This window comes from Flexibacter flexilis DSM 6793 (assembly GCF_900112255.1).
GTDB lineage: Bacteria > Bacteroidota > Bacteroidia > Cytophagales > Flexibacteraceae > Flexibacter > Flexibacter flexilis.
The window spans coordinates 114001-171671 of the sequence record NZ_FOLE01000010.1; the positions used below are offsets into that span (position 1 = coordinate 114001).

A 57671-nucleotide genomic window follows, 5' to 3' on the forward strand; every position below is an offset into this window, starting at 1 on the left:
GATTTCGGCATACCAAGCGGGCAGATTCTGGATTGTTTGTTCAAAAAGGCGAATGACGGATGTTGTATTCATAAAAAAAAATATCGGCTCAAAACTATGAAAAAATCTAATCAAATTGCACTTATATTTGCGCTTGATGTGCCGTTTAACCGCTTTTTGTTATATCTTCGTTGCGGATATTACGAGCATTCAACCTAATATATATTATGATACAAAATAATATTTCGATTCGACTCACTCCTGAAGAGTTTGATGCCGTTCAGAAGGCATTGGAGGTGATAAACAATACGTTATCTCCTTATTTAATACAACTTACGCCCGAACAACGCAGACAATTGCCCAAAATGAGCGATAAAACGACTCCATTTGTAGAAAAATCTTTAGAATTGGCAAAGCAATATCCGCAGTTTGTGCCAGAAATTATGGACGTAAATGAGTTGAAAGTTGATTTTGATTCGGTGCAAACCTTACGTTCATTGCACAAGCCTTTAGAAAAACTTTACGACCAATTATCAGATACAATTTTGTTGGCTGGTAGCGAGGCTTATACGGCTTCTTTGGCGTATTTTAATAACGTCAAATCGGCGGTAGCGATCGCAGAGCAAACCACAGCTGAGGCACAACAGGTATTTGATGAGTTAAACAAACGATTTTAGTGTTAAATTTTTTATTGAAATATTTATAAATTTTTATTAACTAAATAATATGCGCCAAAAAATTGTAGCGGGCAACTGGAAAATGAACAAAGACCTTGAAAGAGGCCTTGAATTAGTTTCGGAAGTAGTGAATATGGTAAAAGATGAGGTAACTTCTTCGGTTACTGTGGTACTTTGCCCGCCATTCGTACACCTGACAAGCGTAAACAAATTGATTGCTGGCCAATCGAACATCAAATTAGGTGCGCAAAATTGCCACCAAAAAGCCTCTGGTGCTTATACTGGCGAAGTTTCGGCTGAAATGTTGAAATCCGTAGGTACTGAATATGTGATTTTGGGACACAGCGAACGCCGTGAATATTTCCAAGAAAGCAACGAACAATTGGCCGAAAAAGTAAATATTTCGTTGGCAAATGGCTTGTTACCGATTTTCTGCTGTGGCGAATCTTTGGATTTGCGTCAGAATGGTGATTTCGTAGGTTTTGTTACGAATCAATTGACAGAAAGTTTATTTCATTTGTCTGCGGAAGACTTTGGTAAAATTGTGATTGCTTACGAACCGATTTGGGCGATAGGTACAGGCCTGACGGCTACGGCGCAACAGGCACAAGATATGCATGCGGCGATTCGCAAGCATCTTGCTGGCAAATACGGACAAGCGGTGGCAGATGCTACGCCGATTTTGTACGGTGGCAGTGCCAAGCCTTCTAATGCAGTGGAACTTTTCTCGTGCCCAGACGTGGACGGTGGCTTGATTGGCGGTGCTTCGCTTGCTTCTCGCGACTTTACGGACGTTGTAAAGGCTATCTAATTTTTTGTAACTTATTATTATAGAACCATTTGCGCTACTAATTTTGGCGCAAATGGTTTGATTTTTACTATACGCTCTGTTCCAAATTTATAAGGTAAATTGTTTTGATTCGGATTGGATTTTTAGAAATATCGTGGATAGATGTAGTGGATGTTTTGTTGGTCAGCTACCTGATTTATAGGTTCTATAAACTTATTCGTGGCAGTGTGGCTGTGCGAATTTTTACGGGAATTATATCCATATATCTATTGTATCTGATTGTAAAATCAGTGGGCATGGAATTGCTCACGGCGATTTTGGGGCAATTTATTGGTTTGGGAATGGTGGCGGCCTTGATTCTGTTTCAGCCCGAAATCCGTAAATTTTTGTTGTCGGTGGGACGAACTTCTTTTTTTAAATCAGGAATATTAAACGGCTCGTTGCTTTCGCCCGACCCATTGGGAACGGATTTGAACATCGAGGCGATTGTTACGGCAGTTTCCGAAATGTCGGCTACGCGCACAGGTGCTTTATTGGTATTGGGCAAACGCTCCGAACTTCAACAATACATGGATACGGGCAATACGTTAGACGCGACTATTTCGGCGCGTCTGATTTTGTCTATTTTCTATAAAAATAGCCCTATGCACGATGGTGCAGCCATTATTACTAGCAATAAACTGCGATCTGCGGGCTGTATTCTGCCACTAACCGATAATATGGATTTGCCTCCACATTTGGGTTTGCGCCACAGGGCAGGAATTGGCGTAACAGAGCTTACCGATAGCTTAGTGATCATTGTTTCGGAAGAAACTGGCATCGTGTCTATTGCCCGTAGCGGCAAACTTTCTGCACTTTCGGGGCCTAACACTTTACGCGAGAAATTGCAGGAATATGCAATGTAGTAGTGTTATTGATTTGCGTTGCATTATTTTTTTTTAGAATTTTGAAAAAAAATAAAATTTTGTAAAGCAGAACTTCTGCCAATGAAAAGACTTTTTAGGCACTTTTTTTGTAGCCTAAAAGCCGAAAAATTACAATTTATACAAACGAAAAGCAGGTTTATTGTTAAAAAGAAAAATATAACTTTTTGAAGTTTGTATGGCTTTGATGCAGAAATTTCGCAACATGATTTTTATTTTAAAAATATTTTTAACTTTGATTATTCAATTACAAAAACCCTTTTTTTCACAATGACCAAAAAAATACTAACACTCCTCTCTGCCTCTGTGTTAGGTAGCACAGTGGCGTTGGCTGGTGGCTACCAAGTGGCCATCCAGAGCCAAAGACAAATCGGTATGGGACATACTGGTACAGGTTTGGCAAATGATGCTTCAAGCATTTTCTTTAATCCTGGTGCGTTGAGCTTTACTAAAAAGAACAATGTAATATTAGGTGCAAGTTTCATTAACTCTGGTGTTGCTTTTCGTGCACCATCGACAAGTACCACGACAGCCAAAACAGAAAACCCAGTAAGTACACCATTCAATGTGTATGCTTCGTTTGCAGCTAAAGAAGATAGCAAACTAAAGTTTGGTTTGGGGGTGTTTACACCTTATGGTAGTACCGTAAAATGGGGCGACGATTGGAAAGGTAAATACGTTCTGACGCAACTTGAGTTGCGTGCTATTTACGTACAACCAACCGTAAGCTATAAAATCAATGATAAATTGGGCATTGGCGTAGGTTTGGATTATGTGAACGGCTACGTGAATTTGCAAAAAAATATCCCATTAAATACTTCTGACGGAGACGCGAAAGCGGAATTAGACGGCAAAACCAATAATTTTGGTTTCAATGTTGGGGTTTATTACAAACCAACCGACAAATTGTCTGTGGGCTTGAACTACCGTTCGAAAGTAGATGCTAAAGTAGAAGGGGGCGATGCTAAATTTACGAATGTTAGTTCGTATTTGCAAAATGGTGTTACTTTCCCGAAAGGCGGCGCAACGAAGTTTGACGCAACATTGCCTTTGCCACAAGTAGCAACATTGGGTATTGGTTACCAAGCTACAGAGAAATTATTGCTTGCTTTTGATGTAAACTGGACTGGCTGGAGTGCTTACAAAGAGTTGCGTTTTGATTATGAAGCTCCTGTAGGCGGTTCTACTTCTACTGTTTCGCAACGTAAATACAAAGATTCATTTGCTTTCCGTGTAGGCGGCGAATATAAAGTAACAGACGCTTTTACAGCTCGTGCAGGTGCTTATTATGACCTCTCGCCTGTAAAAGAAGGTTACATGACACCAGAAACACCAGACCAAGACCGTTTGGGCTTGACAGCAGGTGTTAGCTATACATTCAACGATAAATTTGGTGTAGATGCTTCTTTCTTGTTCATTGAGGGCATGGAGCGCGAACAAAAACAGTCGGTAGTTGATTCGGAAGGCATGAGCAAAGATGTGTTGGCTGGTACTTACAAATTGCGTGCTGCTATCCCTGGTATCGGTCTTCACTACAAGTTCTAATTCTTGTAAGTTAGTTAAATGTCTGACTATTAAAATTTTAGCTGAAAAATGAAATCAAACAAAATATATAATCTTTCGCTTGCGGCTGCTGTGGCAATGGCTGCTGTGGCTTGCGAACCAAAATTAGATGCCCCAACGCCAAGCAAAGGTGATGCAGATTTTTCGCATTACGTAGCATTAGGCAACTCACTTACTGCGGGTTATGCTGATGGTGCTTTGTACAAATCTGGTCAAGTGGCTGGCTATGCCAATATGATCGCTACGCAAATGAAAGCTGCGGGCGGTGGAGAATTTAAAATCCCTTACATCAAAGACGAAAATGGGATTGGTAGTTTTAGTACGACTTATCCTTATGGTATGCCACGTTTGGCTTTAGCAGCTAAAGCTGACTGTAAAGGTGTTACCTCACTGTCTCCGTCTCCAGTTGGCTATCCATACAACGCAACGCAGTTCAGCGAATATTTGAGTCTAAACGGACAAACTGGTCCTTTCAATAACTTGGGCGTTCCTGGTGCTAAATCTTATCATTTGGGCGTGAGCGGTTACGGTAATGCAGCGGGTATCGCAGTAGGTACAGCCAATCCATTTTATGCGCGTTTTGCTACGTCTTCTACGTCTTCTGTAATTCAAGATGCGTTAGCGCAATCACCTACGTTCTTTACTTTGTGGATTGGTAACAACGACATCTTAGGTTATGCGACTTCTGGTGGTCAAGGTAATGCTAATCCAGGTATGAACCCTGCTACTTATGGCTCTAACGACATTACGCCGACGGCGGTTGTTAAAGCCTCTATTGAAGGATATGTTCAGGCATTGAAAGCGAGTGCTAAAGCTCCTAAAGGTGTTTTGGCTGGTGTGCCTGATGTGCTTTCTACGCCATATTTCAATACCGTAAAATGGAATGGCTTGGCTCTTACAGATGCTAATACTGTAGCAGCTCTTAACACAGCTTATGCGAGCCTTATCTCTGCTGGTATCGTTACTAAATTTGTGGTGGGTAATAACCCTTTTATTATTGCTGATGTAAGTTCGCCTGCTGGATTCCGTTCGATCAAAAGCACTGAATATCTTATCCTAACTACACCTTCAGATAGTATTAAGTGTAAAGGTTGGGGTTCACAGAAACCAATTCCTGCTAGCTATGTGCTTGATGCAACGGAAGTTAGTAATGTTTCTACTACAATTACAAGCTATAATGATGCCATTAAAGGTTTGGCTACTACTTATGGCTTGGCTTATGTAGATGCTTATACTTTGGTAAAAAATATTGCTGTGAAGGGTTATACCGCTGATGGTGTAACTACTACGACTACGTTTGCAAGCGGTGGCGCATTTAGCTTAGATGGCGTACACCTTACACCTCGTGGCAATGCCATTATTGCCAATGCATTTATTGAGGCCATTAACGCTAAATATGGTAGCACATTATCGCCTGTAGATGCTGCAAAATACAATGGTGTTGTTTTCCCTAAATAATTTGTAGGAAGAAAAATATAAGTATTTTGAAATAAAAAGTCCCTTGTGATAGCGCAAGGGACTTTTTCTGTTTTTAGTGAAAATAAAATTTCACTTTTTTTGGTTTTTATTTTTATTTCTGAAATAAAGACTTACATTTGTATCAGTTAATTAATTCATTTCTTTTATTTTATGAAAACTGGTACAGTAAAATTTTTCAACGAGAGCAAAGGCTTCGGTTTCATCGTTACAGATGATTCTAAACAAGATGTATTTGTTCACGTAAGTGGCCTTATCCACCAAATCCGTGAGAACGATCGCGTTTCTTTCGAGATTAAGGAAGGTAAAAAAGGACCAAACGCTATCAATGTATCAAGAATCTAATTTGTTGCCTTGATTGCCTCTATTGATTTAATTTTTATTGATTACCTGTTTTCAGTTCTTCAAGCGAGTTAAATTTTTAAAGTCAATATTATAGTGCCAATTAGTTCCACTACATTTTTTAAGGAACAAAAAAAACAGACCGTACTTATTACGGTCTGTTTTTTTTTCGTATAATCCTTTGTATTTCAATCGGTGTGCATTGTTTTTGAAATATAGCTATTTGTTTGAACGAAATTTGGCAAACGTTTGTTATATTAGAACGGCCTTTGGCTTAGTATGTTATTAGATTGATAGAATGGAAGAGTATCACAACAATAGTTACGCGGACAGCTTAGCTGCTGTGTACGAAGAAGAAGTATTGGCTGCACATCAAAAAGCCTTTAAAGTAGGTAATCTCACAAAAAAAATTAGTTTGGCTCTGCAAGGAGGAGGTGCACACGGTGCATTTACGTGGGGCGTTTTGGAGAAAATCTTAGAAGATGGCCGCATTGAAATAGAAGCCCTTTGCGGGACGAGTGCAGGTGCAATGAACGCCGTGGTGGTGGCTTATGGCCTCCAATCTGGCGGACGACAAGGGGCAATAGATTTGCTGGAAAAATTTTGGCGAAAAATATCCAGACATCAGCATTTCAGCTTGTTGCAACCCAGTTTTATAGACAAACGCTTGGCAAATGGCCGCTTAGATTATTCGCCGATTTACCAAATGTTTGATTTTTACTCGATGCTGTTTTCTCCGTACCAATTCAATCCGATGGATTATAATCCACTGAGAAACACGCTTTTAGAACTAATAGATTTCGATAAGCTCAAAGAATTTAAGGCACTGAAATTGTTTGTTTGTGCTACGAATGTCCGCACGAGTCGCGCCAAAGTGTTTGATATTTCAGAAATGAGCGTGGACGCGGTGCTGGCTTCGGCTTGTTTGCCGTTTTTGTTCAAAGCCGTAGAGATAGATGGCGAACATTATTGGGACGGTGGCTATATGGGCAATCCGCCAATTTTTCCGTTGATTGACGGGGCGGAGTCTGCCGATATTTTGCTCATACAAATCAATCCTATCAAAATAGACAAAGTGCCACAAAGTGCGGAAGAAATTCGCGATCGCGTTAATACGTTGAGTTTCAATTCGAGCCTGATGCATGAAATGCGCCGCGTGAATTTTGTACAAAAAATGCTCGCCGATGGTTACAATATGCACGGAATATTGCGTAATTTGCGCATTCATAATATTAACCCTGAAGCGGCTTTGGGCCGTTTGAGTGTAGCTACTAAAATGAATGCGGATTGGACGTTTTTACAAAAACTCCGCCGCTTGGGTCATGCAATGGCCGAAGATTGGTTGAGAGACCATTTCCAAGATATTGGCGTTACCTCTTCTTGCGACGTGAAAGAGATTTTTTTGTAAAAAAACGAAAATATATTTTGACTAAGTTTTCTAAAATTGGATTGGCCGCAGCAATGTTATTGTTTGTGGCCACTTTTGCTATGTACTGCACGCACGCGCCAGAAAGCAAAGAAAAGGCCGTAGCCACAACAGACACAGTGGCGCGTCAGGCTCATTTTGTCGGGAAACAAACCTGCATTTCTTGTCATCAGGACATTTATAACTCTTTTCAACATACGGGAAAAGGCAAGGCTTTTCATCGGCCTTCGCGGAATAATGTGATAGAAGTATTTGATAATCAGGCAGTTTTTGATAAATATAAAAACCTGCGCTATGTAGCGTTTTGGCGTGACACCAATATGCTGATGGCTGAATTTCGACTCGCCACCAATGGCAAAGACACGACGCATTACAGAGAACAAAAAGTTGATTTTGTGATTGGCTCAGGCAATCAGGCGCGTTCTTATCTATATCAAACCCCTGATAATTATTTTTATGAAATGCCATTAACATGGTATTCTCACAAAAAAATATGGGATTTGAGTCCTGGTTATCAAAATGGAAATAACACGCGTTTTGATCGCTCTATTGCGCAGGAGTGCATGAATTGCCATAACAGTGATTTTACGTTTGTACCCGAATCGGTCAATAAATTTACGGCTGTGGGCACGGGCATAGGTTGCGAAAAATGCCATGGAGCGGGTTCGGAGCATGTGGCTTTTCGCCAAAAATCTGATAATAAATTAGCCAAAGGCCATGCTGACCACACGATTGTCAATCCTGCACGGCTTTCGGTGCAATTGCAGTTAGATGTTTGCCGCCAATGTCATTTGGAAGGGACGATTGTTCCCAAAAAAGGCAAAAAAATGACGGATTTCAGGGCAGGTGAACCGCTCAATAAATATTGGGACGTTCTAATTCCTGTAAGCAATGAAAAAGAGCAATATGGTTTTGCTTCGCATGCAGAGCGTTTGCAACAAAGCCAATGTTTTATACAATCGGCGGGAAAACTAAATTGTACGAGTTGCCATAATCCACACAATCCATTGTCCGACAACTCTTTAGTATCTTATAATGCGCAGTGCAAGTCTTGCCACAGCAGTTCGAGTGAGGCACATTTGCCTTTGTGCGGACGTGTGGCCAAAACCACTGACCACAATAACTGCGTAGGTTGTCATTTGGCAAAAAGCGGGACTACGGACATTCCGCACGTGCGTTCTACCGACCATTTTATTAGGGTTTTGGATAAAGACAAAAAAACGAAAAAGGCTAAAGCTCCAAGCCTCAAAGGACAAGTGATATTCAAAAACTTTTCGGATACTACGATTTCGCCGCGCACGCTGGCCATCGCCTACATGGATTATTATGAACTTACAGAAGCTAACCCGCTGTATTTGAAGAAAATAGCTGGTTTTATTGATTCGTTAGAACCCCAACAACAATTGCGGTATTATAGCTTAAGCAAAAAGGCTTTGCCTCAAAATTATTTGCAAATACAGCCTCAAAATTTGAGCGATGGCCTGGAAGCGGTCTATTTGGCCGAACTTCGGCAGCGTAGCGGCCTTTCGGCTTTACCGTATTTTGATAAGGCGTTTGAACTTTTGCCCGACAATTTGAATTTACTTTTTTCGGCGGCGAGTGCTTATACAGAGGCTGGAAATCATGCCAAAGCCATTGCGTTATATGACCAAATTTTAAAACGCAAGCCATATCACGCTGATGCTCTGACCAATAAAGGATTTTTGCTGATGACGCTTGGCCAAAATGAACAGGCTTTGAAACTAACGGAACAGGCAATGGTAGCAGACCCCAATTATACGCTTGCTTACGAGAATCGGATTAATATTTTGTTGCAAGTAGGGGAGTTGGCGAAGGCAAAAATGTATTTGGAGGATTTGATTAAACAAAATCCTAAAAATCAGGATTACAAGGACTTGAGAAAGAAAATAGTAGAAAATATGTGAGTCTTTTTTCGTTGAGAAAAAGATAGATTTTGGTAAAATGCGGTGTATCGTTGTACCTTTGCGCCCTTAGAGGCGAGGCGGCGACCCGCGAACATTTATTCCAACAAAATGAAAACTAAAGGATTAGTAAAAAATAAAGTAAACATTGTTACTTTAGGTTGTTCCAAAAACTTAGTAGATTCTGAGCAAATTTATACTCAACTCAAAGCCAATGCTTTTGAAGTGGAGCATGAAGCCAAAAAAGATAATGCTAACATCGTGATTATCAATACGTGCGGCTTTATTGACAACGCCAAACAAGAATCCATTGACACGATTTTGCGCTATGCGGATGCCAAAAACGAAGGTAAAATAGATAAATTATATGTAACGGGTTGTCTTTCACATCGTTATAAAGATGATTTGGAAAGAGAAATCCCGACGGTAGATGCGTACTTTGGGTCAAATGAATTGCCGCGTTTGCTCAAAACCCTGAAAGCTGACTACAAGCATGAACTGATTGGGGAGCGACTCATCACGACACCTTCGCATTATGCGTACCTGAAAATTGCCGAGGGCTGCGACCGTCCGTGTTCATTTTGTGCAATTCCGCTCATGCGCGGCAAGCACGAATCGCAACCCATGGAAGTGCTGGTGCAACAAACCAAAAATTTGGCCAAAAATGGCACAAAAGAAATTATTCTGATTGCCCAAGACCTCACGTATTACGGTTTGGATTTGTACAAAAAACGTAATTTGGCGGATTTGTTGGCGCAACTATCTGATGTAGAGGGGATTGAATGGATTCGTTTGCAATATGCTTATCCGTCGGGCTTCCCGTTGGATGTGTTGGATATTATGCGCGAACGCCCCAATATTTGCAATTATTTGGATATGCCTTTGCAACATGGCTCAAATAATATGCTAAAACTTATGCGTAGAGGTATTACGCGCGAAAAAACGGAAGAATTGGTAGCGACGATTCGCGAAAAAGTACCAAATATTGCGCTGCGTACTACCTTGATTTCGGGGCACCCGAACGAAACAGATGCCGACTTCCAAGAAATGTACGAGTTTGTGGAAAAAATGCGATTTGACCGTTTAGGTATTTTCAATTATTCGCACGAAGAAAATACACATTCGTACTCGATGCCCGACAACGTGCCCGCCGAGGTGAAGCAAGAGCGTTCGGATGCCATCATGGAATTGCAACAAGGTATTTCGATGGATTTGAACGAAGCTAAAATCGGCCAAACTTTCAAAGTGCTATTCGATCGCAAAGAAGGCGGCTATTTCATTGGTCGCACGGAATTTGATTCGCCAGAGGTTGATAATGAGGTGCTTGTAAGTGCAGATAAATATTATGTACGCAAAGGAGACTTTGCTCAAGTGCGCATTACGGATGCTACGGAATTTGATTTGTACGGAGAAGTACTATAATGTAAGTTTTGCGTGCTAAAACTTAGATGGCTTAGTTGCGTGTTTTAGTTTTTTGGTGGAAATTGAGCCATTATTAATCTAAAACACCATCATTATAACCATGAAGACTTTAATATATAATCCAAGCGAGATAGAAACCTCGTTTTGTAACGCTTTTGCGCAAAATCAGGCTGATATACAAAAATGGTTGCCTGATTATAAAATAGAACAAGTAACGACTCGCCTCAATCAAGACAACCCTCAGTTGCTTATCAAAATGACCGACAAAGACGGCGATATGCACGAGTTAGTATTAAGTTTTATACAGAAAATAGATTTGTAAATCATTCATTATAAAAATAAAAAAGCCCTGATTTATCAAATCGGGGCTTTTTTATTGAAGATATAAAATTTTCTTAGCGGCAGTTATAGGTAATTTCGTATGTTACTTTGGTAAGCGGATCATAGAACTTTACAGGATAACGCGTTTCATTTGGAGCGTAAGCATAAGTGTATCTTGCACCTTTGATTACTTTTCCCATAGCATCGTAGCGTTCCATAAATAATAGATTATTTTTATCTCCTCTTAGTGGAGCTGGAAATGCCGATTTAGTACCTTTGTTATCGTCATATAAATATCTCTCTGCGTAGTATTCGCCAGCTGTACCTACTTTTAGGTACATTTTAGTTTTATTATTTTGTACGTCATACTCGTAAGTACGTTGTTCTTTCAAATCCGACGAAGTTCCATCAAAAGTTGTTTCGCGGAATAAGTTACCTTTTATGTCGTAATTGAATGTTTTATAGCCTGTTTGCAAATAAGTAATAGTGTCAGCTTGTAAAACAAAATTTGTTGCTTTTGCCAGTTTTTCGCCACTATTATACTCGTACTCAGAATAGCTTGTTGGCTTATTTTTACCCGTAGGAGTTGTGGCTGCTTTTACTAATAATTTATTTTCGTAAGTGTAATCTATTGTAGAAATAATAGAATCATTTTCTAGAGAAACATATTCAGCACGTTGTAATGTTACACCAGTATAATAATATTTGTAAGCCGTTTTGCTATTCATTTTGATAACCGACGGCATACATGTAGCACTAACATAAGGGTCATCGTAACGAGAACAACCCATTAATCCTGCCACTAACATACTTGCTGCCAATAATATTTTTTTCATAAAAGCTAATTTTTAGTTTTCCAAACCAGTGTTTCAATAGACAAAGATACTACTATATGCAAACATACGATTTAAGTCAAAACTTTGCAAAAAATTAGCAGATTCCTTGCAAAATTTTGACATTTTATTTCATTAAAAAAGCCAAGCTATTTGGTTTTCTGTACGTAATCCTTAGAAGAAACTTTGTTGCCGCGTCGGTATTGCTCTATCCTGTAAATCTTGCCTTCTTCGGTCGTGTACAGCCATTTTCCGTGCTGTGTGTCGGCCAAATATTGTCCCGTAATATGTACTTTTCCACTTTCATGCCACGCCTTAAATTCTCCTTGGCGGCGGTTGTTTACATAAATAGTTTGGCTTTCCACCTTGCCCGATGCAGGGAAATACGTTTCAAAAGTGCCTACTTTTAAGCCATTTACAAATATTTCTTTGGCTTGCTTGCGGCCTGTACTGTCGTATAAATATTTGTTGCCATGCAGCTTGCCCAACTCGTTGTAATGTTCTTCTTTTTGTATTTTTCCGTTGGGGTAATAATTCTTCCAACTGCCAAATGGCTGTTTGTTTTTGTATTCGGTTTCTTGTGCCAAAAAGCCCGTAGTATCGTGGTAATGCTTGAGGCTGTAATCTTTTTCTTTGTTAGAAAAACGGTATTCGTCTTTGAGCTTGCCCGACCGATAGAAATATAGGGCTTTTCCTTCGCGTGTACCTTTGTTGTATTGCAAAACGCTTCGCTGTACGCCTGTGCCGTACCAAGCCTTTATTTCGCCGTGCAAATCGCCGTTTTTGTAATTGCCATCTTGCACGAGTTGGCCGTTAGGTGCGTAGGTTTTGAAGCCGCCGTTTTTGCTGCCATTCTGGTTGTATGATTCCGTGTCGAGCTGTCCACTTTCGTAGTACGTTTTGAATGTACCGCTCAGCTTTCCGTTCACGTATTCAGCTTCGATGTGTAATTTTCCGTTCGGATAATATTCTTTGCTAATGCCGTTGGGTCTGCCTCGTAAATAACTGATTTCCTGTTTGATAATGCCACTTTGATAATATTCTTTGGCCAAACCTTCTATCGAATCGCGCACAAAAAATCCTCTGCTTTTCAGGCGACCATCGGCGTAATAGGTAATAAGCGAATCACTGAGTTTGTCGTTCTTGAAATACGCTTTTTCTAAGATGCTACCTTTGGGCGAATAAGTGGTAAATGTACCGTTTTTCTGGCCGTTGATGTACAGAGTTGTGATTTTCTTTTGGCCATTTTCGTAAAATTCCGTCCAAGTGCTGTCCTTTTTGCCTGCCCTGAAATAGCCTTCTACGGCTTTCGCGCCGCCTTCGTAATAACGGTTGTAATGGCCGTTGCGGGTGCTGTCGGTGGCCGAAACGATGCCGTATTCTTCGCGCAAGGCACTGGGTTTGTCTTTGTGAAAAGTTCGAACTACGACTTGACTTTTAGCCGAAAAACCAAAAATAATAAAAAATACAATAAATTTCAGTTGTTTTGTCATAAATCAAGGTGCGTTTTGAGGGGAGTTGAGCTTACAACGGAACTTGCTCCAATTTTATTTCATGCGTCGCACACGCGCTAGAATGGCGTTGAGGCTGTTGCGTTCCGTCAGGGCAATTGAACCCAAGAACAGCAAAAATAATACCAGAGAAGCGAAAATGTGCATTCCCAATGGCCATTGGCGCGTTTCCCAGCTCATGCCCACTATTAGCACACCCAAACCGATATGGAACAGAGCCGCCCGAAGGTCGTAAGGGATAGGGTAATATTTTTGTCCGAGCCAATAACAAACCACTGCCATTCCCCCATAACAAAGCATTGTCGCTACCGCACTACCCATATAGCCCGCCAACGGAATAAGTAAAAAGTTTAGCAAAACGGTTGCCGCCGCGCCGCCAATGCTCAAAATCGAACCGTAATGCGTTTTGTCCGAGAGCTTAAACCATGTGGTGAGATTGTAATAAACGCCCAAAAACATATTGGCCAGCAGCAGCACAGGTACTACGTTAATGCCTTCCAAATATGCAGGTTGGCGCAAGAAAATAGGAGCTATCCAGTTGATATTCAGATTTATGACAACAAAAATAAGCATACAAGCCACAATGAACCATTTCATTACGTCGGCAAAAAGAGTCGGCGCGTTTTTGTCGGAAGCCTGCGAAAAAAAGAATGGTTCGGCGGCGTATTTGAATGCCTGAATCGCTAATTGCATAAAAATGGAGAGCTTATAACAAGCCCCATAAATACCCAATGCCGCTTGCGTGCTGTGGCCTTTGTAAAAGCCTTCGGGCAACCAATATTCCAGCGTGAGCCGCCCCAACATTTCACTGACCATGCCCGCCAAACCCATGAGCATAATCGGGTAACCATACTGAAACATTCGTTTAAATGCCTCTAAATCAATATTGAAATTGGCAAGTATTAACTCGCGGCGCAGCAATACTAAAGCCAATAAATTGGCTAACATATTCGACAAAAAGACATAACCCACACCAATTTCGGGGCGGTACAGCCAATGTCCCAGCGTTTCCAAGCCGCTGCCCCAATGTCCCGAAGCCATTTTTTTACCAAAATACAGAAACAAGATATTGAATGCCACGTTCAGGAAAATACTGGCCATGCGCACGGTTACAAATTTCTTGGCGTTTTTCTCCAATCGCAACCGCGCAAACGGAATAGCAGAAAGTCCGTCGGCGGCCATCGTAATGGCCAACGCGCTGATATAGAAGCTGCAATCTTCGCAGTGAATCACTTTACTCAAAGGTGCAGACCACCAAATCAGCCAAGCTGAAACGCTCAGGCTGATGAGTGAGACAATGGTAAAGGCTTTTTCGTAATAGTCTTGGGCTTTGTCGGGGTGGCGTGCAGCAAAACGGAAATACGTTGTTTCCATGCCGAAGGTATAAACCACATTGAAAAACGCCACGTAGGCGTAGAGGTTCGTAATTACGCCGTATTCGCTTGGCACGAACAGTGCCGTGTAAAAAGGCACAAGCAAATAATTAAGCATACGTCCGAGTATGCTACTGATTCCGTAAAGAGCAGCCTCGCCCGCTAATTTTTTTAATACAGACATCTAAAAAATGTATTTGAAGGGGCGAAAATCGCTTTTATTTCGGTATAAATCAAAAGTTGTTTTGTAAATTACACTTAACAAAGATGTCACACCTACGGTGTTTGTGTTACTGTGCGGTTGGGTTCTACCAAGATACCAAGCCTAAAGGCTTTGTTTTGCAAATCAACGTTTTGTAAATATTATATTGCTTCTGTGCTGTATTATTTCCTTCCAATCCGTTAGGATTATAATCTTTGTAGCAAATACGCCATTAACCCAAAGGTCAGGAACGCCGTAGGCGTGGTGTATTAATTTTTTTGATATTGTTAGTTTTATTTATATTTAATTTGTTTTTGTGGTAAAGTTAAAGCCTTTAGGCTTGGTATCTTTGTAGCTTATAATGGATTGTAGCGTAATAAACGCCGTAGGCGTGACATCTGTATTGCTTTCACTTTAGAATAAATGAAATTATGCCAAATACCTATTCTCAGATTTATATACAAATTGTTTTTGCTGTAAAAGGTAGAGAAAATTTGATAAAAGAGTCATTCCGTGATGAGTTGGAAAAATACATGAGCGGCATTGTTAGCGGCAAAAATCAAAAACTTTTAGCGATTTATTGTATGTCAGACCATACACATTTGCTGATAGGATTGAGGCCGTCTATGTCGGTAGCGGATTTGGTGCGCGACATCAAAAGTAATTCATCTGCTTTTATCAGTGAGAAAGGTTTTGTGAAAGGGCGATTTGCTTGGCAAGAAGGGTATGGAGCGTTTTCGTATTCCAAATCGCAGTTGGACAACGTCATTCATTATATTTTGAATCAGCCTATACACCATCAAAAAAAGACATTTAGAGACGAATACATTGATTTTTTGCAAAAGTTTCAGATTGATTATGATGAGAAATTTTTGTTTGAATGGATTGTTTGAAGATACCACACCTACGTTGTTTGTGTTGTTGCGAGGTTGTCGATTTCTACCAAGATGGCAAGCCTAACGGCTTTGTTTTGTGCTTCATGTTGCAAATCGTCATTTGTGTGTTGTGCGGCTGTCGATTTCTATTAAGATGACAAGCCTAAAGGCTTTGTTTTGTGCTTCATGTTGCAAATCGTCATTTGTGTGTTGTTTGGTTGTCGATTTCTACCAAGATACCAAGCCTAACGGCTTTGTTTTGTGCTTTATGTTGTCAATCAACGTTTTGTTAATGTTGTATTGCTTCTGCGCGATGTTGTTTTCTGTCCAATCCGTTAGGATTGTAATCTTTGTAGCAATATGCCATTAACCTAAATTGTCATGAACGCCGTAGGCGTGATATATTAACGCGTGTGGTTTTGTAAGATACCACACCTACGGTGTTTGTGTTGTTGTTCGGCTGTCGATTTCTACCAAGATGGCAAGCCTAACGGCTTTGTGCTTTATGTTGCCAATTGGCGTTTTGTTAATGTTGTATTGCTTCCGCGCTATGTTGCTTCTTGCCAATCCGTTAGGATTGTAATATTTGTAGCAACGCGCCATAACCCGAAGGTTAGGAACGCCGTAGGCGTGATATATTAACGCGTGTGGTTTTGTAAGATACCACACCTACGGTGTTTGTGTGTTGTTCGGCTGTAGATTTCTACCAAGATGGCAAGCCTAACGGCTTTTTTTTGCACTTCATGTTGCAAATCAACGTTTTATTAATGTTGTTGCTTCTGAGCTATGTTATTTCCCTCCAATCCGTTAAGATTGTAATATTTGTAGCAACGTGCCATTAACCCAAAGATTAGGAACGCAGTAGGCGTGATATATTAACGCGTGTGGTTTTGTAAGATGTCACACCTACGGTGTTTGTGTGTTGTGCGGCTTCAATTTCTACCAAGATACCAAGCCCAAAGGCTTTGTTTTGTGCTTTATGTTGCAACTCGTCGTTTGTGTTGTTTGGTTGCGGATTCTACCAAGATAACAAGCCTAACGGCTTTGTTTTGCGCTTTACGTTGCAAATCAACGTTTTGTTAATGTTGTATTGTTTCTGTGCGATGTTGTTTCCCTCCAATCCGTTAGGATTGTAATCTTTGTAGCAATGAGCCATTAACCCAAAGGTCAGAAACGCCGTAGGCGTGGCATCTAAAATACCTAAATACAACAAAACTACCCTTGTTTATTCGTCGGGATTTTGTCCATCAGATTTTTGATTAACTCCTGAAGGTCAATGCCTACGTTGCTGTCTTCTTTGTTGTCGCGCCCGCGAAGTGGGTCTTTATGGATTTCGTCCAGCACTTTGGTAAGATATTCGCCTGCTTTGCTTGGGTCATGGCTTTTAATTTCTTCCGTAAAGGCCACGATAGATTTGGCCAAAACGGCTTTGTAGGCATAATCTTCGGCAATGTTTTGTTGCTTAATGTATTGCTTGGCGCAAAAAGTAGCTCCCGCCAACGAAATGGCCACCGCCGTAATACGCGCCACCAACATACTCACCCAATATTCTGTATAAACTGTAATTGTGTTATGGATTCTCAATAGTTTATCCATGTTGTCTTCTGTTTGGTTTATCAGAATCCAAATGGTAATAATCGCACCCAAAGCGAAAACCGCCGCGCCCACAAGCCATGAATTGAATATCCATAAGAATTTATTCCGTGTTTGTATATCTTGGTACTGAGCTGCAAAGGCTGCACTAATTCCTTGTGCAGAATTTACTTCTAAAGCTTCTTGAGCATCATTGATAAGCTTATTTACGGTTTTGTCTTTGGCTATAACTTCATTGGCTTTTTTCTCTAACTCGGCTATGCGGGTTTTATATTCCTCAATATTAGCAGCAAAAGTGTTTATACTGAGTCGTTTCGTTTCAATTTCCTCTTCTGCTTTTTTCGCTTTGTTTTCTAAGAAAGTAAAAGAAATTATGCTGCTTTTTATGTTATTTACACGTTGGTAAAGCCTTTCAATAGTCATAGTTGGGTCACTTTGATTTTTAATATGTTCCCGAACCAGACTTATCAGCTTATTTATGTATTTGTAATTTATCGTTTGGACTCTTATATCACCAGAGTTTTGTAATATCTCAAACATTTCATTGATTTTATCCAGTTTATCAATAAATGTATCTTTGTTCTTTTTTGGATATGAAGTATTATTATCCCCTAATAAAGATATTATTTCTTCTATTTGTTTTATCAATTCTTCCATCTCACTTAAATATTAAAAATTTAGTTCAAATATATACAAGACGTTTCTGGCGGGCAAAAAGGGTGACACGGCTTTTATACTTTTTCCTAAACAATTGGCGTTCAGATAATATATTTACCAGAAATTTTGAATTGTAATAATCCGTCACTTTCATCTTTTGAAGTTTTTTGCACTATGAAGCCGTTAAGAATCCATTATTTTCAGCATGTGGCCTTTGAGGGGCTTGGCAATATCGAAACGTGGGCGTTGTTGCGTGGGCATCAGCTCACGGCCACGCATTTTTACGCCCAAGACCCGCTGCCCGACTTGGCCAATATAGATTGGTTGGTGGTGATGGGTGGCCCGATGGGCGTGTACGACGAGGCGCAACACGCGTGGCTCGCCGCCGAAAAGGCGTTTATCCGTCAGGCCATTGACGCGGGCAAAACGCTGTTGGGTGTGTGCTTAGGGGCGCAACTCATTGCCGAAGTGTTGGGCGCGAAGGTGCACCCGAACACGCAAAAAGAAATTGGTTGGTTTGACATTCAGGCCACGCCGCAGGCCGCTCAAAATCCCGTTTGGGCAAGTGTGCCGCTTACGCTGAAGGTGTTTCATTGGCACGGCGACACGTTCGAGTTGCCGCCGCACACGCAGCATTTGGCATTTTCGGCGGCTTGCCAACAGCAGGCCTACGCGCACGAAAACGGCAAGATTTTGGGTTTGCAATTTCATCTGGAAGCCACCGAAAAACTGCTGCAAATGATGGTGGAAAATGGCCAAAACGAACTGACCGCCGCGCCGTTCGTCCAGACCGCCGCCCAAATCGTGGAGCAACACTGCGTTCCCGAAAACAAAAAGGTTTTATTTGACATTTTAGACCACTTGGCGCAACCGTTTGCCTGAAAAATCGGGTTACGTTTGGTATAAATGTGCATTTTGGGGAGTAAATGTGCGATATGTCCTATTATTGGCAAAAATCCACCATGTTTACTTCCCGAACATTCCTCATTTTTGTTGCAGAAACATCAAGCCAAGCAAAATTTCGCTGTGGCTCGGAGGCCAAGTCTGCTAATAAACTTTCGTTGCGATTGCTCCCCAAAACGCGTTGTGTTTGTGGCCAAATGCCCAGAACGGAAGTTATAAAATGTGAATGTAAATATCTGTAAATAAGATGTTTATGTTTGTTTTCGGACTTCTTTGGGAGGGCTTCGGGTGTGATGAACCAATACAATTAATTTTGGCATGGCAATAAAGGAACAGACTTTTTATAGAGGCATTTACGGGGAAGAAGATACGCTTTTGGTCAGAGATTTGATTAATGTTACAAATCTGAAGGTTTTGGCTAAAAAGTACCAGAATATCATTAAGCCGCATTCGCACGACAACTTGTTTCAGATTTTTTTTGTGGAGCAAGGCGCAATGGAATTGCTGTTTGAAGACCAAAGTATTCGCGTGGAAAGTCCGTCGTTTTTCACGATTCCCAAAAATGTAATACACGGGCTGTCGGTCAATCCCGAATCGCAGGGTTACGTGATTTCTATTTCGGATTTGGCTCTGGAAAAAATGCTCGCACTCGACGCGGACATTTTCTTTGAAATAGACATTATCAATGTCGTGAAGTTCGATTTGACCAACGATTTGTTTGAAAACCTGTACACGACTATCAAAAAGTGTATTTATGAGTTTGAAAACCAATTGCCCGCCAAAGAATTGGCTCTTGAATTTTTGACAGGAATGTTATTGATACGTTTGTTCAGGATTCCGAAAGAGTCGCAGATGCGCCTCAAGCCAACGGACAACGGCTACAAAATGTATTTCCGACAGTTCAAACATTTGATAAAAGAGTCTTACAATTACAGCCGAACGGTCGAATCTTATTGCGAACATTTGGGGATTTCCAACACACATTTACACCGCATTTGCAAAACAATTGCAGGCAAAGCACCCAAAAAAATTATTACAGATTTTTTTATTACTGAATCAAAAGAATATTTGCGAAATCATAAATATACAATCGCAGATGTAGCCTACAAATTAGGGTTTGAAGACCCCAGTTATTTTACAAGACTTTTTAAATCTACGACGAATATTTCGCCGAGCCAATACAAAAAATTTATAGGCTTATAAGGCTGTATTTTTCTAACATAACCGATACAGTTTATTCTCGTTTTTTATGGAAAAGTAGGAGCAAGGACGTTGTTAATGTCCTTGCTATCATTGTTTTATCTGAATTGTAATTTTTATCATTTTAGCGATATTTTACATTTTTTAATTGATGTGCAAAATGTCCTAAAATTGGCAAAAATCAACTATTTTGATACTAAAAATATTCCTGACATTTGCATTGTAATCATTACAAATAACACCAATAATAAAAGAAATAATTAGGCGAAATAAACGCTTATTATATGCTATTTTATTTCTTGTTTTTTGTAGATTTTTCAACCAAAAAAAGTAAAAAAATGTCAAGCCCTATTATTATAAATATAGAAACTATCATTGTTGATTTGCCTACGATTCGGCCACACAAACTTTCGATGGCAACGATGATGGCGCAGTCAATGGTAATCATCAAAATTACAAGTGATGATGGGATAGAAGGGATTGGGGAGTCCACTACAATTGGTGGCATGACCTACGGCGCAGAATCGCCCGAAGGCATGAAATTGACCATAGACAAATACATCGCGCCGCTTTTGCTCAATCAGGACGCTACGAATATCAATGCGCTGATGTATGCCGTAAATAAAAACGTGAAAGGAAACACGTTTGCCAAAGCGGGCATCGAAACGGCATTGCTCGACGCGCAAGGCAAAAGGCTGAACGTTTCGGTAGCGCAACTTTTTGGCGGTGCTATTACTAATCGTTTGGGTGTGCTTTGGACGCTTGCAAGCGGTGATACTCAGAAAGATATAGATGAAGCCTTGCGCTTGGTGGCCGAAAACAGACACAATACATTCAAACTCAAAATAGGCCGCAACACGCCAAAAGTAGATGTGGCGCACGTGTCGGCAATCAAAAAAGCCGTAGGCGACGACATCAAAATTACGGTGGATATAAATCAGGCTTGGACGGAAAGCGTAGCCAAAAAATGGATACAAGTGCTTCAGGACAACGGCATTGATTTGATAGAGCAGCCCATCACCAACACCAATTTTGACGGCTTGGCACGACTGACGGAATATTTCCATGTGCCTATCATGGCCGACGAGGCTTGCGCTACCATTTTCGACGCGATTAAACTTTGCAAAATCAGAGGCGGAAGCGTGTTTGCCGTAAAAGTGATGAAAGCAGGCGGTTTGTATAACACTGCCAAAATCGCGGGCATGGCCGAAGCCGCAGACATTAGTTTGTACGGCGGCACGATGCTCGAAGGCACTATCGGAACGGTAGCTTCGGCGCATATTTTTAGTGCGTTTTCTAACATGGATTGGGGTACGGAACTCTTTGGGCCTCTGTTGCTTACCGACGATATTGTCGTGAATCCGATTAAATACGAAAACTGTACGTTGGAGTTGCCAAAAGGCGCAGGCTTGGGCATCGAACTCGACGAAGACAAAATAAATAAATATAAAAGACCATAATATTATGTTGTATTTAGCCGAAATGGAAGTACACATTCCAGAATCGTGGAGTGAAGAAAAAATTGCCGACTACATCGCCAGAGAGCGCGAAACTTCGCAAAAATGGCAAAAGTCGGGTAAATGGGTTTATCTGTGGAGAGTGGCTGGGCAATACGCAAACGTGAGTGTGATTGAGGCCGAAAGCCCCGAAGAATTTCACCAAATCGTAAGTTCTTTACCGCTTTTCCCGTACATGACCATCAAAGTAAAGAGTTTGTGCAAGCACCCCAACGCCGTGCGCGAAACCTTACTATAATATTAAATTGAAACTTATTTTTAACTAATAAATACCAAAAAAATGGATAAGCATTTGATTGACAATGTCTTGAAAAAAATCAAAGACACAGAAGTAGCAGGCCAAGGCAACGAACGCGTAAAAGAAGTAGTAGCTCGTTTGTTGAAAGATTTGTTCTATGCCATTGATGACCTAAACATCAGCAGCGAAGAACTTTGGATTGCGCTGGACTGGCTTAACGGCGCAGGCAAAAACCACGAATGGGGTTTGATTTACGCTGGTTTGGGCTTAGAACACTTCATTGATGAGCGCATGGACTGGGAAGACAAACAAGCTGGCTTGGTAATGAAAACACCACGCACGATTGAAGGCCCATTGTATGTGGCTGGTGCTCCAGAAACATTGAGCTACGCAGAACTCGAGACAGAAGCAGAGCCAAACGGCGAAAGATTGTATATGCAAGGCCGCGTGTTGGACGAGCAAGGCAACCCCGTAGAAGGTGCTTTGGTGGAAGTGTGGCATTGCAACCTAAAAGGTATGTACTCTTTCTTCGACAAGAGCCAATCGCCTTTCAATCTTCGTCGCGCTATCCGCACCGACAAAGATGGCAAATACCAATTCAAATCGTTTGTACCTGTGGGTTATAGCTGCCCTCCAAATGGTTCTACCGATACGTTGATGTCGCTTTTGGGCAGACATGGTTCACGCCCTGCGCACATTCACTTCTTTATCTCTGCGCCAGGTTTCCGCAAACTGACTACCCAAATCAACATCGAAGGCGATGCGTTGTTGGGTCAAGATTTCGCTTTCGCAGACAAAGACGGCTTAGTACCGGCCATTAATCGCCTATCTGCCGACCAAGCCAAAGCAAAAGGCATCAGCGAAGCACACGCTTCAATTGATTTTGACTTTAATATGGTGGTGGAAAGAAAAGGTCTTGCACCAGGCGAAAACCACAGAACTCGCGCAGCACTTGTGGCTGAAAAGGCATAATTTAACTAACCATATTTTGTTAAATATTATCAAAGGAGAATGCTCGCCAATGGCATTCTTCTTTGATAATAAAAATAATCATAATTCTATTTTTATTAAAAATTAAGCAGAAAAAAGACTTAATTACTATCAATCTTTATAGCAAATATTTTTTGGTGAATTAAATATTATTTGCGCCACCAAAAGCACAAATAATATTGTATCATTGTTGAAATTAATTTATAGAAAAATTTAAAATAAAAATCAGAAAATGAAAGCAACTAAAATTCAATTGAAAAAATACGACTGCCATTATATTTTTGAAGATTTCGGAAAAGCGCAGACGATTATTTTTTCTAATTCGTTAGGGGCTGATACTTCTATGTGGAGTGAGCAAGTGGAAAGGCTCAAACATCAATACAATATTTTGCGCTACGATACACGCGGACACGGCGCGAGCAGCAGCCCGCAAGATGCCTACACGGTGGCCGATTTGGGCGAAGACATTATCGACTTGCTGGACCACCTGAAATTAGAAAAAGTCGCGTTTTGTGGCCTTTCGATGGGCGGACTGATTGGGCAATGGCTTGGCATTTATCACCCCGAACGCTTTTCGCATATTGTGTTGGCCAACACCGCCGCCAAAATCGGCAACGAGCAAGGCTGGAACGACCGCATCAGTTATGTGAAAACCAACGGTTTGGAAAGTATTTTGGGCGGAACGGCAGAGCGTTGGTTTACGCCCGCTTTTCGCCAAAACCAACCGCAAAAAGTACAAGAAGTGCTTCAAGTTTTTGTGGGTACGGACTTGCAAGGCTACATGAATTGCTGTGCGGTGGTGCGCGATGCCGACTTTAGAGGTCAGCTTTTGGGCTTGAATGTGCCTGTGTTGGTGATTAGTGGCCAACAAGACGCCGTAACCACTCCCACAGACGGCGATTATTTGCAACAGCACATTCCCGTAGCACAACACCGCACCACCGACGCAGCGCACCTGTCGAGCGTGGAGCAAGGCGCGGAGTTTTCGGCGTTTCTTTTGTCTTTTATTCAATAACATTTATTGCGGCAATTGGCTGTAATTCAATTAGATAATATTATGAAAATAGTACCGATTATATCTTTACAAGAAGCGGCTGCTTTGGTAAAAGATGGAGATGTTTTGTTACAAGGCGGCTTCGGCATGACTGGCAACCCTGTTCATTTGATGCACGCACTGGCAGAAATCGGAACAAAAAATTTGACTTTCGTTGGCAACAATGCGGGAGAAGTGGGCATCGGTGGCGGTCGTTTGCTTCGTAACGGACAAATCAAGAAAATGATAGGTTCGTTTTTTACCTCTAACCCCGAAGCCGTGAAAGCGGCTCAAGAAGGCTTGGTAGAGTACGAATTGTTACCACAAGGAACATTGGCGGAAGCGATTCGTGCGGGTGGTGCAGGTATCGGCGGTTTTTTTACGCCAACTTCGGCGGGAACACCTTTGGCCGAAGGCCGCGAAACCAAATTTTTGGACGGCCAAGAGCAAGTTTTTATTCCGAGCATCAAAGGCGATGTGGCTTTCGTGCGTGCTTGGAAAGCCGACACGGCAGGCAATTTGCAATACCGCATGACCGAACAAAACTTTAATCGTGCGATGGCCACCGCCGCCAAATTGGTGATTGTGGAGGTAGAACAAATTGTAAATGTGGGCGAAATAGCACCCGAACATATTCATACACCGGGTGTTTACGTGGATTATTTGGTACAAGCTACGCTTACGGTGGAAGATTTGGGCATTTCGGCCAGTGTATCTTCTGGTCGCAAAGCCTCCGAATCGCGTATGAACATGGCCAAACGTGCGTTGAAAGAACTCAAAAAAGGCGACGTAGTGAATTTGGGTATTGGTATCCCGACGTTGGTGGCCGACCTTATTTCCGACAAAGACGGCATTATTTTGCATACCGAAAACGGAATGTTAGGCGTAGGGCCTGCCCCAACAGACGGCGGCGGTGCTTTGCACTATCCCGTGAATGCTGGTAAAATTCCTGTTACGGCATTGGCTGGAAGTTCTTATTTTGATTCGGCAGATTCTTTCGCCATGATTCGCGGCAAACACATAGATGTAGCCGTGATGGGTGGTTTGGAAGTGGACGAACAAGCCAACCTCGCCAACTGGGCAGTACCGGGTCAAGCGTTGTTGGGTGTGGGTGGTGCAATGGATTTGGCATCTGGTGCTAAACGTCTCATTATCACAATGTCACATACCGAAAAAGACGGTGCACCAAAAGTAGTGCCAACGTGCGAGTTGCCGATTACTTCCAAAAAATGCGTGGATATGATTATCACCGACAAAGCGGTATTTGAGTTTATCGGTGGCCAACTGACGCTTATCGAAATAATGCCAGGCGCAACGCTCGAAGAAGTAAGAGCGCAAACCTCAGCTAAATTTGTAGAGAAACTAAGCGAATAAAGTATGCTCCAACTCATCAGGAAAATTGTAAAATACCCATATTTGGTGTATCTGATGCGCTGTTTGTTGGGTTTTCTGATTGGGTACGGCCTTATGCTTTCGTTTCCGCAATACGATTTCTTTTGGACGATGATTTCGATTGTGATGGTTATTTCACCCGACGAAACAGACGCCCGACGAATGACGATTGAGCGCGTAAAATCTAATTTTATTGGTTCGCTTTCGTGTCTGATAGTGTATTTTCTGCCAGTCCTGACCGTGTATAAAGTCCTGATTGCGATAGTATTAACTGTCCTGATTTGTAAGCATTTCAAAATGATGGAAGTGGCGCGTAGTGCCATTGTCGCGGTGCTGATTATTTTGGTAGAAACGCATCCGCACATTGGTCTTTCGCCAGTCAATCGCTTTTTGGCCGTGGCCTTAGGTTGTATCATTGGTTTGCTAATTACCTTGATTACATCTTATTTTAAAAATAAAGTAAAACAAAAAATAGCAGAATAATAACGGTGGTTTGTGCCAGTTGCGTTGTTTTAATTATTGCTCTTCAGTCGTCAAGATGTCGCGCCTACGGCGTTTGTTTTGGGATTAAACATTGCGCGTTGCACTACAAATATTTTAACCCTAAAGGGTTTAAAATGAGCCAATAAAAAGCCTTTAGGCTTGATTTCTTTGTAGTAAAAAATGTTTTTGTTAGGGAAAAAACGCCGTAGGCGTGGTATCTTATAATTAGAAATATTTACAATGCCGTGAGTGAATAAATACAAATGATTGTAGCGGCAACAACACCCATTTTTATACAAAAATTAAATTGATTTGAAGATGAGCAAAGAAGCCTACATCATAGACGGGATTCGTACGCCAGTTGGCAGTTTTGGCGGAACACTTTCGGCAGTTCGTACCGACGATTTGGCCGCGCTGGTTATTGCCGAATTGGTAAAAAGAAATCCTAATATTCCAGCCGAAGCCATAGACGACGTGATTTTGGGTTGCCACAATCAGGCAGGCGAAGACAACCGCAATGTGGCGCGTATGGCGGCACTGTTGGCGGGTTTGCCTGTAAGCGTACCAGGCGAAACGGTGAACCGTTTGTGTTCGTCGGGCATGGCGGCCATTGTCAATGCGGCGCGTGCCATCAAAGCCAATGAAGGCGATGTTTTCGTGGCGGGTGGCGTGGAACACATGACCAGAGGGCCTATGGTGATTTCCAAACCGACCAAAGCCTTCGGCACGGATTCCAAAATGGAAGATTCGTCGTTTGGTTGGCGATTCGTCAATCCCAAAATGAAAGAAATGTACGGCATTGACCCAATGGGCATTACAGCCGAAAACTTGGTAGAAATGTACAATATTTCGCGCCAAGACCAAGATACATTTGCGTTGCATTCGCAACAAAAAGCCACGCAAGCCACTGCGAGCGGAAGATTAGCGGAAGAAATTATTCCCGTACAAATTCCGCAAAGAAAAGGTGCACCACTTGTTTTTGACAAAGATGAGTTTGTGCGTCCAAGCACAACGCTGGAAGGCTTGGGTGAGTTGAAACCCGCATTCAAAAAAGACGGCACGGTTACGGCTGGCAACGCTTCGGGCTTGAACGATGGCGCGGCGGCGGTGTATGTGGCTTCTGGTGAGGCTGTTGCCAAATATAATTTAAAGCCTTTGGCCAGAATTGTGAGTTCGGCGGTGGTCGGTGTAGAGCCACGCATTATGGGCATTGGACCTGTGCCAGCTACCGAAAAAGCCTTGCAAAGAGCTGGGCTTACGTTGGCCGACATGGACGTAATCGAACTAAACGAGGCGTTTGCGGCGCAATCTTTGGCCTGCATTCGCGCATTGGGGCTGCAAGACAACGACCCGCGCATTAACATCAACGGCGGCGCGATTGCTATTGGTCACCCGCTGGGAATGTCGGGCACGCGTATCACGTATTCGGCGGCGCTGGAACTTCAAAAAACAAATAAAAGATATGCTTTGGCTACCATGTGTATTGGTGTGGGTCAGGGTTATGCAATAGTGTTGGAAAAGGTTAAATAAATGAATCGGTGTATTTGATTTCTTAAAGCTGTTTAAAAAAACATTTGAAATAATCACATCTGCGGCGTTGCATAGTTTTAGCGTTATGTTACCTGTACTACAAGCAATTAGTGTCTTTTTAGGTTGCGGATTGTCTGTATTTTTGATTGAATTGTCTGTCTATAATTTTTGCTTTAGGCAAAAAGATGGTTGTATCTACCCCAAACGCCGTGGGTGTGAAATTTATCATAGGGGATAAAATTATTTCGGGATAAATGAGTTCTCTTCATTTTTTTAAACAAGCGAGTAAAAAGCGCAGCGCATTAGTTATCAGTGTGCTGCGTTTTTTTTATGCGCCAAACGCCAATCTTTTGTGGGCGAGCCATTGGTTTGCTACCCAATTTTTAACAATTTTGCTGCTCAAGAGAACACACACACTCATACAATCATTTTTTTTGATTGATTAAATAAAAACTATCTGTTTAGTATGTTTTTTAACCAAAAAACAAAGCTGCTGGCCATTGCGTTGCTGGCAGTGAGTGTGAGCGTGCGTGCCCAAAAAGTAGATTATTCCGCCAAAGTGGAGCGTTTGCTTTCCCAAATGACGTTGGAAGAAAAATTAGGCCAACTCAATCAATATTCCAACGCTTCCGACCAAACGGGACCAATTACGCGCAATTCGGACGGCCAAATCGACGAAATTCGTAAAGGTCGCGTGGGTTCTATGCTCAACGTGCGCGGCGCGAAAAATACGCGTTTGTTGCAACAAGAAGCCCTCAAATCTCGCCTCAAAATTCCGATGATTTTCGGTCAAGATGTCGTACATGGCTACCGTGTTACGTTCCCGTTGCCGTTGGCGGAGGCCGCCAGTTGGGATTTGGAAATGATAGAAAAAACGGCGCGTGTGGCTGCCACAGAAGCCGCCGCTTCGGGTATTCAGTGGACTTTTGCGCCGATGGTGGACATTTCCAGAGATGCCCGTTGGGGTCGCGTGATGGAAGGTGCAGGCGAAGACACGTATTTGGGTTCTAAGATTGCCGTGGCGCGTGTGCGTGGTTTTCAGGGCAAAGGCATTGGCCAACTCGATGCGGTAATGGCTTGCGCCAAACATTTTGCCGCGTATGGGGCAGCCGTTGCAGGCCGCGACTACAACAGCGTGGATATGAGTTTGCGCCAGTTGTGGCAATATTATTTGCCGCCATTCAAAGCCGCTGTGGACGCAGGCGCAGCAACGCTCATGAACTCTTTTAACGACCTGAACGGAACGCCTGCCACAGCCAGCGCGTATTTGCAACGCGACATTCTGAAAGGGGCGTGGAAATTTGATGGTTTTGTGGTAAGTGATTGGGGTTCAATAGGGGAGATGATTCCGCACGGCTACGCCAAAGACTGCAAAGACGCTGCCGAAATGGCCATGAACGGCGGTAGCGATATGGACATGGAAAGCCGTTGTTATATCGAAAATCTGGCGGTTTTGCTCAAAGAAGGCAAGGTGAAAGAAGCGCAAATCAATGACGCGGTGCGCCGTATCCTGACCAAAAAATTTGAATTGGGTTTGTTTGAAAATCCGTATCGCTTTTCGGACGAAAAACGTGAAAAACAAGTGCTTAACAGCCCAGCGTTTCGGGAAGTGGCACGCGATATGGCACGCAAAAGCATTGTTTTGCTGAAAAATGAAAAACAAGTATTGCCTTTGGCTAAAAACTTGAAAACCATTGCGCTTGTTGGGCCTTTGGCCAAATCCAATGAAGATATGAAAGGCTTTTGGTCGGTGGATTGGGGCAAAAATGACCAATTGGTTTCGCTTTATGAAGGCGTGCAAGCCAAAGTCGGCAACCAAGCCAAGCTACTGTACGCGCAAGGTTGCGGCGTGGAAGATACTTCTACACAAGGTTTTGCGCAGGCCGTCCAAGCTGCTCAGCAAGCCGATGTGGTGGTGATGGCCGTCGGCGAAAAATACGACATGAGTGGCGAGGGGCACAGCCGTTCTAACATTCATTTGCCAGGTGTGCAAGAAGAATTGATTAAGGCGATACAGGCCACAGGCAAACCTGTAGTCGTGTTGGTGATGGGTGGCCGCCCGTTGATTTTCAACTGGACTGCCGACCACGTGCCAGCTATTGCCTTTACGTGGTGGTTGGGTAGCGAGGCAGGCAACGCGATGGCCGATGTGCTGTTTGGCGATTATAATCCGTCGGGCAAATTGCCGATGTCATTTCCGCGTAGCGAAGGCCAGTTGCCGCTGTATTACAACTACTTACATACGGGTCGCTGGCCACAAAACGACAGCGAAAAGCAATACAAATCCGCGTACTTGGATGTGAGCAACTCGCCGCGTTACGCTTTCGGCTACGGCTTGAGCTACACCAAATTTGAGTATTCGGACTTGAAACTGAGCCGCAAAAACATGACCGACACCGACCAAATAGAAGTGTCGTTCGTGCTCAAAAATGCAGGCACGCGCGAGGGCGAGGAAGTTGTACAATTGTATTTGCGCGATGTGGTGGCGCAGCCCTTGCGCCCTGTGCAGGAGCTAAAAGATTTTAGGAAAGTGAAGCTCAAAGCCCAAGAAACAACCCAAATTCGGTTTGTGATAGACCGCGAAAAACTGGCGTTTTATAACGACCAACTCGACTGGATTACGCAAGCAGGCGATTTTGATTTGATGATTGGCGCGGCCTGCAACGACATTCGCCTAACCGACCATTTTACACTGACAAAGTAAAAATAAACAGGTTTTAAAATTCTGCCGCCCCCACGCCGTAAGGTGTGGGGGCGGTTTTTTGTTATAATTTATTGGGGTCTATCTTGTTTAAACTTGCATTGATAGTAGTGCGATGGCTTTTTACTTTGCTTAAGTATCCATTTTCTCCAACTAATTCTTGACGTACAACTTCTGTTGAGGTAACGAAATTAGCAGCATATTCTCTAATGGAAGCAATATCTTGTTGGATATCAGATACTAATTTTATAATTGACCCTAAATTCTCTAAATCAAATGTATCTATATTTTTTGTCATTGCCTTTATTTCGTTTGAAAAAGGAGTAAGTACCAGTCTTTCAATTAAATAAAAATCAGTCTCTTGATAAATGTCGCATACTTCTTTGCATGTATCCTTTAGTTGAAAAATTCGCCCGTTAGGATTTTTAGAAGGGTGTTTGTTTATATTAAATTCTTTCTCATATTTTATTTGCAGTAAATCTAATTTTTGTATAAAAGTATTTATATTGTTTGCTGTTTTTAGTTTTACCTCATGTTTAAGGTTAAAATATGCATCTGCTTTGGTATATACATCATCAAAATAAGAAGGTATTAAGTCTAAAAAATTGTATAATTTACTCAAATCAGACTGCCAATTTGGTTCATCTTTTAAGAATGTACTAAAACCATTGAAAATGCCAAGTCTATCAATTTCTAAAGTCCTTGCATATTTGTTAGGCGTTGTTCTTTTTAGTATGTTATTTTTAAAGGGATTGGTTTTTTCAGCTTCATAATATTCTTTAATATTTTTTGCTCTTATTGTTATATCTTCTTCTATGTTTGCCAAATCAGCTTCCAAGAGTTTTAGTTTGTTATAACTATCTTTTCTTTCAGTAGATTCTCTCACATCTTTTTCATTTTGAAGCCCTTCTTGAAATAAATCAATCTGTATCTTGTTAGCTCTAATTTGCATATAAAATGCTAAAAAAGTTACAAATACACCTGCTAAAGCAATAAATGGGTTCATTAGACCGCCGATAGTATCGCCAATTTGGCCAGTCTTTGTAAAATTTGGCTCTGAGCTAAATGAACTATATATAAGTAAAGAAATAGGCGGTATAAATGATATTAAAAAGAAAATACCCGCTAAAATTGAAAAAATTAGCATTAAAGTATCCCAGTTATTGTGCTTTTTCATTTTGAATTTTTGTTAAAGTTTTAAATCTTCTCAATACGCTACTTGCGTATTTATACAAGACGTTTCTCGGCGGCAAAAAGGGTGACACGCAGCACTACAAAAGTTTTCCACATATTTGTAATGGCAAGATTATTACGCGTTTATGTTTGGTTGGGCGTTTGGGAGCAAAACGCGAAAGCAATTCGTTTTTATGAAAAAAATAGCTTTGTTGCTTTCGATAAACACATTTTTATACTCGGCGACGAGGCACAAACCGATATTATGATGCAATTGGTTTTAACCAAACAGCCCGAATAAACAACCACTGCGCCTATTTTGTAGCAACTCAAAATAGGCGCAGTGGTCGTTTATGTAAATATTATTTACTGATTACCAGTTTTTTAGTTGCAATATTATCTTTGCTGATTACCTGAACCATATAAATGCCATTGGCAAAATTGGCGGTGCTGATGGTCGTGTTTGTTTCCGCTGTGGCGGCATTGTACACCACTTTCCCCGCAAAATCTGTTATTTTTATGGTAGAAGGTTGGTTGGTGGTAAGGCTTACGCTGCTGCTGGCAGGGTTGGGAGCAAGTTGCAACAGATTGTTGTCTGTTGTTTTGCCGATGCCCGTAAGCGTTACGTTTTTCCAATCTCCGATTGCTTCGCAATGGCCGTTGCTGATGGCCACCGTATAATTACCGCTTTGGGTTGCTTGGTAAGTGGGGCCGCTGCCTACGTCGTTGGTCAAATTATTCAGATACCAAATATACGAATAGCCCGCGCCCAGATTTGGCGTAGAAAGCGTGTTGCCTGTTACCGTAACTTCTGGCGTGGCGGGATAAGGGTAAACCGTGGCATTGACCATCACCAGCGAGTCGCAACCCGAAGCCGTAAGATTGGGCATTGTCAGAGGATAACTACCGCTTTGGTTATATTGTGCGTAGTATCCCGCCGAGTTTTGATACACAGCGTACCCACAACCCGAAATGGCCACTTCTCCGTAGGTTTGCGAACATTGATAGCTGCTATAATGGTAAATTTTTCTTACTTCGTAGCGTGTGAGAGCTCTGTTATAAATGGCAATATCGTCTAAACTGGTGTTTTGCAGATAGCTGGTAATGTTATTTCTACGTCCAATATTAAACTGAATAGTAGCAGTGGGTGCGGTGAGTGCTATCATAGCGGTAGTGGAATCGGTGGCCACATTATCAAAATAGAAAACGCCTTTGTTTTCTGACTTAACGAATACCACGTGATGCCATGCGCCATCTGTTTTATAAGCAGGGCCAGAAAAATTACCTCCTCCTAAAAAACGGAAATGGCTATTAAAGTTGTCGATACCCCAACCGTTGGCGGTGGTAGCTTGCGAGTTATCTATAATGCCCGCGTATGAACTGCTGGCCGTTTTGTACCAAAAAGAAATGCTAATTTCAGAACCTGTAATAGACCAAGGGCTGCCGTTGGTTGCCACCAAACAGCTATTCTGAAAAAGACCTGCTTCTTGCCCTGTGCCAAAGCGGTTTGAGGCGGCGGCTACTGAACTGTTAGTCAGAGAGTAAGTGTCGTTTCCGCCGTATGGGTTGCCAATCGTTGCAATTCCGTTATAGCTATTGAGCGAGTAAAACGCCACCAAGCCCGAAGAGGGAACGGGAAGTTGTGCCTTTACTTGTTGTAGTGTGCCCATGCTCAAGAGGTAAGCGATGATAAGTAATATTTTTTTCATGATATTTTATGTTTTTTTGAAGGAATACACAAGGTTACTTAGCTGTTTCCAGAAAAGAGGGCGTTACTTTACCAGTAGCGGGTTTCACTACATAAAGTGTAAAAAACACTGCTTTAGCTTTTGTACTACTAATAGGGGTTTTTGTATGAATATTTGGCTGTGTTTTTTGTTAAATTGCACAATAATCTTTCAGGTATGGCCAAAATAAAAACATTGATTGTGGATGACGAACAAAGCGCACGCACTTTGTTACGGAAAATAATAGAGGAACATTGTCCCGCATTGGAGATAGTGGACGAGGCCGCCGACGTAAAAACCGCCGTAAAATTGATAAATAATAACCCAATAGAATTGGTATTGTTGGATATAGAAATGCCCAACGAAAACGGTTTTGCTTTGTTTGAATATTTTAATCAACCCACCTTCGAAACTATTTTTTGTACGGCGTATTCTGATTATGCCGTTAAAGCGTTTGAAGTAAGTGCGATTGATTATATTTTAAAGCCAATAAGTATTGCCAAATTAATTTTGGCCGTCGAAAAATCAATTAAAATATTGGGGCAAAATCAGTTATTAAATCGTGTAAATGCACTCAAAGAAAATTTGACGGTAAATAAGCTACAAAAAATAGCATTGCCGTTGTCTGATGGCTTGCAATTTATCAAACTCGAAGATATTTATTATTTTGAAGCAGATGGTGCATATACACACGTTGTTACTCCACAACAAAGCTATTTGGCTTGCAAACGCCTGAAAGAATTTGATGATTTACTGAATGAAGATACTCGATTTTTTCGGGCACATCGTTCCTTTTTTGTGAACATACAGCAAATTAAAAAGTATGTAAAAAAAGAAGGTGCCTCTTTATTATTTGAAAATAATAAACTCATACCCATTGCCCGCGAAAAGAAAAACGAATTTGATGAATTTATAGGAGGGATTAGTGTATGAAAACGAAATTAATTTTCATTTTTGTATTTATTAAAATACTTGTCAATGCGCAAAATCCAAGCGATACATTGCTTTCAAAAATAAAAAATTATACTAAGCAAGATAGCGTAAGAGTAGAACTTTTGGTAGATGCTTGCGTGGCGGGAATATTTACAGCCGATACGCAACACATTTCGTATGCAAATGAGGCTTTTTCTATTTCCAAAAAAATAAATTATGAATTAGGAAAAATACGTGCCATTAATTGTATCGGTAATTATTATTTTCAACGTGCCGACTTTGATAAAGCAATTAATTATTATACCCAAGCACTTAAACTTGCGGAAAGTAGAAAAGATGGCAGTAATATTATTATTAGTAAAAGCAATATTGCCAATGTGTTTGCTCATACGAAAAGAGAAAGGAAATCTATTTCATTGTATAAAGAATGTGATGCTATTCTGTTAGAACGTGGCGACTCGCTTACGCAAAATCGGGCGGCTATTCTTACCAACATGGCGACGGCCTATTCGTCCATTCAGCAACATGATTCTGCTATTACGGCTTACAATAAAGTCCTGATTATCTGCCATAAAATAAATAGCGTGTTCGGACTGGGCATTACAAAATCCAATTTGGCAAGCGAATATTATCTTACCAAAAACTATGATACTGCCCTGAAATACGCGCAAAAATCTTTAGAAATTACTAATCAATATCATTTAGATTTCCTGAAAACTACGCTGTACAAAACGTTTGGTTCTACCTACGTGGCGATGGGAAATGCTAAAAAAGGCGTTCAATATTTGAATTTATGTGTCGAACTTTCAAAAAATATAAATGCCAAAGAAAATCTGTTGGAAGTATATGGGAAATTGCATAATGCTTATGCTGCTGGTAATGATTTTCGGAATGCTTATTTGAATGCTGTTAATTATATAGTTCTTAAAGATACGATATTTGGAATTGAAAAAGAAAAAACTATAAACGAAATAAATACCAAATATGAAACGGAAAAAAAGGAAATTGCGATAAAAGAACTACAGCAAAAAAATGTGATTTTTGGTTTGCAATCTCAACGAAAAACGATTGTTATTTATGGGATTTTAGGAGGAATAATCGCTGTATTATTGGTTGCGTATTTTATGTTTATGCGCTATAAAAGTAAAAAACAAAATGAGTTACTGACCATACAACTATTAGAAGCGAAGAAAACTTTTGAGGCGGAGAAAAAGGCCACAGATAGCGAACTGAAAGCACTTAAAAGCCAAATGAATCCGCATTTTCTTTTCAATGCACTAAATAGCGTACAGGAACAATTTATGTATGGCGATAAAATGAAAGGAAATGAGTTGCTGAGCGATTTTACGTATCTTACCCGACAAATTTTAAGTGTATCAGGTAAAAAACAAATTCCACTTAATACAGAAATTGAAATTCTGACCAAATACTTAGAATTGGAAAATATGCGCTTTGCAAAGGACTTTGAATATAGCATTACTTGCGATGAAATAATAGATGAAGATTATATTTCTATTCCGCCCATGATGATACAACCTTTTGTAGAAAACAGCATCAAACATGGGCTATTGCACAAGCAAGGAGAGAAAAAAATAGATATTTATTTCTCTTTGGATGAGGCACAAGAAACACTCCTGTGTAAGGTGCAAGACAATGGCATTGGTAGAAAAAAATCGGCTGAAATAAAATCAAAAAATGAGCATAAACACGTTTCTTTTTCTACGGATTCGATACAACAACGCTTGGAATTATTAAATCAAAATTTGAAATTAAAAAACCTTGTCTAGTACGTTGATGAAATGGATACTAATGGTAATTCGTTGGGCACGAGCGTATTTATTAAAATTCCGTTGGTTTAAATTTTTAACCATTTATCGAAAACTAACTCAACAACTTCCTGTAAATCACCACCGTTTCGTTGGGGTCGTGGGCGGAAGGCTCCAGAAATTCCAACCACGTTTGGCCGTTGTCGTAGTAGCGCAGAGCCGCAATGCCTTTGTGCGCGTGCGTAAATTGTGCTTTGCCACCTTTTTTTACAAACGCAATTTTGCTGGCCGAGCCGCTTACGACGTAGTGATTGTTGTGCCGATTAAAATACTGCAAATTGTGTTCATGGCCAGCCACGTACACAATGTTATTTCGTTCTTCTTTTAGAACCGAAAGTAAAGTTTCGCGGAGACTGCGGTAGCGCGGGTGTGCCATGTCTTCTTTTGCCCCAAATACTTTGCGGTACAGCGGGTACAAACTTCCCGCAATTGGCAAGGGAAAATACAATGATTTGTGAATGGCCGTAAGCGGGAAAACGTGCTGCTTGGGCGTGAATTTGCCCGCGTGTAACGCATTGCTATACAGCGGGTGATGCCCCACAATCAATATTTTTTTGTCTCTGTTTTTGATTAAAATATTTTTCAGCAGTCGCGCAAAATCGTTTTTATTTTCGGCGCGGGAGCTGTACGCACTCGACACGGGGCGCGTGCCTTCTTTTTGTACCCACCATTGCGTATTGATGACCAGCAACAAAATATCGTCGGTGAGCCAAATTTCTTCGGGGCCAAGTTCGTTAAGATGCGGTTTAAATATATTCAGGCGGCGCAAACGCTCCTGATAATATTGCTCTTGGCGCAAAAGATATTCTCCGCCGTTGGGCTTGCCTTTGTTCCAGTCGTGGTTGCCAGACAAGAAAAAAATATTACCCTTAAAGTGCTGTAAAAGAGATATTTGTGTGTTGGCAATTTGTTCGGCGGCGGCGCGTAGGCGATGGCCTTCGGGCGGCATTCCGCGAGGGTAAATATTATCGCCCAAGAAAACAATAGTTTGTTTGGGAGCAGGCAACATGGCCATTTCGCGACGCATGAGCGAGATAATTGGGTCGGGCGCGTCGGTGGCTACTGCGCCAGCGTCGCCAACCAGCAACACCGAATGAAGTATTTGTGCTTGGTCATCGGGGCGGTGGTTGAGCCAGTCTGTTTCACTGTCGGCGTAATAGGGTTGTTTGCCGCTGGATTCAAACAACGTGTTGGGTAGCCCTTTCATTTTCTGTAACAAATTGAAATCTAATTACAACAAACAACACTAAACAGTGTTGTTTGTTGTGAAAAATCTAAAAATAACTGCCTCAAAGGTAATGGATTTGCTTTCAATATGATGTTTAAAATCTGCTTTTTTATTGCATCCTACGGTTTTTATTTGAAAACTAGACCTTAAAAAATGCTTAAAAAAAGATTAAAAAGTGAATTATAATACATGGAATATAAAAATTAACAATGTATTGTTTTTTGTTGTTATTAAAATTGTTCTAAAAATAATTATATATCCTAAGTTTATTAAAGGAAGGTTTTGAGTATGTGGAATTTTTAACTGAAAAATATTTAAATACAGTTTTTTTATCGAGTAATACTCTGTAAATCAAAATATTATTCGCTTTTTATTTTTAATAATATTTTATTATGAGCATATATTCTAATAAGTATTTATTGTATGTTTTATTGGATTTCTATGTTTGAATCAAATAAAATATGTTTTTAAAAATTTTGAAAATTCGCTTATTTATGTTTTTTTATTTTGAATGCAAACGATTGCTTATTGTAAAATAGCCTATTGTATCCTAAATAAATATTTTTCTACATTTGCAATGCTTTTTCAGAATAGCATAAAACTTACACTGTAAAAGTAATACACATTATTATTCCCTTTTTCTTCTAAACAATTATTAAATGAAAAAAAATTACACAAAAAGCGCAGCATTAGCGGCACTTTTATTGGGCACGACAACATTTGCCAATGCTCAACAAAGACTTTTGGAAAGAGTTAATGCCTCAGACGGCAAGCCTTCGTTTGCTCGTTTTGATACCAAAAATGGTAGCAGCGCAGTTCGTTTATCGCAAGGTGCAGGCGCATTGAAGCAATTGTTGCAAGCTGGGCAGGTAGAATCATTTGCACGCATCAAATCCGAAACTGACCAATTGGGAATGGTACACGAAAAGTACCAACAGTTTTACAAAGGCATCAAAGTAGAGTTTGCAACTTACACGCTTCACGCCAAAAACGGCTTAGTGGAAACGGCAAGCGGCGATTATAGAACTATTAGCGATTTGTCTATAACGCCTTCGTTGTCAGAAGCGCAAGCTCTTGCTAAAGCTACTAAATACATTGGTGCGAAATCTTATAAATGGGAAAATCGTGCGGAAGCTGCTTGGTTTAGAGCCAATACAGGCAAAAGCTTTGATCCTAAAGGTGAATTAGTGATTTGCCCAGACTATTACGGCAACGAAGCTCCGCGCTTGGCTTACAAATTCGACATTTACGCACAGCAACCAATTAGCCGCGATTATGTATATGTAGATGCACAATCAGGCAAAATTTTGTACAAAGAACCAATTATTAAGCACGCTAACGCGGTGGGGTCTGCCGATACTCGCTATTCGGGTACAAAAAACATTACAGCAGATTCTTACAGCAGCACGTACCGTCTTCGTGAAACAAGCAGAGGCTTAGGCATCGAAACGTATAACTGTAAAAAAGGAAGTAGCTACACGGCTGCCGTTGATTTCACGGATGCAAACAACACTTGGACAGCTACCGAATTTAATAATACAGCGATGGACAATGCGGCACTTGATGCACATTGGGGCGCAGAAATGACTTATGATTATTGGAGCACAGTGCATGGCCGTAACAGCTACGACAATGCAGGGGCGAAAATCAAAAGTTACGTTCACTTCGACGATGATCCAAGTGATGGTGTGGGTTTTGAAAATGCTTACTGGGATGGCAGCGTAATGACTTACGGCGATGGCGCAACTCGTTTCAAGCCGCTTACAAGTTTGGACGTTTGTGCGCACGAAATCGGTCACGCTGTTTGTGAAAAAACGGCAAATTTGGCTTATCAGAAAGAATCTGGTGCTCTGAATGAAGGCTTTAGTGATATTTGGGGTGCGGCTGTAGAATATTATGCAGCACCAACCAAAAGTACTTGGCTTATCGGTGAAGACATCGACAAACAACGCCCTTCGCTTCGCTCCATGAGCAATCCGAATGCTGAAGGCCAACCTGATACTTATGGCGGAACTTATTGGCAAAACCCAGCTTGTACGCCTACTTCAAACAACGACTATTGCGGTGTACACACAAATAGTGGTGTGTTGAATTATTGGTTCTATTTGCTTTCGGTGGGTGGCTCTGGTACTAATGATATAGGCAGTGCGTTTACTGTAACAGGTATTACGATTGATAAAGCAGCTAAAATTGCTTTCCGTGCAGAAAGTTTGTATTTGACAGCCAACGCAACTTTTGTTAACACACGTCAATACACCATTCAGGCAGCAACAGAGCTTTATGGCGCAGCTTCTAACGAAGTGATTCAGACGACAAATGCTTGGTATGCAGTAGGTGTGGGTGCTGCTTATTCTACAACGCCTCCTCCAACCTCTTCTTACTGTGCTTCTAAAGGTAATACGGTAACTGACGAATGGATTGACTTGGTTCAATTGGGAACTATCAGCAGAACATCTACGGCTGATGCAGGTTACAAAGATGCTACCTCTCTTTCTACTAATTTGACATTGGGTGCAGCTGCCACTATCTCTTTTAGTGCAGGTTTTGCTTCTACGGCTTACACAGAATACTGGAGAGTTTGGATTGACTACAACAAAGACAACGACTTTGACGACGCAGGCGAATTAGTAGTTTCTACTTCTTCAAGCTCGGCGGCTACGCTTACAGGTACATTTACGGTGCCAACTACGGCTAGCACTGGCGCAACTCGTATGCGTGTGTCGATGAAATACAATGCAGCGCAAACAGGTCCTTGCGAAACGTTCTCTTACGGTGAAGTAGAGGATTATACAGTGAACTTGGCAACAGGAACAACTACGCCGCCAACCACTGTAACATACTGTGCTTCAAAAGGTAATAGCGTAACTGACGAATGGATTGATTTGGTTCAATTGGGAACTATCAGCAGAACTTCTACGGCTGATGCAGGTTACAAAGATGCTACATCACTTTCTACGAATCTGACTAAAGGTGCTTCGGCTACTATCTCATTTAGTGCTGGTTTTGCTTCTACGGCTTACACAGAATATTGGAGAGTTTGGATTGACTATAACAAAGACGGCGATTTTGCAGACGCTGGCGAACAGGTAGTTGCGACGTCCTCAAGCTCTGCGGCTACGCTTACAGGTACATTCACTGTTCCAGCGACAGCCAGCACAGGTTCTACACGTATGCGCGTGTCGATGAAATACAATGCAGCACAAACAAGTTCTTGCGAAACATTCTCTTACGGTGAAGTAGAAGACTATACTGTAAACATTGTTACTGCATTTGCGCCAAGCACATTGGCTAAGTCGTCAGGCTTGAACATTACGACATTCCCGAACCCTGCGAGCAGCGTAATTACATTGCAAGCAGACCAAACACTTGAATCGGCTAAAGTACGCATTCACAACACTATCGGCGCGTTGATGTACGAAGGTGAAATGAGCGGTACAGAGCAAGAAATCAACGTAAGCGAGTTGTCGGCTGGTGTATATGTAATCAGCGTACAATCGGAGCAAGGTTTGAAATCATTCCGTTTCATCAAACAATAATTTAAGTTTAGTATTACTGGTTAATAGTGAAAAATGCTACTGTGGTCGGTTCGCCCGATGCAGTAGCATTTTTATTTGCTCAATAACTTAAGTGATGCGATACTCGCGTTATATGTTTTTGAAAAAATCTTTAACTTCGCTAATATGGGTAGTATTATTGAATGATTTTATTACGTCTCCCTGTATGCTTTCTGTTCTTACATCAATGCTTCCATTAGTGTGATTATAAACAAAGCATAGTTTTTTATTATTAACCTGCAACCATAATACATTTTTCATTTCACCTTGCCTTGATAATACTTTAATATCAGCTGTTGCTTTCCAAATGATTCCGCCAGCAATTGCTAATACGATCTCATTTACATTATGGGCGTGATGATCTGCTCTGTCAAGAACTCCTTTTAAGTATTCTCTAAGAACTTCAATATTTTGAACTGTTGTTGGCATATTTTACTCAATTAATTTCCCCAATTTCAGAAACGAATACAAGAAATCTAAATATTTTTATATTCTGTTCTTTGGCCATATCTTACACCCCTTTGGGCTGTGGAAAAAAAACGCTTGCATTGCTTGTGTTTTTGTATCACTTTTACGACCGTACTATAAACCAATTATTGTATCACCAAAAATAAACGTAACTTCTTCATTCACACAAACAAAAGTTAATTTGCCACAATGTTAGAATACATTGACCTGATTGAACAAACCTTCGAGTTTCCGACCGAAGAATTTAAAGTGGAAAATAACGAACTCCACTTCAATAATGTTCCACTGATGGACGTCATTAAAAAATACGGCACGCCGCTTAAGATAAGTTACTTACCCAAAATAAGTGAACATATCCAAAAGGCGAAAAAGTTATTTAATAATGCGTTTCAGAAGTTTAACTATTCGGGTAGTTATACGTACTGTTATTGTACAAAATCGTCCCATTTCAGGTTTGTGATGGAAGAAGCCCTCAAGAATGATATTCACCTCGAAACTTCATCGGCTTACGATATTCCCATTATCCGCGAACTGTACAATAAAGGCATTATCGGCCAAGACCGTTACATTTTGTGTAATGGCTACAAACGCCCACTTTATCGTCAGTATATCAGTGACTTAATAAACGACGGCTTTACAAACTGCGTGCCTATTTTGGACAACTTGACCGAAATAGATTTCTATGAGCAACACAACAAAGTGAACTGTAAAGTAGGTATTCGCATCGCCGCCGACGAAGAGCCAAACTTCTCGTTTTATACGTCTCGCTTGGGTATTCGTTATAGCGATGTCATGGATTTGTACAAAAAACGTATTGAAGGTCGTGCTAAATTTAGCCTTAAATTATTGCACTTCTTTATCAATACGGGCATCAAAGACACGGCGTACTATTGGAGCGAACTTACCAAATTCGTGGAGCTGTATTGTGAGTTAAAGAAAATTTGCCCAGAATTGGATTCTATTGATATTGGTGGCGGTTTCCCAATCCAAACATCAATGCAGTTTGAGTACGATTATGAGTACATCGTAGAGCAAATCGTAGAAAATATCCAGTACATTTGTAATGAGCAAGGCGTACCTTGCCCGAACATTTTCACGGAATTTGGTAGCTTTACGGTAGGCGAAAGTGGCGCGGTGATTTACTCGATTGTTGACCAGAAGTTACAGAACGACAAGGAGTTATGGTATATGATTGACGGTTCGTTCATTACGCATCTGCCAGACGCGTGGGGTTTGAACCAAAAATATATCATGCTTTCCATTAATCACTGGAACAGACGCTACCATCACGTAAACTTGGGCGGTCTTACTTGCGACAGTATGGACTATTACAACTCTGAAGCACATAGCTCAGTTGTATTTTTACCGAAAGTAGAGCCTGAAGAAAAACTCTATATCGGATTTTTCCATACGGGAGCGTACCAAGAATCGTTGGGCGGCTATGGCGGTATTCAACATTGCCTTATCCCTGCGCCGCAACATGTGCTTATCAATCGCGACGCGGACGGTAACATTACGACGGAGCTTTTTGCTCCAGAGCAAGACAGCGAATCTATGTTGCGTTTGTTGGGTTATAAAGACTAAGCAAAAAAAGCATTGTTTCATAAAAAAAACAGCCTTGTGTTTGTCGCAAGGCTGTTTTTTTATGGTCGTACTTCTATTTTTTCGCGCAGAATTTGCAATGTTTTTTCTTTGATGGGCTGATGTAGTCGTGCATTTCGGACGCGTGCGGCACGGCCTGCGCCATAGATTCCGCCCAAATAATACCCAAATCCCATCGTGCCCGTAATCCAACCATAAATGCTGCGTGTACCTTTGGCGGCAAATCCGCGTTGGGCTTGCCAGCCCATCACACCGACGGTAACCAATGTTATTAGTCCGTCTTTCCATTGTCCTGCATACACTTTGCCCGCACCTGGCACGAGTACGGAAAGTCCACGCGCTACCCAAACTTTTTTTGATTTGAGGCGCAAGCCTTCGGCGGCGATGGCCTGATATGGCGCAAATGCTGCCTTAGTGGCGGCTTGTTGCTGGGCTTTTTGGTATTGCTCTTTAAATAGTAAACCGCTGATTTTTAATTGATTAGTGGCGGATGTATCAGCAGGATTTGCCCAAAAATGTGCAGCGGCCAACGTATCATAAAGCCCTGTTTCGGCCAGTCCGATGGCATATTCATTGCAAATCGGGTGGGGCATAGGCTTGTGTTTAAAATGGCGGTCTGCCCATTGTTTGGCCTTCGGTGCTTGATGCGCAAACCTGTAACATTGCATCAATAATAACATATTTTGCCGACTTGTATCGGTTTGGAGCACCTGCAAATATTCGGGAATGGCCAGTTCGTACAGCCCATTATTATAAAGGTGTTGCGCATAGCTGCTCCGATGCGGTGTGTCAAACAAATTAGTTTGTCCGTACACGTGTCCAACACTGCACAACATCAATATGATAAGCTTTAGCCTTTTGGGAATAAATGGCATAACTGCTTATTTTTGAGGTTTATATGGCTCTTGCTCGGCCAAAATTGCCATCACTTCTTCGTGTATATTTTGCTGAAATTTTACTACTAATTCGGGCGCGTCTGAGCTAAATTGCGTTTCGATTTGCTTGGTTTTTCCGTCTAATGTCAGTCGGCTGATAGTGGATGGCAAATCTGTGGCATTGCTAAGGTATTTTTCTTTAAAACTAAAATATTTAATTTTTTTGGCTTCGGTTTGGATATTTTGAATTGTTTTTTCGGGCAAAATATACGTGAGACGGCCTGTAAGAGGTACGTGATTGATGCCATTATATAATAGTCGGCCATCGCTCCAAAATTCGGCTTCGTAATTCGGACATTTTCCAAAACATGGCGTTTTCTGAAAATATAACAAAAGGTAAGGCTCTTTGCTGGTGGCAGCGGTTATGGCTTTAGGCTTACGTTTTTTTTGCTTGCTGGTTTTGCAGGCCGAAAATCCAAGACAAAATACTGACAAACAAAGTATTAAATATAAAATTGGAAACTTAGAAATCTTCATAGCTAAAATAAAAAATTTGGAATTTAAGTGAATTGGTGCTAAAATTCGCAGATAATTACAATTTTACAAAAAATCAGAAAAATCAACCCGCAAATTTTATGGCAGATAACGGTTCTAACAACAAAAAAATTTGGATTATCGCAGTAGTTTTGTTGCTATTGATTATCAATGGAGTACAATTTTATCTGAGTCGCCAAGACAAAAAAGATATAGCCGACAAGCAAGAATCTATTGAGAAAAAAGATAACCAAATCAAAGTTCAAACAGCCAAGCTAGATTCGCTTAACCATGAGTTGGATTTGAAGATTGCGCAAGTAGAACAACTCGGCGGCGATACTACTAAATTAGGTCAGATGCGTCGTGAACTTTTAGCTGAATTAAAAACGGCTCGTGCTGCTCGTGGCGGCGATTTGGCGACCATTCGCAGACTGAACGCCAAAATCAAGGATTTTGAAACCATGATGACGGAAAGAGACGAGGAAATCGAGCAGTTGAAGTCGCAAAACCAACAACTTTTTGAAGAAACAACACGCCTGAAAAAGAATGTGGCACAACGAGAAGACTCTATCAGTCGCCTAAGCCAACGCAGCAACCAACAAGAACAACAATTGGCTTTGGCTGCTATTTTACAGGCTGTTAATATAAAAGTGCACATTATTGACCATAGAGGCAAGGAAAAAGAAGATGATGCGGCAGAATTTAAAGCCCGCAAAATTGATAAAATCAAGGTTTCTTTTAAGCTGACAGATAATAAAGTAGCCAAAATCGAAACGAAAGAAGTGTTTATGCGCGTGTTAGAGCCTGAAGGTTCGTGTTTGTACGACCTCTCAACAGGTGGCGGACGTTTCAGCAGTGCCGACGGAAAAGAGCTTTATTATACAGCTAAACAAAGTTTCTTGTTTGATAACAAACAACAACAACTTAGTTTCCTTTGGGGTAAAGGTGCCCGTTTCAAAGAAGGTACGCATACAATTGAATTGTATTGCGAAGGCCACCAAATCGGAACAGGTTCATTTACAGTAAAATAAAAATTAAAAATAATTCTCTTTAGAATCGGCAATGGCATTTTTCGCGCTATTGCCGATTTTTTTTGTACAAAAACTTGACTATAAAAAAAGATTGCGTATTTTTGCAGCCCATTTGTTAGATAAAATATTTCAACAAAGTTTTTTTATGAACATTAAAAATTACGAAACGGTATTCATCTTAACTCCCGTTTTGTCTGAACAACAGGCAAAGGATATCGTAGAAAAGTTTAAGCAAATATTGCTTAGCAATGGCGGGGAAATTATCAACGAAGAGAACTGGGGATTGCGCAAATTGGCTTACCCAATCGCTAACAAAGGCACAGGTTATTACACTCTTCTTGAATTCAAAGGCCCAGCTTCTATCGTAAACACGTTGGAAGTTGAGTTTAAACGCGACGAACGTGTAATGCGTTTCTTGACTACTGCTCTTGACAAATTTGCGTTGGCTTACAACGAAAAACGCAGAAGCGGTAAATTCAACAAAAAAACTGAAGTTAAAGAGGAGGCTTAAAAACTAATGACACTCGTGAACGAACCAATGCACAAAACTGAAGTACGCAAAAAGTATTGCCGCTTCAAAAAAAATGGCATCAAATACATTGATTATAAAGATGCAAACTTCCTTCTCAAATTTGTAAACGAGCAAGGCAAAATTTTACCACGTCGTTTGACTGGCACAAGCTTGAAATTCCAAAAAAGAGTGGCACAAGCCGTAAAACGCGCTCGTCACTTGGCTTTGATGCCTTACGTAGCTGACGGCTTAAAATAAGCCCTGCTGAATTGTAACCCGACGGACACTTGATGTCCTGCCGAAAACATTCACAACGCTAAAAAATTTACAAAAATGGAAGTTATACTTAAAGAAAATATTAAAGGTCTTGGCTTCAAGAATGACATCGTTGATGTGAAGCCAGGTTACGGCCGCAACTACCTTATCCCACAAGGTTATGCGGTACAAGCCACAGAATCTAACAGAAAGGTTTTGGCTGAAAACGTTAAACAAGCTGCTCACAAAGTTGAGAAAATCAAGAAAGATGCCGAAACATTGGCAGCAGCTATCGGCGAAGTAGTGCTTACTATCCCTGCTAAAGTAGGCGAAAGCGGCAAAATCTTCGGCGCAGTTACTACCCTTCAAATTTCTGATGCCCTTAAAGCATTGGGTCATGAGGTGGACAGAAAGAAAATTTCTTTTGAAGGTGACGTGAAAGAAGCTGGCGAATACTTCGCAGTGCTTACACTTCACAAAGAAGTTTCTCACAAAGTAAAATTCAATGTGGTAGCTGCTTAATTGCAAGCCGTCATTTGACAATACTAACAAAAAAGACTGATTATCACTCTGATAGTCAGTCTTTTTTGTTTTAGGGGAATTAGCGAATCTGCGAAAAAACAAACCACATTTCTTGCCCGATTTCCAAGCTACGTTCCGCATATTTTGCGTCCATCAGTGGTGTGTTGTCGTATTGCTTGGGGTCGTGGTAGCGCACGGGAAAACGCGCTGCTGCGCCCAGCACCACAGGGCAACCTTCGTCGGCATGGTCGCAGGTCATAATGGCGGCGTAATCGCTGCGCGGGTTAAAGTCGTGGTGATAAACTTTTGAAAAACAAATAACCGCATTTTCGTTGGGGGCGTATTTGATGGCAAATACAGGATTGGCCGATTCGCTGAGCTGTATTACCTCAAAACCCTGTGCGGCAAGTGTCTGGTGTACTTTGCCAAACATGGCCGTTGCCTCCGTGCCGCCCGAATAACAAAACACTGCTTTTATTCCAAAATGAAAGGCCATGGCCTGCGCCCAAATCTGCGACAAATGGCTGCGGCGCGAGTTGTGCGTACAGATAAAGTTGAGGCGAACGGCTTGCGCACTGTTTTTCTTTTGTTGAATAAAATCAATAAGCGGCTGCAATTGCGCTTTTCGCTCGTCAGAAATATTGCTCGCTGCAAATTGCTGTATTGTTTCGTGTAGTTGCGGATTCATGGTTGTTTGTATTTTGCTAAAAGAAAATCCCTCTAACATACATTAGAGGGATTCTTTGATAAATTATATTAAAGTAAATTAGTTCTCGTCAGGAAGGAAAGAGTAGTTTTTGCCGTAGTCGAGCATTTGCTCCACAAAATTGTTAGGGTATTCTACTTTCACATCTACGATTTTTTCGCCTTGTTTTACCGCTACTAATTTTGGCTGAATAAAACCGCTGTACGGAACACTGTTAAGCTTGGCATAACGTTCTCTTATTTCTTTATGAAGTTTTTCATCTACTTTCACGCCATAAGTCTCCACCAGTTTTTTGCCTGCTTCGTAGTCCCCTTCAGAGGTAATACGTTGTATTTCAGCTAGTAATTTGCCGAAAATTTTTCGCAAGGCATTGTAATCTTTCACAACAAAGAATGTTTTTCCGTCTTTTTGTTCGCGCGTAATCACTTCCCCACGACCTTGTTCGAAAGCCCAAGAGGCCACTAATTGGCGGTTACGCATGTGTGCTTCTTCAAGTTGTTCGCCGACATCTAAGCGGTTGAGTTGAAGCATCATGCCGTTGCGGATATAGCCATCATATTCTGTTTGGCCTACTTCCACAGATGGCATCACGCCAAGTTTTACGAGGTGCTCGTCCATTAAATAATACAAAGCTACAAGGTCTGCACGCGCTTCTTCCAGCGTAGAAGCATAGCTTTTGAGTGTTTCTTTGGGAGTGCCTACGCCTTTATTGATTTGGCCAGAAGCATGCCCGATTACTTCGTGCATGTCTGTATGTAGATAACCTGCTAACACGCCAAATTTTTTGGCACGGTCAATTTCTTCTTGAGAGAAAGCAAATTCGTCTAAGGTTTTGCCAGAAGACTTCACGTGGTCGTAAGCGGCCACGATATTACCCAACGAAACAGACTTAGAGCCGTGTTTCTGGCGAATCCAATTGGCATTTGGTAGGTTAATGCCGATTGGCGTAGCTGGTGCGCCATCGCCAGACTCGGTTACGACCGTAATCACTTTGGCCGAAATACCTGTTACTTTTTCTTTTTTGTGTTCTTTTTGGATAGGGGAATTGTCCTCAAACCATTGTGCGTCAGCTCCGATGGCTGCAATGCGTTTAGTAGCATCTAAGTCTTTGATAGAGAGTACCGATTCGTAAGTAGCCTTATAGCCCAGTGCATCGCCGTACACCTCAATGAAGCCGTTTACAAAGTCTATACGAGAGTCAGTGTCTTTTACCCAAGCAATGTTATAATCGTCCCAAGCCTTCAAATCACCTGTTTTGTAGAATTTGACTAAAAGCGTAAGAGCTTGTTTTTGTGCTGCGTTTTCGGCCAAAGGAATGGCTTTTTCTATCCAAAATACCATTTTTTCGATGGCTTTAGAATACATTCCGCCTACTTTCCATACTTTTTCCGTTACTTTTCCATCTTTGCCCATCACCATTTTAGAGTTGAGGCCATAAGAAACGGGTTCGCTTGGATTTTTGTCTTCGGAGGCTAATTTTTTATAGTAGGCTTCTACCTGTTCTTGCTTGAGGCCTTCATAAAAATTGTTGGCTGAGCTTGCGATTAAATCCGCGCCGTTTTCTTGATTTACGCGTTTGGCATCTACTTTCTCTTCAAAAATAATAGGCGTTAGTTCTTCTACTAATTGTTCTACTGATTGGCCTTTGCGTGTCGGCAATTTGGCTTTGGCAGAAGTTTTTACCAGCACTTCAGCAAAGTAATCAGGCTTAAACTCAGGCATGATTTTTTTTGTAGAATAGTGGTGGTGAATCCCGTTCGAGAACCAAACACGTTTGGCGTAGGTCATAAACAACTGGAAGTTTTTCTCTTTGCGGTCGCCTGGATAATGCGCTACCACAGCTTCCAACATGCGGCGAATGCGCAAATTATGTTTGTAGTTTTGGTCGTACACCATGTCGCGGCCAGAAAGGGCGGCTTGCGATAAGTAATAAGCCATCTCTTTTTGCTTTGGTGTAAGTGTCTCAAAACCTGGCACTTGGTAGCGTAGTACTTGTAAGTCTGCAAACTGATCGGCTACATATTCAAATTCTCCTTCTTTTACTTGGGTGGAAGCGGTTTTTTTCGCTTCGGCGGCTGGGTCTGGAGCTGCTGTTGTTACACTAAGTCCTTTGATGCGTGTCGGCTTTTGTACCTGAGCTACGCCTGATAGAGCTAAACTGCTCAATATCAGCGAAAAGGCTAAATTGTTTTTTTTCATAAGTTAAATACTTTGTAATATGAAAGATGTTGGCTACAAATTAAAGACATTTCGCTAAACTCACCAAAAGCAATTTTTGAACAGTGTTTTGTTACTCAAAAAAATATGATTACCTTACATTTGTAAGAATGTTATTGTTGTTTTTAGACAATTTTAAAAATATATGATTTGTATAGTCATATTTAAAGGCTTTTGATGTTTGTTTAATCCTAAAATTGTGGAAAAATGAATAATGTAAGGTTTGTTATTAAAAGTAGTATATTGGTAACGCTTTGGTTAGTTATATTTTGCTGCCCAGTGTATGCAAACATTGCTATTGCTTTGCCTGACTCTTTACAACAAAGCCTTAACAATGCGCCTAATGATTCCGTGAGAGCACAAAAAATGCTTCAGGCTGCCACATTTTTTCAGGAAGAGGATAATATGCAACTTTCGCTTGAGTATCTGAATAAAGCATTGGCATTGTCGGCGAACAATTTCGGCAATAAAGCATTTATCAACTACAGAATTGCTTCCGTTTATTTTCAGCACGATGATTATTTGAATAGCATCAAAACTTGCCTTATTGCATCAGATTTTTATAAAAAAAATAAAGATGAAATTGGACAAGCAAATTCGTTATTGTTACTTGGTAATAATTATTTTTCGTTGTCTAAAAATAAGGAAAGTGAAGCGTATTATAAACAGGCAATGGATTTGTACAGAAAATATAATAAGCAAGATTATCTGGCTATGTGCGCCAACAATATTGCCAATTTGTTTTTTGTGCAAGGAAAATATAAAGAGGCAAAAGAAAATTATGAAAAAGCCTTAGCCATTCATCAGGTATTGGGAGATAAAGAACAAGTGAATATTTGTGAAAATAATATTGCGATTGTTTATATTTCATTAAAACAATATGAGGCTGCTGAAAAATTAGGACTTAAAGTCTTAAAAGACGCAGAAGTGATTCAGTTTGATTACAGCAAGACGCTCATTTATAATACGTTGTCGGAGGCTTGCTTAGGTCAGAAAAAATATAAACAAGCAACGGAATATGGCTTGAAATCGCGCCAGATAGCTCAAAAAATACAATCTACTTTGCGAGAAAAAGAAGCTTTAGAAACGCTTAAAAAGATAGCAATAGAACAAAATAATTATAAAAAAGCATTTGAATATTTGGAAGAAATTGATATTCTCAAAGATTCTATTAGCAATGAAGAAATAACTGTAAAAATAAAACAAATAGAGGCTGAACAGTCTATTAAATTACAAAAAACAGAAATAGAATCCTTGCAAAAGGATAAAAAAATACAACAAGAAATATTAGATAACGAACAATTATATAAATATTTATTGTTTATATTTTTGTTTTTTATTATGCTTATTTTGCTTATGACAATTGTTGGTTTGCGTAGAATGATGATCTATAACAAACGACATAAAGAACAAAAAGAAGAGGCAAATTTACGCAATAAAGAACTGGAACAAAATAAAGAAGAAATAATAGCACAATCCGAGTTTTTGCGAAAACTTAATGATGAGTTTTATCAATTAAATTTGGAGTTGCTTGGAGCCATGCGCGAGATTGAACAAAAAAATGAAGAACTCAATACCGTTAATGAAAATTTGGACGGTCTCGTAAAGCAACGAACCCAAGAAATTGCTGCCAAAAATAAACGTATTTTGGAGTTTGTGTTTATGTGTGCACATCAGTTTCGTGCACCCGTGGCGCGTATTTTGGGGCTTGGCAACTTGCTGGATTTTAGTAGCTTACCAGAAAATGAAACTGATTTGCTCGTTCGCCTGAAAGCTGCTGCTCAAGAGCTTGACGAGGTGGTACGCCAAATGCAACAAACCTTGGAAGGCGAACTGGAGAATGAAACCACAAAATAAAAAAGCCACAAAATTTGTGGCTTTTTCGTTTGCTAAATGCAAGGCGATTAGTACGCAGATTGGCTGCTTTCTTGCAAGCCCATAACAATGGATACGCCCGACGAAGTCCCGATGCGGTCGGCACCCGCTTCTATCATGGCTAAGGCTTGTTCGGCAGTTTTTACGCCCCCCGAAGCCTTCACGCCTGCGTGCGTACCGACGGTTTGGCGCATGAGTCTGATGTGTTCGACGGTAGCACCTGCGGGAGCAAAACCCGTAGAAGTTTTGACGAAATCCGCGCCGCTATCCACGCTCCAACGGCAAGCCGTCACGATTTCCTCATTGGTCAGGTAGGCCGTTTCAAGAATTACTTTAAGCATCGCGCCCGCTTCATGGCTAAGTTTGGCCAATTGTGCTATTTCGGGTTTTATCCAAGTAGCAACGCCTGTTTTGAACGCCGAAACATTGAGTACCATGTCCAGTTCTGTTGCGCCGTCGTGTAAGGCCAGTTCGGCTTCTTTGAGTTTTACTTCCGTGCGATTGTAGCCCAACGGGAAGCCAATTACCGTAACTAATTGAATATTAGATTTTTCGCCCAAATCGCGGCGTACTTTCTTTACCCAATACGGCGGAATACAAACACCCGCAAATTGGTGCGTAATCGCCTCTTGTACAAGCTGTTCGCAATCGCGGTCGGTAAGTGTCGGATTGAGTTTGGTGTGTTCTATGTAGGTATTTATAGGATTCATAACGAAAATAATTAAGCGCACAAAGGTAAAAAAATGACGTAAAAGACCGCCATTTGCACCCAAATTATATTGCTGGTAAAAATACCAAAATGCCTTATTTCTCCGTTTAACATTACAACTTAGGTTGGTTTGGGCTTCATTTTCTGACAAATTACCCTACATTTGTGTTTTTTGAATAAGTTTAGTTTACCTGATTATATTTTTAGATGATTCGCTCTTTCGCGCTCCTTGTCGGAGTACTTCTTTTTACAGTCAATTTCTGTGTGGCGCAGCAGCCAACGGCCACGCTTAAAGGCACGATTACCCAACCCGACGGACAGGCTATCCCGTTTGCTTCGGTGGGTATCAAAAACGCCAAAATTGGGGCAAATACCGCCGAAAACGGTACCTTTGAACTCAGTGTTCCAGCAGGCCAAAACCTTGTGTTGTTGGTGTCGCGGGTGGGTTTTAAGCCTTATAGCCAAACGGTTTTTTTGAAAAATGGAGAAGTTAAAGAACTTAAAATCAGCCTGAAAGATAGTAGCTTGATGGCTACGGTGGATGTACAGACCAAGCACTACACCGAAAAGCGCGAACAAGTCAGCCTGACCACTTTAGACCCACGCCACAGTAAAGTATTGCCTTCGCCGTTTGGGGAATTTAATCGCCTATTGGCTACGCTGCCAGGGGTGGTGAGCAACAACGAACTTTCTTCGCAATATTCGGTACGTGGCGGCAATTTTGATGAAAACTTGGTGTATGTCAATGACATAGAAATTTATAGGCCGTTTTTGGTGCGTTCGGGACAGCAAGAAGGTTTGAGTTTTGTAAATCCCGATTTGGTGAAAAATGTAGAGTTTTCGTCGGGCGGCTGGCAGCCTCGTTTCGGAGACAAATTGTCTTCGGTGCTCAATATTGATTATAAAGAACCTGTGCGCACGGCGGGCAGTGCTACTTTGGGACTATTGGCGCAATCGGCACACATGGAAACCAGCCTTGCGGGTGGTCGCGTGTCGGTGGTGGCTGGGGTACGCCGCAAAACGGCTCAATATCTTTTCTCTAGCACAGAAGTAACCAAAGGTTTGGAAACGAAGGGCGAGTATTTTCCAAAATTCATGGATTTTCAGGCCTATGTGAACACGGATTTGCGGAATCGCAACCGCGAAAATCGTCGATTGGATAGTTTGAAAGGTCGCAAAACGACGCTTGGCGTACTCATGTCGTATGCGCATAATCGTTATTTGGTGCGTCCTACGGAACGTAAAACGACGTTTGGTTCGTTGCAAGGCGGCGTGATGCGCTTGTATGTAGATTTTGACGGGCAAGAAATTATGGAATATGCTACGCTTCAGTCTGGCCTAAAACTTTCGCATCGCCATAACCGCAAATCCCAAATGGATTTTATCTTGTCGGGTGTCTGGACGCGCGAACGCGAACGCTTCGACGTGGAAGGCGTTTATAATATTTGTGATGTGGAAACCGACCCCAGTAAATCCAATTTCAATGAATGCGTGTTTGAACGTGGTGCAGGTAGTTATTACAACTATGGCCGCAATGACCTTGATGCCACGATTTATAATTTCTTGAACAGGAATTACTACGACCCCGATTCCATGAATCATTTTGAGTATGGCGTAGGCGCATCGCTCGAATCTATCAAAGATAAATTGTATGAGTATAATTTTATTGATTCGGCTGATTATGTGGATATTACAGAGTTTTTAAAAACAAAAAATAACCTGAATACTTATCGCCTCAGTGCTTATGCTCAACATACCATTCGCGGAGAACGTAGTGTATTTACCTATGGTGTGCGTGCTAATTTCTGGAGCTATAACAAACAATGGTTGGTAAGTCCACGTGTGCAATATTCGTACCGTCCGCGCTGGCCTAAGCGCGATGCCATCGTTAAAGCGGCGGTAGGTGTGTATCAACAAGCTCCATTTTACAGAGAAATGCGCGACCAAAACGGCGTGTTGAACCCTAATATTAAGGCGCAAACTTCGTATCATGTCATTGGCGGACTGGACTTTAAGTTTATGATGTGGGAACGTGAGTTTAAATTTACGTCCGAAGTTTATTTCAAATACATTACCAATCTTATTCCTTACGACGTGGACAATGTGCGGATTCGCTATTACGCCCGCAATATGGGCGTGGCTTATGCTACGGGTGCAGATTTTCGGGTAGGCGGCGAGTTTGTGAAAGGGGCGGAGTCGTGGTTTAGCTTAGGTATTATGAGTACGCGCGAAAATATAGATGGCGATTCTACGCACGGATACGATGCGAATGGCAATTTGGTGAAAACTGGCGAACGTGGATTTATTCGCCGACCAACCGACCAACGCGTTACGCTGGGCGCATTTTTCCAAGACCATTTGCCCAACAATCCGTCGGCGAAGGTATATCTAAATTTGGTGGTCGGGACGGGTTTGCCGTTTGGTGTGCCTAACAACATAGACCAACGTGCAGTATTTTCTTCGCCGCCATACCGCCGCGTGGATATTGGTTTCTCGAAAGTGATTGCCGTGCGCGACAAGTCCGCGAAAATGGGGAAATATTTTGATACCGTATCGTTGGGGTTGGAAATCCTCAACCTGTTGGGCGCACAAAATACCATTTCGTATATGTGGGTGAAAGATTATTATAACACTCAATACGCTATTCCCAATACGCTGTCGGCGCGGTTTGTCAATGCGCGTGTGTTGATGCGTTTCTAAGGATATTTTAGTAAAAACAAAAAGCGGCCAAATGCTCATAAGAAGTATTTGGCCGCTTTTTTGTTTTAAAAAAGGTGGTAAATGTTTATTTCATAATGGAAATAATAAAACTTGGAGGGTAAACACCGCCTTGTAAGTTATATGCTTGAGAAGACCATGTGCCTGTAACAGAATTAAATATGTATAATTTATTTTCCTCCATGTTTCTAAAGTTAAAAACGCCTCCGCTTGTGCTTAATGATATATACATATTATTGGTGGTATTGTTGTAGGATTGAGATGTCCAAGTACCTGTTTTTGCACTATAAGCGTACATTTTGTACGCATCACTATCTTGAAATGCCATATCCCCATTTAAAAATTTTAAATTTGGAGGGTAACTGCCGCCTTGTAAGGTATATGCTTGAGAAGACCATGTATTCGTATTGATATTAAACACATTAAACGTATTGTTATAGTAATTTTGAAACCAAAAATTATCAGTAACAGTATCTATGCTTAAATTTGAAAGAGGATAACCTTGAGGAACTGCGTATGATTGGCTATGCCACGTTCCTGCCTTTCCATTGAAAATATAATATATATTGTTTTGAAAATCATCAAAATAAAAATGCCCATTATGATGTTGAATAGACTGAGAGGCAACCTGTGGACTGTAGGATTGAGATGCCCAAGTGCCCGTTTTGGCACTATACGCAAACAATGTGTGATTGTCTGAATCTTGGTATCCAAAGTTTGTTTTGGGTTCGGTGCGTATCTGTTCGGCAATGCTGACGTTAGAAGCAATAGAACCCGCCGCCAGCGCATACGGCACACTCATTAGTTGGTTTGTACCAACGGAAGTGTAATTGCTGCCGCCGTTGGGGTCTAATTCTACCTTCAAAAACTTTGTATTAAGGCTCCAGTTAATAGTTGCAAACGTACCTGAGAGGGCTGTCCCTTGTCCAATGTTGAGGTTGAAAAGACCTTGCGCATTGGTGGTTTTGGTATGAGTTTCGGTGTAAATGCTTGTGCCTGTAGCCGAATTATCCAAAATACTAATTCTTACACTTACGTTGCTGTTTGTTACGGGTGCGCCGCTTGTATTAAATGCAATGGCTTGATAACTAATGCTTTGGGGAACTTGAGCCGTTGCGGTGAAATGTAGGAGAAGTAGAGCCGCTATGGCTGTAAATAGATTTTTCATGGTTATTGTTTTACGATTTTGAACGAACTAATTTTTTTGTTGTCGGTACTGACTGTATATAGACCATTGGCAAGGCCTGAAAGGTCTATGGGTGTGCCCTGATTGGTTTTTTGCATCACAAGGCGGCCTGCATTGTCAAAAATAAATACCTCTTTGAACGGGATATTTTCAGGACTTTGGAACACAATAGAACCTGTGGTTGGGTTCGGAAATACGTTCATGCTCGCCGAACTAAGCTGTTCTTTTGTGCCTACCACCGCAAATTCGATACGTGATAATGCCCCTATAATGCCCGAATTGGCTTCGTTGGGGTTGGTGGGGATAACGAACACTTCGCCAACCGAGAAAACCATATTGTTACTCGATACAGCACCAGTATTGATAGAGCCAATAACACTTTGCCCAAATGAAACATGGGCGGCAAATAGAAGAACGGGTAGAATCGCTTTTTTCATGGGTATGTTAAGATTAGTACATGTTTTTTTGTCGCGGTAAAAATAGAGGAATTGTTTAAAAAAAGTAGCATAAATATTTTATGCTATTCATGGGCTTGTAGTTATAAATTACTATTTTTTTTGTTAAAAATTGTATAGATATTTGACTAAGAATGATTGTTCTTGGATATGTATAACAAATCAAGGGTCTTCATCTGTTTTTATTGATAATATTATATTCACTTTATTTAACATTATGTCATACGCAAACAAAACTAACAACAAGCCTAAGGAGCTTGTCTTTCCTCATCCGCAAGTAAGTGCTAATCAGCGAGAGGGTATTAAAACCAAAGAAATTACGCTTATCGTACAGGGGCAAGGGGTTTTTCTTTTTGCAGATGGAAAAGCCTCAGAACCAGCCGAATTGATTTTTAATAGCCCTGAAAAAGCAAAATCAGGATTACGCTTACTTCTTACGCCGTCAGGCACGCAACTCTATGATTTGGAAACAGAAAAACTACTCGCAGAAACAGCAAGCGTATTGACAATACAAGAAGGCGCATATTATTGGGCAAGCCTTGATAGTCATAACTTTAATTTTAGAGTAGGGTTAGGAGAGGCGAGAAAAGAAACAATGGCGTTTGAATATGAATTTTTGACGAAAGAGGAACAAAAAGACGAAACACTCAAAAAGAAAACACGAGATTTTTTGCAAGAAATAAAACAAATTCAGTATCCGAGCTTTTTGTATCCGTTACGATTGCTTAGAGACCCAGTAATTAGCACGTTGCCTCTCAAAGTGAAGGCAATGGATCAGCTCACGATGCGCGACATTGCCGCAAATCAGTATTTGCCCGTAGCCAATCTTAACCCCGTATCGCAAAAGCTGTATGGTAATATTGCGGGAAGCAATTTTATATTAAATGATAGTGATTTCCCTGATTTTTCAGACGCAATTGAGTATTCTATCGCCACACCAGGCTGTTGGGCGCACGAAAAACTCAAAGAAAAGGCTACCGAATTTGATAAAGATCATCCTAATCCGCATCAAGTATATTTGCGTATTACGTTGGGTGAAAACGGTGGCGAGTCTCCTGGCGTTCCGTATGTGCTCGAAATTTGGCCGCCAGATTGTTATTCGCCTATTCACAACCACGCCAATGCCAATGCCGTTATTAGGGTTTTGTATGGTCAAATCAATGTAACATTATATCCGTTTTTGGGGGCGGAAAAACCTATGGGGAATAAAACTTTTGAAAAAGATGATATTCTTTGGATTAGCCCAACACAGAACCAAACCCATAAGTTGCACAATACGAATGCCAGTGGCCCGACTTGCATCACGATACAATGTTATATGTATGATGCTGAGGATACGCAACATTATAATTATTTCGACTATCTAGAAAGTGGCGATAATGTTGGGCATTTTGATCCAGATTCTGATATGGAATTTCTTGAATTTAAGGCGAAAATGAAGGAAGAATGGGCGAACAGATAGGCTAAACAATTTTTAAATTCAAAATCGCATATTTCCGACTCAATAATTGAGCGTTAGTGTTATATACATGCAAAAATGCGACAAGGTTCTATAAAATCTTGTCGCATTTTGTTTGTAATATACTGATAATGAGTGTTTTGTTTGTTTTTTATTGAAAAAAGAAACAAAATTTTTGGATAATTTGTCAGGATTTGGGCTTGTGTGCGACTATATTCACAAAAAAGGGATCACT

49 protein-coding genes (1 of these 49 running past the window's edge) are annotated in these 57671 nt (G+C 41.1%); 33 read left to right on the plus strand and 16 right to left on the minus strand.

Annotation, left to right across the window (positions count from 1 at the left end; all coding sequences use genetic code 11):
• A protein-coding gene (locus BM090_RS15130) for an NADH-quinone oxidoreductase subunit N (RefSeq protein ID WP_091515260.1) crosses the window boundary here: on the minus strand, positions 1-72 show its 5' portion. Its footprint begins 1323 nt before the window's first position; only the first 72 of its 1395 coding nucleotides appear in the window; the start codon lies at positions 70-72; the stop codon falls past the left edge of the window.
• 134 nt (positions 73-206) lie between these two features.
• Between BM090_RS15130 and BM090_RS15135 the strand changes: the two genes are divergently transcribed.
• From BM090_RS15135 to BM090_RS15180, 10 genes are all read left to right on the plus strand, one after another.
• A complete protein-coding gene (locus BM090_RS15135) occupies positions 207-656 on the plus strand; it encodes a hypothetical protein (RefSeq protein WP_091515263.1) in 450 nt (149 codons plus the stop codon).
• Between the two features lie 49 nt (positions 657-705).
• The gene (gene tpiA, locus BM090_RS15140; RefSeq protein WP_091515265.1) at positions 706-1467 is read left to right on the plus strand and encodes a triose-phosphate isomerase; all 762 of its coding nucleotides are present in this window, start codon (positions 706-708) and stop codon (positions 1465-1467) included.
• A 104-nt stretch (positions 1468-1571) separates the two neighbouring features.
• Positions 1572-2351, plus strand: coding sequence for a diadenylate cyclase CdaA (cdaA, locus tag BM090_RS15145; RefSeq protein WP_177199961.1), 780 nt, complete (start codon positions 1572-1574; stop codon positions 2349-2351).
• Between the two features lie 288 nt (positions 2352-2639).
• Positions 2640-3914, plus strand: a complete 1275-nt coding sequence (locus BM090_RS15150) for an OmpP1/FadL family transporter (RefSeq protein ID WP_091515446.1) — start codon at positions 2640-2642, stop codon at positions 3912-3914.
• Between the two features lie 48 nt (positions 3915-3962).
• The gene (locus tag BM090_RS15155; RefSeq protein WP_091515271.1) at positions 3963-5390 is read left to right on the plus strand and encodes an SGNH/GDSL hydrolase family protein; all 1428 of its coding nucleotides are present in this window, start codon (positions 3963-3965) and stop codon (positions 5388-5390) included.
• 171 nt (positions 5391-5561) lie between these two features.
• Positions 5562-5753, plus strand: coding sequence for a cold-shock protein (locus tag BM090_RS15160; RefSeq protein WP_091515274.1), 192 nt, complete (start codon positions 5562-5564; stop codon positions 5751-5753).
• A 295-nt stretch (positions 5754-6048) separates the two neighbouring features.
• On the plus strand, positions 6049-7158 hold the full coding sequence (locus BM090_RS15165) for a patatin-like phospholipase family protein (RefSeq protein ID WP_091515276.1): 1110 nt from the start codon (positions 6049-6051) through the stop codon (positions 7156-7158).
• A 17-nt stretch (positions 7159-7175) separates the two neighbouring features.
• Positions 7176-9101, plus strand: coding sequence for a tetratricopeptide repeat protein (locus tag BM090_RS15170; protein ID WP_143084000.1), 1926 nt, complete (start codon positions 7176-7178; stop codon positions 9099-9101).
• Positions 9102-9209: 108 nt separating this feature from the next.
• Positions 9210-10520, plus strand: coding sequence for a 30S ribosomal protein S12 methylthiotransferase RimO (gene rimO, locus BM090_RS15175; RefSeq protein ID WP_091515282.1), 1311 nt, complete (start codon positions 9210-9212; stop codon positions 10518-10520).
• 100 nt (positions 10521-10620) lie between these two features.
• Positions 10621-10842, plus strand: a complete 222-nt coding sequence (locus tag BM090_RS15180) for a hypothetical protein (RefSeq protein WP_091515285.1) — start codon at positions 10621-10623, stop codon at positions 10840-10842.
• A 73-nt stretch (positions 10843-10915) separates the two neighbouring features.
• Here the strand turns inward: BM090_RS15180 and BM090_RS15185 are convergent, their stop codons facing one another.
• From BM090_RS15185 to BM090_RS15195, 3 genes are all read right to left on the minus strand, one after another.
• Positions 10916-11650, minus strand: coding sequence for a hypothetical protein (locus tag BM090_RS15185; protein ID WP_221405411.1), 735 nt, complete (start codon positions 11648-11650; stop codon positions 10916-10918).
• Positions 11651-11823: 173 nt separating this feature from the next.
• The gene (locus tag BM090_RS15190) at positions 11824-13167 is read right to left on the minus strand and encodes a toxin-antitoxin system YwqK family antitoxin (protein ID WP_091515293.1); all 1344 of its coding nucleotides are present in this window, start codon (positions 13165-13167) and stop codon (positions 11824-11826) included.
• Between the two features lie 54 nt (positions 13168-13221).
• The gene (locus BM090_RS15195; protein WP_091515296.1) at positions 13222-14742 is read right to left on the minus strand and encodes a lipopolysaccharide biosynthesis protein; all 1521 of its coding nucleotides are present in this window, start codon (positions 14740-14742) and stop codon (positions 13222-13224) included.
• A gap of 449 nt (positions 14743-15191) precedes the next feature.
• Between BM090_RS15195 and tnpA the strand changes: the two genes are divergently transcribed.
• A complete protein-coding gene (gene tnpA / locus BM090_RS15200; RefSeq protein ID WP_091515299.1) occupies positions 15192-15653 on the plus strand; it encodes an IS200/IS605 family transposase in 462 nt (153 codons plus the stop codon).
• A 1197-nt stretch (positions 15654-16850) separates the two neighbouring features.
• On the opposite strand, the gene BM090_RS15205 is transcribed toward tnpA, so the two are convergent.
• Positions 16851-17651, minus strand: coding sequence for a hypothetical protein (locus tag BM090_RS15205; RefSeq protein ID WP_143084001.1), 801 nt, complete (start codon positions 17649-17651; stop codon positions 16851-16853).
• 408 nt (positions 17652-18059) lie between these two features.
• On the opposite strand from BM090_RS15205, the gene BM090_RS15210 reads away from it, so the two are divergent.
• The 10 genes from BM090_RS15210 (at position 18060) to BM090_RS15275 (ending at position 29875) form a co-directional block, all read left to right on the plus strand.
• Positions 18060-18767 carry a type 1 glutamine amidotransferase gene (locus tag BM090_RS15210; RefSeq protein WP_091515306.1) on the plus strand — a complete coding sequence of 236 codons (708 nt, stop codon included), beginning with the start codon at positions 18060-18062 and terminating at the stop codon, positions 18765-18767.
• 339 nt (positions 18768-19106) lie between these two features.
• The gene (locus tag BM090_RS15220) at positions 19107-19991 is read left to right on the plus strand and encodes an AraC family transcriptional regulator (RefSeq protein WP_091515313.1); all 885 of its coding nucleotides are present in this window, start codon (positions 19107-19109) and stop codon (positions 19989-19991) included.
• 335 nt (positions 19992-20326) lie between these two features.
• The gene (locus BM090_RS15230; protein ID WP_091515449.1) at positions 20327-21448 is read left to right on the plus strand and encodes a muconate/chloromuconate family cycloisomerase; all 1122 of its coding nucleotides are present in this window, start codon (positions 20327-20329) and stop codon (positions 21446-21448) included.
• A gap of 4 nt (positions 21449-21452) precedes the next feature.
• Positions 21453-21743 carry a muconolactone Delta-isomerase family protein gene (locus BM090_RS15235; protein ID WP_091515320.1) on the plus strand — a complete coding sequence of 97 codons (291 nt, stop codon included), beginning with the start codon at positions 21453-21455 and terminating at the stop codon, positions 21741-21743.
• 42 nt (positions 21744-21785) lie between these two features.
• Positions 21786-22715, plus strand: coding sequence for a dioxygenase family protein (locus tag BM090_RS15240; RefSeq protein WP_091515323.1), 930 nt, complete (start codon positions 21786-21788; stop codon positions 22713-22715).
• 250 nt (positions 22716-22965) lie between these two features.
• Positions 22966-23748: a 3-oxoadipate enol-lactonase gene (pcaD, locus tag BM090_RS15245; RefSeq protein WP_091515327.1), complete on the plus strand. Its 783-nt coding sequence runs from the start codon at positions 22966-22968 to the stop codon at positions 23746-23748.
• 42 nt (positions 23749-23790) lie between these two features.
• Positions 23791-25140 carry a 3-oxoacid CoA-transferase gene (locus BM090_RS15250; RefSeq protein WP_091515330.1) on the plus strand — a complete coding sequence of 450 codons (1350 nt, stop codon included), beginning with the start codon at positions 23791-23793 and terminating at the stop codon, positions 25138-25140.
• A 3-nt stretch (positions 25141-25143) separates the two neighbouring features.
• Positions 25144-25641: an FUSC family protein gene (locus BM090_RS15255; RefSeq protein WP_091515333.1), complete on the plus strand. Its 498-nt coding sequence runs from the start codon at positions 25144-25146 to the stop codon at positions 25639-25641.
• A 318-nt stretch (positions 25642-25959) separates the two neighbouring features.
• Positions 25960-27171 carry a 3-oxoadipyl-CoA thiolase gene (gene pcaF, locus BM090_RS15265; protein WP_091515340.1) on the plus strand — a complete coding sequence of 404 codons (1212 nt, stop codon included), beginning with the start codon at positions 25960-25962 and terminating at the stop codon, positions 27169-27171.
• A gap of 466 nt (positions 27172-27637) precedes the next feature.
• Positions 27638-29875 (plus strand): glycoside hydrolase family 3 N-terminal domain-containing protein, encoded by a 2238-nt coding sequence (locus BM090_RS15275; protein ID WP_091515346.1) that lies wholly within the window; start codon positions 27638-27640, stop codon positions 29873-29875.
• A 61-nt stretch (positions 29876-29936) separates the two neighbouring features.
• Here BM090_RS15275 and BM090_RS15280 read toward each other — a convergent pair whose 3' ends face one another.
• Entirely contained in the window at positions 29937-31049 is a 1113-nt protein-coding gene (locus BM090_RS15280; protein ID WP_091515349.1) for a hypothetical protein, read from the minus strand.
• 120 nt (positions 31050-31169) lie between these two features.
• On the opposite strand from BM090_RS15280, the gene BM090_RS15285 reads away from it, so the two are divergent.
• Positions 31170-31346 (plus strand): N-acetyltransferase, encoded by a 177-nt coding sequence (locus BM090_RS15285; RefSeq protein ID WP_221405412.1) that lies wholly within the window; start codon positions 31170-31172, stop codon positions 31344-31346.
• Positions 31347-31407: 61 nt separating this feature from the next.
• Here the strand turns inward: BM090_RS15285 and BM090_RS15290 are convergent, their stop codons facing one another.
• On the minus strand, positions 31408-32754 hold the full coding sequence (locus BM090_RS15290) for a LamG-like jellyroll fold domain-containing protein (RefSeq protein ID WP_091515351.1): 1347 nt from the start codon (positions 32752-32754) through the stop codon (positions 31408-31410).
• Between the two features lie 195 nt (positions 32755-32949).
• Here BM090_RS15290 and BM090_RS15295 point away from each other — a divergent pair, with 195 nt between their 5' ends.
• Positions 32950-33705: a LytR/AlgR family response regulator transcription factor gene (locus BM090_RS15295; RefSeq protein WP_143084002.1), complete on the plus strand. Its 756-nt coding sequence runs from the start codon at positions 32950-32952 to the stop codon at positions 33703-33705.
• The gene (locus BM090_RS15300; RefSeq protein WP_091515358.1) at positions 33702-35492 is read left to right on the plus strand and encodes a tetratricopeptide repeat-containing sensor histidine kinase; all 1791 of its coding nucleotides are present in this window, start codon (positions 33702-33704) and stop codon (positions 35490-35492) included. Before BM090_RS15295 ends, BM090_RS15300 begins: the two co-directional genes overlap by 4 nt.
• 94 nt (positions 35493-35586) lie before the next feature.
• On the opposite strand, the gene BM090_RS15305 is transcribed toward BM090_RS15300, so the two are convergent.
• The gene (locus tag BM090_RS15305) at positions 35587-36738 is read right to left on the minus strand and encodes a metallophosphoesterase (RefSeq protein ID WP_091515362.1); all 1152 of its coding nucleotides are present in this window, start codon (positions 36736-36738) and stop codon (positions 35587-35589) included.
• A 680-nt stretch (positions 36739-37418) separates the two neighbouring features.
• Here BM090_RS15305 and BM090_RS15310 point away from each other — a divergent pair.
• Positions 37419-40295, plus strand: coding sequence for a M4 family metallopeptidase (locus tag BM090_RS15310; protein WP_091515366.1), 2877 nt, complete (start codon positions 37419-37421; stop codon positions 40293-40295).
• Between the two features lie 108 nt (positions 40296-40403).
• Here BM090_RS15310 and BM090_RS15315 read toward each other — a convergent pair whose 3' ends face one another.
• Positions 40404-40742: a hypothetical protein gene (locus BM090_RS15315; protein ID WP_091515370.1), complete on the minus strand. Its 339-nt coding sequence runs from the start codon at positions 40740-40742 to the stop codon at positions 40404-40406.
• A 228-nt stretch (positions 40743-40970) separates the two neighbouring features.
• Here BM090_RS15315 and BM090_RS15320 point away from each other — a divergent pair, with 228 nt between their 5' ends.
• Complete coding sequence (locus tag BM090_RS15320; RefSeq protein WP_091515373.1) at positions 40971-42365, plus strand: type III PLP-dependent enzyme domain-containing protein; 1395 nt, start codon at positions 40971-40973, stop codon at positions 42363-42365.
• 59 nt (positions 42366-42424) lie between these two features.
• On the opposite strand, the gene BM090_RS15325 is transcribed toward BM090_RS15320, so the two are convergent.
• Both BM090_RS15325 and BM090_RS15330 read right to left on the minus strand, forming a co-directional pair.
• Positions 42425-43219, minus strand: a complete 795-nt coding sequence (locus BM090_RS15325; protein ID WP_091515377.1) for a hypothetical protein — start codon at positions 43217-43219, stop codon at positions 42425-42427.
• Between the two features lie 45 nt (positions 43220-43264).
• The gene (locus tag BM090_RS15330; RefSeq protein WP_143084003.1) at positions 43265-43753 is read right to left on the minus strand and encodes a DUF6438 domain-containing protein; all 489 of its coding nucleotides are present in this window, start codon (positions 43751-43753) and stop codon (positions 43265-43267) included.
• Positions 43754-43893: 140 nt separating this feature from the next.
• On the opposite strand from BM090_RS15330, the gene BM090_RS15335 reads away from it, so the two are divergent.
• The 4 genes from BM090_RS15335 (at position 43894) to rplI (ending at position 46111) form a co-directional block, all read left to right on the plus strand.
• Complete coding sequence (locus BM090_RS15335; protein WP_143084004.1) at positions 43894-44823, plus strand: hypothetical protein; 930 nt, start codon at positions 43894-43896, stop codon at positions 44821-44823.
• A 145-nt stretch (positions 44824-44968) separates the two neighbouring features.
• A complete protein-coding gene (gene rpsF / locus BM090_RS15340) occupies positions 44969-45334 on the plus strand; it encodes a 30S ribosomal protein S6 (protein WP_091515452.1) in 366 nt (121 codons plus the stop codon).
• 6 nt (positions 45335-45340) lie between these two features.
• Positions 45341-45592, plus strand: a complete 252-nt coding sequence (gene rpsR, locus BM090_RS15345) for a 30S ribosomal protein S18 (RefSeq protein ID WP_091515387.1) — start codon at positions 45341-45343, stop codon at positions 45590-45592.
• 75 nt (positions 45593-45667) lie between these two features.
• Positions 45668-46111 carry a 50S ribosomal protein L9 gene (gene rplI / locus BM090_RS15350; RefSeq protein ID WP_091515390.1) on the plus strand — a complete coding sequence of 148 codons (444 nt, stop codon included), beginning with the start codon at positions 45668-45670 and terminating at the stop codon, positions 46109-46111.
• 79 nt (positions 46112-46190) lie between these two features.
• Here the strand turns inward: rplI and BM090_RS15355 are convergent, their stop codons facing one another.
• Together BM090_RS15355 and BM090_RS15360 are read right to left on the minus strand one after the other, a co-directional pair.
• Entirely contained in the window at positions 46191-46799 is a 609-nt protein-coding gene (locus BM090_RS15355) for an arsenate-mycothiol transferase ArsC (RefSeq protein WP_091515455.1), read from the minus strand.
• Positions 46800-46877: 78 nt separating this feature from the next.
• Entirely contained in the window at positions 46878-49016 is a 2139-nt protein-coding gene (locus BM090_RS15360) for a dipeptidyl-peptidase 3 family protein (RefSeq protein ID WP_091515392.1), read from the minus strand.
• Positions 49017-49241: 225 nt separating this feature from the next.
• On the opposite strand from BM090_RS15360, the gene BM090_RS15365 reads away from it, so the two are divergent.
• Positions 49242-50891: a tetratricopeptide repeat protein gene (locus BM090_RS15365; protein ID WP_091515395.1), complete on the plus strand. Its 1650-nt coding sequence runs from the start codon at positions 49242-49244 to the stop codon at positions 50889-50891.
• A gap of 47 nt (positions 50892-50938) precedes the next feature.
• Here the strand turns inward: BM090_RS15365 and deoC are convergent, their stop codons facing one another.
• Positions 50939-51619 (minus strand): deoxyribose-phosphate aldolase, encoded by a 681-nt coding sequence (deoC, locus tag BM090_RS15370; RefSeq protein ID WP_091515398.1) that lies wholly within the window; start codon positions 51617-51619, stop codon positions 50939-50941.
• Positions 51620-51825: 206 nt separating this feature from the next.
• Here deoC and BM090_RS15375 point away from each other — a divergent pair, with 206 nt between their 5' ends.
• The gene (locus BM090_RS15375) at positions 51826-54318 is read left to right on the plus strand and encodes a TonB-dependent receptor (RefSeq protein WP_091515401.1); all 2493 of its coding nucleotides are present in this window, start codon (positions 51826-51828) and stop codon (positions 54316-54318) included.
• A gap of 85 nt (positions 54319-54403) precedes the next feature.
• On the opposite strand, the gene BM090_RS15380 is transcribed toward BM090_RS15375, so the two are convergent.
• Positions 54404-55504: a hypothetical protein gene (locus tag BM090_RS15380; RefSeq protein ID WP_091515403.1), complete on the minus strand. Its 1101-nt coding sequence runs from the start codon at positions 55502-55504 to the stop codon at positions 54404-54406.
• Positions 55505-55506: 2 nt separating this feature from the next.
• A complete protein-coding gene (locus tag BM090_RS15385) occupies positions 55507-55959 on the minus strand; it encodes a T9SS type A sorting domain-containing protein (RefSeq protein ID WP_091515406.1) in 453 nt (150 codons plus the stop codon).
• Between the two features lie 235 nt (positions 55960-56194).
• Between BM090_RS15385 and BM090_RS15390 the strand changes: the two genes are divergently transcribed.
• Complete coding sequence (locus BM090_RS15390) at positions 56195-57439, plus strand: cysteine dioxygenase (RefSeq protein WP_091515409.1); 1245 nt, start codon at positions 56195-56197, stop codon at positions 57437-57439.
• Positions 57440-57671 lie beyond the last annotated feature (232 nt).

Bases quoted from the DNA above. Each gene is read 5' to 3' on its own strand.
- BM090_RS15135 (WP_091515263.1), top strand. From the start codon at position 207: ATGATACAAAATAATATTTCGATTCGACTCACTCCTGAAGAGTTTGAT.
- tpiA (WP_091515265.1), top strand. From the start codon at position 706: ATGCGCCAAAAAATTGTAGCGGGCAACTGGAAAATGAACAAAGACCTT.
- BM090_RS15150 (WP_091515446.1), top strand. From the start codon at position 2,640: ATGACCAAAAAAATACTAACACTCCTCTCTGCCTCTGTGTTAGGTAGC.
- BM090_RS15155 (WP_091515271.1), top strand. From the start codon at position 3,963: ATGAAATCAAACAAAATATATAATCTTTCGCTTGCGGCTGCTGTGGCA.
- BM090_RS15160 (WP_091515274.1), top strand. From the start codon at position 5,562: ATGAAAACTGGTACAGTAAAATTTTTCAACGAGAGCAAAGGCTTCGGT.
- BM090_RS15165 (WP_091515276.1), top strand. From the start codon at position 6,049: ATGGAAGAGTATCACAACAATAGTTACGCGGACAGCTTAGCTGCTGTG.
- rimO (WP_091515282.1), top strand. From the start codon at position 9,210: ATGAAAACTAAAGGATTAGTAAAAAATAAAGTAAACATTGTTACTTTA.
- BM090_RS15180 (WP_091515285.1), top strand. From the start codon at position 10,621: ATGAAGACTTTAATATATAATCCAAGCGAGATAGAAACCTCGTTTTGT.
- BM090_RS15185 (WP_221405411.1), bottom strand. From the start codon at position 11,650: ATGTTAGTGGCAGGATTAATGGGTTGTTCTCGTTACGATGACCCTTAT.
- BM090_RS15190 (WP_091515293.1), bottom strand. From the start codon at position 13,167: ATGACAAAACAACTGAAATTTATTGTATTTTTTATTATTTTTGGTTTT.
- BM090_RS15195 (WP_091515296.1), bottom strand. From the start codon at position 14,742: ATGTCTGTATTAAAAAAATTAGCGGGCGAGGCTGCTCTTTACGGAATC.
- tnpA (WP_091515299.1), top strand. From the start codon at position 15,192: ATGCCAAATACCTATTCTCAGATTTATATACAAATTGTTTTTGCTGTA.
- BM090_RS15205 (WP_143084001.1), bottom strand. From the start codon at position 17,651: ATGACTATTGAAAGGCTTTACCAACGTGTAAATAACATAAAAAGCAGC.
- BM090_RS15210 (WP_091515306.1), top strand. From the start codon at position 18,060: ATGAAGCCGTTAAGAATCCATTATTTTCAGCATGTGGCCTTTGAGGGG.
- BM090_RS15220 (WP_091515313.1), top strand. From the start codon at position 19,107: ATGGCAATAAAGGAACAGACTTTTTATAGAGGCATTTACGGGGAAGAA.
- BM090_RS15230 (WP_091515449.1), top strand. From the start codon at position 20,327: ATGTCAAGCCCTATTATTATAAATATAGAAACTATCATTGTTGATTTG.
- BM090_RS15235 (WP_091515320.1), top strand. From the start codon at position 21,453: ATGTTGTATTTAGCCGAAATGGAAGTACACATTCCAGAATCGTGGAGT.
- BM090_RS15240 (WP_091515323.1), top strand. From the start codon at position 21,786: ATGGATAAGCATTTGATTGACAATGTCTTGAAAAAAATCAAAGACACA.
- pcaD (WP_091515327.1), top strand. From the start codon at position 22,966: ATGAAAGCAACTAAAATTCAATTGAAAAAATACGACTGCCATTATATT.
- BM090_RS15250 (WP_091515330.1), top strand. From the start codon at position 23,791: ATGAAAATAGTACCGATTATATCTTTACAAGAAGCGGCTGCTTTGGTA.
- BM090_RS15255 (WP_091515333.1), top strand. From the start codon at position 25,144: ATGCTCCAACTCATCAGGAAAATTGTAAAATACCCATATTTGGTGTAT.
- pcaF (WP_091515340.1), top strand. From the start codon at position 25,960: ATGAGCAAAGAAGCCTACATCATAGACGGGATTCGTACGCCAGTTGGC.
- BM090_RS15275 (WP_091515346.1), top strand. From the start codon at position 27,638: ATGTTTTTTAACCAAAAAACAAAGCTGCTGGCCATTGCGTTGCTGGCA.
- BM090_RS15280 (WP_091515349.1), bottom strand. From the start codon at position 31,049: ATGAAAAAGCACAATAACTGGGATACTTTAATGCTAATTTTTTCAATT.
- BM090_RS15285 (WP_221405412.1), top strand. From the start codon at position 31,170: ATGGCAAGATTATTACGCGTTTATGTTTGGTTGGGCGTTTGGGAGCAA.
- BM090_RS15290 (WP_091515351.1), bottom strand. From the start codon at position 32,754: ATGAAAAAAATATTACTTATCATCGCTTACCTCTTGAGCATGGGCACA.
- BM090_RS15295 (WP_143084002.1), top strand. From the start codon at position 32,950: ATGGCCAAAATAAAAACATTGATTGTGGATGACGAACAAAGCGCACGC.
- BM090_RS15300 (WP_091515358.1), top strand. From the start codon at position 33,702: ATGAAAACGAAATTAATTTTCATTTTTGTATTTATTAAAATACTTGTC.
- BM090_RS15305 (WP_091515362.1), bottom strand. From the start codon at position 36,738: ATGAAAGGGCTACCCAACACGTTGTTTGAATCCAGCGGCAAACAACCC.
- BM090_RS15310 (WP_091515366.1), top strand. From the start codon at position 37,419: ATGAAAAAAAATTACACAAAAAGCGCAGCATTAGCGGCACTTTTATTG.
- BM090_RS15315 (WP_091515370.1), bottom strand. From the start codon at position 40,742: ATGCCAACAACAGTTCAAAATATTGAAGTTCTTAGAGAATACTTAAAA.
- BM090_RS15320 (WP_091515373.1), top strand. From the start codon at position 40,971: ATGTTAGAATACATTGACCTGATTGAACAAACCTTCGAGTTTCCGACC.
- BM090_RS15325 (WP_091515377.1), bottom strand. From the start codon at position 43,219: ATGTTGTGCAGTGTTGGACACGTGTACGGACAAACTAATTTGTTTGAC.
- BM090_RS15335 (WP_143084004.1), top strand. From the start codon at position 43,894: ATGGCAGATAACGGTTCTAACAACAAAAAAATTTGGATTATCGCAGTA.
- rpsF (WP_091515452.1), top strand. From the start codon at position 44,969: ATGAACATTAAAAATTACGAAACGGTATTCATCTTAACTCCCGTTTTG.
- rpsR (WP_091515387.1), top strand. From the start codon at position 45,341: ATGACACTCGTGAACGAACCAATGCACAAAACTGAAGTACGCAAAAAG.
- rplI (WP_091515390.1), top strand. From the start codon at position 45,668: ATGGAAGTTATACTTAAAGAAAATATTAAAGGTCTTGGCTTCAAGAAT.
- BM090_RS15355 (WP_091515455.1), bottom strand. From the start codon at position 46,799: ATGAATCCGCAACTACACGAAACAATACAGCAATTTGCAGCGAGCAAT.
- BM090_RS15360 (WP_091515392.1), bottom strand. From the start codon at position 49,016: ATGAAAAAAAACAATTTAGCCTTTTCGCTGATATTGAGCAGTTTAGCT.
- BM090_RS15365 (WP_091515395.1), top strand. From the start codon at position 49,242: ATGAATAATGTAAGGTTTGTTATTAAAAGTAGTATATTGGTAACGCTT.
- deoC (WP_091515398.1), bottom strand. From the start codon at position 51,619: ATGAATCCTATAAATACCTACATAGAACACACCAAACTCAATCCGACA.
- BM090_RS15375 (WP_091515401.1), top strand. From the start codon at position 51,826: ATGATTCGCTCTTTCGCGCTCCTTGTCGGAGTACTTCTTTTTACAGTC.
- BM090_RS15380 (WP_091515403.1), bottom strand. From the start codon at position 55,504: ATGAAAAATCTATTTACAGCCATAGCGGCTCTACTTCTCCTACATTTC.
- BM090_RS15385 (WP_091515406.1), bottom strand. From the start codon at position 55,959: ATGAAAAAAGCGATTCTACCCGTTCTTCTATTTGCCGCCCATGTTTCA.
- BM090_RS15390 (WP_091515409.1), top strand. From the start codon at position 56,195: ATGTCATACGCAAACAAAACTAACAACAAGCCTAAGGAGCTTGTCTTT.